This is a genomic window from Bacteroidota bacterium (assembly GCA_016718825.1).
Lineage (GTDB): Bacteria > Bacteroidota > Bacteroidia > J057 > JADKCL01 > JADKCL01.
In genome coordinates this window covers 1-56,455 of the sequence record JADKCL010000041.1, presented here as the reverse complement: position 1 = coordinate 56,455, position 56,455 = coordinate 1, and the positions used below count along the sequence as shown (strand labels likewise).

At 50.5% G+C, this 56,455-nt stretch carries 59 protein-coding genes and 1 pseudogene; 45 read left to right on the top strand and 15 right to left on the bottom strand.

Annotation, left to right across the window (positions count from 1 at the left end):
- A partial coding sequence (locus tag IPN95_26875) for a penicillin acylase family protein (protein MBK9452980.1) occupies positions 1–1,394 on the top strand: 1,394 nt, incomplete at its 5' end.
- Positions 1,395–1,509: 115 nt separating this feature from the next.
- On the opposite strand, the gene IPN95_26870 is transcribed toward IPN95_26875, so the two are convergent.
- Together IPN95_26870 and IPN95_26865 are read right to left on the bottom strand one after the other, a co-directional pair.
- The gene (locus IPN95_26870; GenBank protein ID MBK9452979.1) at positions 1,510–2,526 is read right to left on the bottom strand and encodes a N(4)-(beta-N-acetylglucosaminyl)-L-asparaginase; all 1,017 of its coding nucleotides are present in this window, start codon (positions 2,524–2,526) and stop codon (positions 1,510–1,512) included.
- Between the two features lie 58 nt (positions 2,527–2,584).
- Complete coding sequence (locus IPN95_26865; protein ID MBK9452978.1) at positions 2,585–5,044, bottom strand: TonB-dependent receptor; 2,460 nt, start codon at positions 5,042–5,044, stop codon at positions 2,585–2,587.
- A 236-nt stretch (positions 5,045–5,280) separates the two neighbouring features.
- On the opposite strand from IPN95_26865, the gene IPN95_26860 reads away from it, so the two are divergent.
- Both IPN95_26860 and IPN95_26855 read left to right on the top strand, forming a co-directional pair.
- Positions 5,281–5,739: a hypothetical protein gene (locus IPN95_26860; protein MBK9452977.1), complete on the top strand. Its 459-nt coding sequence runs from the start codon at positions 5,281–5,283 to the stop codon at positions 5,737–5,739.
- A 212-nt stretch (positions 5,740–5,951) separates the two neighbouring features.
- A complete protein-coding gene (locus IPN95_26855; GenBank protein MBK9452976.1) occupies positions 5,952–8,213 on the top strand; it encodes a cation:proton antiporter in 2,262 nt (753 codons plus the stop codon).
- A gap of 9 nt (positions 8,214–8,222) precedes the next feature.
- On the opposite strand, the gene IPN95_26850 is transcribed toward IPN95_26855, so the two are convergent.
- On the bottom strand, positions 8,223–9,572 hold the full coding sequence (locus tag IPN95_26850) for a deoxyribodipyrimidine photo-lyase (GenBank protein MBK9452975.1): 1,350 nt from the start codon (positions 9,570–9,572) through the stop codon (positions 8,223–8,225).
- Between the two features lie 162 nt (positions 9,573–9,734).
- On the opposite strand from IPN95_26850, the gene IPN95_26845 reads away from it, so the two are divergent.
- The 3 genes from IPN95_26845 to IPN95_26835 all read left to right on the top strand — a co-directional run bounded on the left by IPN95_26845 (position 9,735) and on the right by IPN95_26835 (position 14,434).
- Positions 9,735–10,577 (top strand): hypothetical protein, encoded by an 843-nt coding sequence (locus tag IPN95_26845; protein ID MBK9452974.1) that lies wholly within the window; start codon positions 9,735–9,737, stop codon positions 10,575–10,577.
- A 10-nt stretch (positions 10,578–10,587) separates the two neighbouring features.
- Positions 10,588–11,127 carry a hypothetical protein gene (locus IPN95_26840; protein ID MBK9452973.1) on the top strand — a complete coding sequence of 180 codons (540 nt, stop codon included), beginning with the start codon at positions 10,588–10,590 and terminating at the stop codon, positions 11,125–11,127.
- A 292-nt stretch (positions 11,128–11,419) separates the two neighbouring features.
- Complete coding sequence (locus IPN95_26835; protein MBK9452972.1) at positions 11,420–14,434, top strand: ATP-binding cassette domain-containing protein; 3,015 nt, start codon at positions 11,420–11,422, stop codon at positions 14,432–14,434.
- Between the two features lie 67 nt (positions 14,435–14,501).
- On the opposite strand, the gene IPN95_26830 is transcribed toward IPN95_26835, so the two are convergent.
- Positions 14,502–14,852 carry a J domain-containing protein gene (locus IPN95_26830; protein ID MBK9452971.1) on the bottom strand — a complete coding sequence of 117 codons (351 nt, stop codon included), beginning with the start codon at positions 14,850–14,852 and terminating at the stop codon, positions 14,502–14,504.
- A gap of 161 nt (positions 14,853–15,013) precedes the next feature.
- Here IPN95_26830 and IPN95_26825 point away from each other — a divergent pair, with 161 nt between their 5' ends.
- The 8 genes from IPN95_26825 (at position 15,014) to der (ending at position 21,315) form a co-directional block, all read left to right on the top strand.
- The gene (locus tag IPN95_26825; protein MBK9452970.1) at positions 15,014–15,574 is read left to right on the top strand and encodes a hypothetical protein; all 561 of its coding nucleotides are present in this window, start codon (positions 15,014–15,016) and stop codon (positions 15,572–15,574) included.
- A 113-nt stretch (positions 15,575–15,687) separates the two neighbouring features.
- Positions 15,688–15,993 carry a hypothetical protein gene (locus tag IPN95_26820; GenBank protein ID MBK9452969.1) on the top strand — a complete coding sequence of 102 codons (306 nt, stop codon included), beginning with the start codon at positions 15,688–15,690 and terminating at the stop codon, positions 15,991–15,993.
- 138 nt (positions 15,994–16,131) lie between these two features.
- Entirely contained in the window at positions 16,132–17,433 is a 1,302-nt protein-coding gene (locus IPN95_26815) for a carboxypeptidase-like regulatory domain-containing protein (GenBank protein MBK9452968.1), read from the top strand.
- 88 nt (positions 17,434–17,521) lie between these two features.
- Positions 17,522–17,827 carry a hypothetical protein gene (locus IPN95_26810; protein ID MBK9452967.1) on the top strand — a complete coding sequence of 102 codons (306 nt, stop codon included), beginning with the start codon at positions 17,522–17,524 and terminating at the stop codon, positions 17,825–17,827.
- A 9-nt stretch (positions 17,828–17,836) separates the two neighbouring features.
- A complete protein-coding gene (locus IPN95_26805) occupies positions 17,837–18,559 on the top strand; it encodes a DUF882 domain-containing protein (GenBank protein ID MBK9452966.1) in 723 nt (240 codons plus the stop codon).
- 26 nt (positions 18,560–18,585) lie between these two features.
- Positions 18,586–18,969: a hypothetical protein gene (locus IPN95_26800; protein MBK9452965.1), complete on the top strand. Its 384-nt coding sequence runs from the start codon at positions 18,586–18,588 to the stop codon at positions 18,967–18,969.
- A gap of 129 nt (positions 18,970–19,098) precedes the next feature.
- Complete coding sequence (gene era, locus IPN95_26795) at positions 19,099–19,986, top strand: GTPase Era (protein MBK9452964.1); 888 nt, start codon at positions 19,099–19,101, stop codon at positions 19,984–19,986.
- Positions 19,987–20,007: 21 nt separating this feature from the next.
- Positions 20,008–21,315: a ribosome biogenesis GTPase Der gene (der, locus tag IPN95_26790; protein ID MBK9452963.1), complete on the top strand. Its 1,308-nt coding sequence runs from the start codon at positions 20,008–20,010 to the stop codon at positions 21,313–21,315.
- A 16-nt stretch (positions 21,316–21,331) separates the two neighbouring features.
- Here the strand turns inward: der and IPN95_26785 are convergent, their stop codons facing one another.
- On the bottom strand, positions 21,332–22,186 hold the full coding sequence (locus IPN95_26785; GenBank protein MBK9452962.1) for a 1-acyl-sn-glycerol-3-phosphate acyltransferase: 855 nt from the start codon (positions 22,184–22,186) through the stop codon (positions 21,332–21,334).
- 3 nt (positions 22,187–22,189) lie between these two features.
- Between IPN95_26785 and IPN95_26780 the strand changes: the two genes are divergently transcribed.
- Complete coding sequence (locus IPN95_26780) at positions 22,190–23,659, top strand: SDR family NAD(P)-dependent oxidoreductase (GenBank protein ID MBK9452961.1); 1,470 nt, start codon at positions 22,190–22,192, stop codon at positions 23,657–23,659.
- 278 nt (positions 23,660–23,937) lie between these two features.
- On the opposite strand, the gene tnpA is transcribed toward IPN95_26780, so the two are convergent.
- A complete protein-coding gene (tnpA, locus tag IPN95_26775) occupies positions 23,938–24,405 on the bottom strand; it encodes an IS200/IS605 family transposase (protein ID MBK9452960.1) in 468 nt (155 codons plus the stop codon).
- Between the two features lie 439 nt (positions 24,406–24,844).
- Here tnpA and IPN95_26770 point away from each other — a divergent pair, with 439 nt between their 5' ends.
- Positions 24,845–25,429 (top strand): hypothetical protein, encoded by a 585-nt coding sequence (locus tag IPN95_26770; GenBank protein MBK9452959.1) that lies wholly within the window; start codon positions 24,845–24,847, stop codon positions 25,427–25,429.
- 189 nt (positions 25,430–25,618) lie between these two features.
- Here IPN95_26770 and IPN95_26765 read toward each other — a convergent pair whose 3' ends face one another.
- The gene (locus IPN95_26765; GenBank protein MBK9452958.1) at positions 25,619–26,524 is read right to left on the bottom strand and encodes an SDR family NAD(P)-dependent oxidoreductase; all 906 of its coding nucleotides are present in this window, start codon (positions 26,522–26,524) and stop codon (positions 25,619–25,621) included.
- A gap of 136 nt (positions 26,525–26,660) precedes the next feature.
- A complete protein-coding gene (locus tag IPN95_26760; GenBank protein ID MBK9452957.1) occupies positions 26,661–27,638 on the bottom strand; it encodes a threonylcarbamoyl-AMP synthase in 978 nt (325 codons plus the stop codon).
- A 649-nt stretch (positions 27,639–28,287) separates the two neighbouring features.
- Here IPN95_26760 and IPN95_26755 point away from each other — a divergent pair.
- The 9 genes and pseudogenes from IPN95_26755 (at position 28,288) to IPN95_26715 (ending at position 35,868) form a co-directional block, all read left to right on the top strand.
- Positions 28,288–29,349: a hypothetical protein gene (locus IPN95_26755; GenBank protein MBK9452956.1), complete on the top strand. Its 1,062-nt coding sequence runs from the start codon at positions 28,288–28,290 to the stop codon at positions 29,347–29,349.
- 33 nt (positions 29,350–29,382) lie between these two features.
- Positions 29,383–29,673, top strand: coding sequence for a hypothetical protein (locus IPN95_26750; protein MBK9452955.1), 291 nt, complete (start codon positions 29,383–29,385; stop codon positions 29,671–29,673).
- Between the two features lie 407 nt (positions 29,674–30,080).
- Positions 30,081–30,521: pseudogene (locus tag IPN95_26745) on the top strand (transposase).
- Positions 30,522–31,319: 798 nt separating this feature from the next.
- Positions 31,320–31,832, top strand: a complete 513-nt coding sequence (locus tag IPN95_26740) for a hypothetical protein (GenBank protein MBK9452954.1) — start codon at positions 31,320–31,322, stop codon at positions 31,830–31,832.
- A gap of 12 nt (positions 31,833–31,844) precedes the next feature.
- On the top strand, positions 31,845–32,417 hold the full coding sequence (locus tag IPN95_26735; protein ID MBK9452953.1) for a hypothetical protein: 573 nt from the start codon (positions 31,845–31,847) through the stop codon (positions 32,415–32,417).
- The gene (locus IPN95_26730; GenBank protein ID MBK9452952.1) at positions 32,414–32,635 is read left to right on the top strand and encodes a hypothetical protein; all 222 of its coding nucleotides are present in this window, start codon (positions 32,414–32,416) and stop codon (positions 32,633–32,635) included. The genes IPN95_26735 and IPN95_26730 overlap by 4 nt, the downstream gene beginning before the upstream one ends.
- Positions 32,571–33,335 (top strand): hypothetical protein, encoded by a 765-nt coding sequence (locus tag IPN95_26725; protein MBK9452951.1) that lies wholly within the window; start codon positions 32,571–32,573, stop codon positions 33,333–33,335. Before IPN95_26730 ends, IPN95_26725 begins: the two co-directional genes overlap by 65 nt.
- Before the next feature lie 396 nt (positions 33,336–33,731).
- Positions 33,732–34,646 (top strand): hypothetical protein, encoded by a 915-nt coding sequence (locus IPN95_26720; protein ID MBK9452950.1) that lies wholly within the window; start codon positions 33,732–33,734, stop codon positions 34,644–34,646.
- Positions 34,647–35,106: 460 nt separating this feature from the next.
- Positions 35,107–35,868: a hypothetical protein gene (locus IPN95_26715; GenBank protein ID MBK9452949.1), complete on the top strand. Its 762-nt coding sequence runs from the start codon at positions 35,107–35,109 to the stop codon at positions 35,866–35,868.
- A 307-nt stretch (positions 35,869–36,175) separates the two neighbouring features.
- Here the strand turns inward: IPN95_26715 and IPN95_26710 are convergent, their stop codons facing one another.
- The gene (locus IPN95_26710; protein MBK9452948.1) at positions 36,176–36,655 is read right to left on the bottom strand and encodes a hypothetical protein; all 480 of its coding nucleotides are present in this window, start codon (positions 36,653–36,655) and stop codon (positions 36,176–36,178) included.
- Positions 36,656–36,874: 219 nt separating this feature from the next.
- On the opposite strand from IPN95_26710, the gene IPN95_26705 reads away from it, so the two are divergent.
- The 20 genes from IPN95_26705 to IPN95_26610 all read left to right on the top strand — a co-directional run bounded on the left by IPN95_26705 (position 36,875) and on the right by IPN95_26610 (position 51,078).
- Positions 36,875–37,045 (top strand): hypothetical protein, encoded by a 171-nt coding sequence (locus IPN95_26705; protein ID MBK9452947.1) that lies wholly within the window; start codon positions 36,875–36,877, stop codon positions 37,043–37,045.
- Positions 37,042–37,530, top strand: coding sequence for a hypothetical protein (locus tag IPN95_26700; protein ID MBK9452946.1), 489 nt, complete (start codon positions 37,042–37,044; stop codon positions 37,528–37,530). The genes IPN95_26705 and IPN95_26700 overlap by 4 nt, the downstream gene beginning before the upstream one ends.
- Positions 37,531–37,642: 112 nt before the next feature.
- Complete coding sequence (locus IPN95_26695; protein MBK9452945.1) at positions 37,643–38,995, top strand: hypothetical protein; 1,353 nt, start codon at positions 37,643–37,645, stop codon at positions 38,993–38,995.
- A 79-nt stretch (positions 38,996–39,074) separates the two neighbouring features.
- Positions 39,075–40,235, top strand: coding sequence for a hypothetical protein (locus IPN95_26690; GenBank protein ID MBK9452944.1), 1,161 nt, complete (start codon positions 39,075–39,077; stop codon positions 40,233–40,235).
- Positions 40,236–40,455: 220 nt separating this feature from the next.
- The gene (locus IPN95_26685; GenBank protein ID MBK9452943.1) at positions 40,456–41,247 is read left to right on the top strand and encodes an aminotransferase class I and II; all 792 of its coding nucleotides are present in this window, start codon (positions 40,456–40,458) and stop codon (positions 41,245–41,247) included.
- Entirely contained in the window at positions 41,225–41,608 is a 384-nt protein-coding gene (locus IPN95_26680; GenBank protein MBK9452942.1) for a DUF3037 domain-containing protein, read from the top strand. Before IPN95_26685 ends, IPN95_26680 begins: the two co-directional genes overlap by 23 nt.
- A 111-nt stretch (positions 41,609–41,719) precedes the next feature.
- Positions 41,720–42,304 carry an SMI1/KNR4 family protein gene (locus IPN95_26675; GenBank protein MBK9452941.1) on the top strand — a complete coding sequence of 195 codons (585 nt, stop codon included), beginning with the start codon at positions 41,720–41,722 and terminating at the stop codon, positions 42,302–42,304.
- Between the two features lie 269 nt (positions 42,305–42,573).
- A complete protein-coding gene (locus IPN95_26670; protein MBK9452940.1) occupies positions 42,574–43,533 on the top strand; it encodes a hypothetical protein in 960 nt (319 codons plus the stop codon).
- Positions 43,530–43,892 carry a glyoxalase gene (locus tag IPN95_26665; protein MBK9452939.1) on the top strand — a complete coding sequence of 121 codons (363 nt, stop codon included), beginning with the start codon at positions 43,530–43,532 and terminating at the stop codon, positions 43,890–43,892. The genes IPN95_26670 and IPN95_26665 overlap by 4 nt, the downstream gene beginning before the upstream one ends.
- Before the next feature lie 419 nt (positions 43,893–44,311).
- Positions 44,312–44,845: a hypothetical protein gene (locus IPN95_26660; protein MBK9452938.1), complete on the top strand. Its 534-nt coding sequence runs from the start codon at positions 44,312–44,314 to the stop codon at positions 44,843–44,845.
- Between the two features lie 47 nt (positions 44,846–44,892).
- Positions 44,893–45,501, top strand: a complete 609-nt coding sequence (locus IPN95_26655; protein ID MBK9452937.1) for a hypothetical protein — start codon at positions 44,893–44,895, stop codon at positions 45,499–45,501.
- A 95-nt stretch (positions 45,502–45,596) separates the two neighbouring features.
- The gene (locus tag IPN95_26650; protein MBK9452936.1) at positions 45,597–45,923 is read left to right on the top strand and encodes a hypothetical protein; all 327 of its coding nucleotides are present in this window, start codon (positions 45,597–45,599) and stop codon (positions 45,921–45,923) included.
- Between the two features lie 102 nt (positions 45,924–46,025).
- On the top strand, positions 46,026–46,451 hold the full coding sequence (locus IPN95_26645; GenBank protein MBK9452935.1) for a hypothetical protein: 426 nt from the start codon (positions 46,026–46,028) through the stop codon (positions 46,449–46,451).
- Positions 46,452–46,664: 213 nt separating this feature from the next.
- On the top strand, positions 46,665–47,315 hold the full coding sequence (locus IPN95_26640; GenBank protein MBK9452934.1) for a hypothetical protein: 651 nt from the start codon (positions 46,665–46,667) through the stop codon (positions 47,313–47,315).
- Between the two features lie 59 nt (positions 47,316–47,374).
- On the top strand, positions 47,375–47,710 hold the full coding sequence (locus IPN95_26635; GenBank protein ID MBK9452933.1) for a hypothetical protein: 336 nt from the start codon (positions 47,375–47,377) through the stop codon (positions 47,708–47,710).
- Between the two features lie 146 nt (positions 47,711–47,856).
- Entirely contained in the window at positions 47,857–48,417 is a 561-nt protein-coding gene (locus IPN95_26630; GenBank protein ID MBK9452932.1) for a hypothetical protein, read from the top strand.
- Between the two features lie 242 nt (positions 48,418–48,659).
- Complete coding sequence (locus IPN95_26625) at positions 48,660–49,124, top strand: GNAT family N-acetyltransferase (protein MBK9452931.1); 465 nt, start codon at positions 48,660–48,662, stop codon at positions 49,122–49,124.
- Positions 49,125–49,225: 101 nt separating this feature from the next.
- Entirely contained in the window at positions 49,226–49,930 is a 705-nt protein-coding gene (locus IPN95_26620) for a hypothetical protein (GenBank protein ID MBK9452930.1), read from the top strand.
- 98 nt (positions 49,931–50,028) lie between these two features.
- A complete protein-coding gene (locus IPN95_26615) occupies positions 50,029–50,280 on the top strand; it encodes a DUF2695 domain-containing protein (protein ID MBK9452929.1) in 252 nt (83 codons plus the stop codon).
- Between the two features lie 294 nt (positions 50,281–50,574).
- Positions 50,575–51,078 (top strand): hypothetical protein, encoded by a 504-nt coding sequence (locus tag IPN95_26610; GenBank protein ID MBK9452928.1) that lies wholly within the window; start codon positions 50,575–50,577, stop codon positions 51,076–51,078.
- Positions 51,079–51,132: 54 nt separating this feature from the next.
- Here IPN95_26610 and IPN95_26605 read toward each other — a convergent pair whose 3' ends face one another.
- From IPN95_26605 to IPN95_26580, 6 genes are all read right to left on the bottom strand, one after another.
- Positions 51,133–53,400 carry a CotH kinase family protein gene (locus tag IPN95_26605; GenBank protein ID MBK9452927.1) on the bottom strand — a complete coding sequence of 756 codons (2,268 nt, stop codon included), beginning with the start codon at positions 53,398–53,400 and terminating at the stop codon, positions 51,133–51,135.
- Between the two features lie 177 nt (positions 53,401–53,577).
- Positions 53,578–54,258 (bottom strand): class I SAM-dependent methyltransferase, encoded by a 681-nt coding sequence (locus tag IPN95_26600; GenBank protein MBK9452926.1) that lies wholly within the window; start codon positions 54,256–54,258, stop codon positions 53,578–53,580.
- Positions 54,259–54,355: 97 nt separating this feature from the next.
- Positions 54,356–54,610, bottom strand: coding sequence for an NAD(P)H-binding protein (locus IPN95_26595; GenBank protein ID MBK9452925.1), 255 nt, complete (start codon positions 54,608–54,610; stop codon positions 54,356–54,358).
- A 53-nt stretch (positions 54,611–54,663) separates the two neighbouring features.
- The gene (locus IPN95_26590) at positions 54,664–55,023 is read right to left on the bottom strand and encodes an NAD(P)H-binding protein (protein MBK9452924.1); all 360 of its coding nucleotides are present in this window, start codon (positions 55,021–55,023) and stop codon (positions 54,664–54,666) included.
- Between the two features lie 14 nt (positions 55,024–55,037).
- Positions 55,038–55,814: a hypothetical protein gene (locus IPN95_26585; protein MBK9452923.1), complete on the bottom strand. Its 777-nt coding sequence runs from the start codon at positions 55,812–55,814 to the stop codon at positions 55,038–55,040.
- A 298-nt stretch (positions 55,815–56,112) separates the two neighbouring features.
- Positions 56,113–56,370, bottom strand: coding sequence for a hypothetical protein (locus IPN95_26580; protein ID MBK9452922.1), 258 nt, complete (start codon positions 56,368–56,370; stop codon positions 56,113–56,115).
- Positions 56,371–56,455: the final 85 nt, after the last annotated feature.

Below are 56,455 nucleotides of genomic sequence, written 5' to 3'. Positions count from 1 at the left end.
CATCACGCAAATACCTGCACAAAGGCGAATGGAAAACGGCCGAGGTATTTCCCGAGACGATCCATATCAAAGGCAAGGCGGAGCCGCATATCGAGGATGTTGTCGTCACCCACAATGGCCCGGTGGTGAGCAACGTCGTGAAAACCGGCGGACAAGTTTTGGCTTTGAATTCGCCGGCGTTGCGGCCCTCGGCTTTGACCATGGGTTGGTACCAAATGGATCAGGCCCGCAATTGGAATGAATTTGTGGCGGCCATGCGTTTCATCGAGGCACCCGGCTTGAACATCGTCTATGCGGATGTCACGGGCAATATCGGCTACTGGATGACGGGCAAAACGCCGATTCGCGGCAAAGGAAATGGCGAAATGCCCTCCATCGGCTGGACTGGCGAATATGATTTCAAGGGTTTTGTGCCCTTTGAGGAGATGCCGCATACGCTCAATCCCGAGCGTGGTTACGTCGTCTCGGCCAACAACAAGGTCGTGAATGCCGATTTTCCGCACTTCATGGGCAATGTCTGGATGAATGGTTACCGGGCACGCCGCATCGAGGAATTGCTGCTTCAGAAGGACAAATGGCGGCGCGACGATTTCCCTGCGATTCACATGGATGTTTTTTGCAGACCGGGATTGGAATTTGTCGCGCATTTGAAGGACGTGGTGAATGTCGAAGGCAAGGCAAAACTCGCCCGCGACCGCATGGTGAACTGGGACGGCCAATTGACGACCAATTCGGTCGGCGGCTGCCTCTATCAAGTCGTAAGGCGGGAATTGTTGAGCCTGCTTTTCCGGTTGGGAACCGAGCATCACCACCACGAACCTTGGCTGATCGGCCGCGGAATGGATCCTGTTTTGTTCAAAGTCAGCGAATTCCAAGGCAAGGACACGACCGCCTTGTTGGATTTGTTGCAGAATCCCGAGAGCAAATTGCTGGCGCTGGCCGGTGGAAAGGCGGCTGCTTTGAAAAAGGCTTTGGAGAATGCGATTCTCTTCCTCGAATCCACTTTGGGCGGAGATTTGGAAAGTTGGCAATGGGGAAGGATCCATACCTTGGAATTTCCGCATGCCATGGCGATTCAAAAGCCGATGGACATTGTGTTTAATGCCGGACCTTATCCGATTCCGGGCGATACGGATACGGTTTTCCAGACTTCGATTCGCCCTGAATTGCCGTATTCTGCGAATTTGGCCATTCCTTCGTACCGGCAAATTGTGGACTTGGCCAATTTTGACCGTTCATTGTGGATCAAGCCGCCCGGACAATCGGGGCAGTTGGGTTCCCCGAATTATGACGATCAGGTCGCGCCGTTGTTGGAGGGGCGTTATTTTCCGATGCTGTGGAATCCGGAGGCCGTTGCGGGTTATGCAACCAAGGTTTTGGAGTTGATTCCTTAATTACCTCGGAGTTGTTGGGAAATTGGGCTTTTTTAAACGCAAAGGCCGCAAAGGGGACAGGCGCCGGGTTCGCAAAGGGCCGCAAAGAACCGGTTTTTGGGGAGAATTTCAATTCTCACCACTTCCGGTCGAAGGCTGTCTTGACCATTTCGTTGCGGGATTTGGTGCGGAGGGCGAAGTTGAAGCCTTCATACACCGAATAGCCGCCAAATTCGCCGGCTTTGTTGAGGGCGAGGAAACCGACTTGGAGGTTTTTCAAATCCTTGTGCTTCTTGATGATGCGTTCGACGGCTTGTTTGCAGGCTTCTTGCGGGGTGTAGCCTTGGCGCATCAATTCGACGACGGTATGGCTGCCTGCGATGCGGATGACGGCTTCGCCGACGCCTGTGGCGGTAGCTGCGCCGACTTCATTGTCCACAAACAGGCCTGCGCCGATGATCGGGGAGTCGCCCACGCGCCCGTGGAGCTTGTAGGCCATGCCGCTAGTCGTGCAGGCACCGCTCAGATTTCCCTGGGCATCCATCGCGATCAAGCCGATGGTGTCATGGTTCTCGCGGTTGATGATCGGCTGGTATTGCGAAGTTTCCAGCCATTTGGCATAAGCCGCAGCCACCTCGGCCTTGCTTTTTTCGTCGAGGAATTCCTTGTGGGTGAACCCTTTTGAAATCGCGAATTCGTAGGCGCCCTCACCCACGAGCATCACGTGCGGCGTTTCCTCCATGACCATCCGCGCCACCGCAATCGGATGCTCGATATTCTGCAAAAAGGCCACGCTACCGCATCGGCTTTCGTGGTCCATGATGCAAGCATCCAGGGTCGTAAACCCATCCCGGTCGGGCAAGCCCGCCAAACCGACACTGCGGTTCGTGGGATCCGATTCGGTCACCATCACGCCTTTTTCGACGGCGTCCAAGGCTGCGCCGCCGGATTCCAAAATGGGCCAAGCACCCGCATTTGCAGCCATCCCATGGTCCCAGGTCGACAGCACAATCGGCGCCTTGTCGCGATCGAATACCGGAAGTTTGGATTCTTTGGACTCAGATTCCTCGTTGGCCTGCGCCGGCGAACATCCAGCGGCAACCACGCCCAAACCGAGCATGGACATTTTGATGAAATTCTTCCTTGAATACATATTCGAATCCAATTTCAAAGCGACAAGTTAAGCATTATTGCAGCAGCCTTGCGCAAGATCAAAAATCAAATTCGCCGCCTTGACGCTCTTCTTGACGTTTTCGTTTGGGTGTTGCATCTCCAGTGCCAAAGCGGTAGCTGAATGTGAAATATGCAATCCGCGATTCGCGTTTGCGCCGGTTTTCGCCCGTGATCAATTCGGTATCGGTAAGAATCAGGAACCTGCGCGTGTTGAAAATGTCACTCACCCGGAAGTTGACCGAACCCTTGCCTTTCAGAATATTCTGTTTGACGGCAACATCGCTGGAAAAAAGCGCAGCAAAAACGCCTTGCGGGCCGACACGCGGCGTGCTGTAATTCGCGGTCACTTGAAGATTGGTGTTTTTGCTAAAGTAGACGGTGGCGTTCAGGTTGCTCGTCAAGCCGACATTGCTCACGGTCAAGTCCGCTTCGAGGTTGGAGGCATCGGTGACCGTGCGGAAAAAGTTGGCGCTTGCCATCAAATCCATCCATTTGGCAGGTTTCAACTGCGCGATCAACTCGAGGCCATAGCTTTGGCCGTCGAGCAGGTTCACAAACGTGATGATCACCGAGTCGCTCGTCGGGCTAGTGGGGGTGAAGTAGCGGGTGTGGCCGTTGGTGATGTAGCGGAAGTAGCCCGTGCCGCCCAAACTGCCCTTGTCAAATTTTTTGCTGTAGCTCAATTCGAAGGCGTCGATCGTCTCGGGCAGCAATTCGGGATTGCCGACACGCTGTCGCTTTGGGTTGCTGAAGTCGGTGAACGGGTTGAGTTGGTCGGTCGTCGGGCGGTTGATGCGGCGACTGTAGCTCAGCCTGAATTCGGAGCCGGTTTTGGGTTTGTAGCTCAAATAGGCATTCGGAAAGAGCTTGAAATAATTGTTGGTGAAGGTGTCCTGTGTCGTCACGAGTTCCGAACGCGTGAGCGCTTGCTCGGCGCGCAGGCCCACCTGCGAGGCAAATTTTAGGCTGAAAGAATGCCCCCAGATGCCGTAGGCGGCGAAAATCCGCTCCTTGTAAAGGAAGTTATTGTTGAGAAAGGTGTCTGGGAAAATTTGTTCCAGGCTGTGGTTCAGGGATTCGGAGTAGAATTCATTGCCAATGTCGCGGCTCGTTGCCTTGGCGCCGGCGTCAACCTGATTTTTGTCGTTGATGGGATGTACGTAGTCGATTTGGGCCGTTCCCAGCCTGATGCCGTCCGTTTGGATGTTGCGCTGCACGTCATCTTCGAGTGTTGGGCTTCCAGATGGATTCAGGATATAATGGGTGCGAAAGAGGTTGTCTTCAATGTTCAATCCCTGCGAATAAGCCAAGCGTGCGTCGAGGCTACGCCGCTGCTGTTTGAATTTTTGTTGCAAATTGATTTCGCCGTCGAAGTTGGACATGGATTCAACGCCAGTATTTGGCCGCAAATACACGCTCACCGGCGTTTCAGTGCTGGTTTGCTCCTGAAAAAATGAAATATCGAATGCGTCTTCATCTTGTCCAGCCCATCCGCCTGCCAAGCCCAGCGTTGTGCGATCGCTGAGGTAAAAGTCGATCCCTAATCGCGCCATATTGTCCAAGGCTTGCCGATTGCCGATGTTGTCGATCAGCATGATGGGGGATGCTGTATCGGCGGGCGTGTCGCTGTTGCTGTAGCCGCGGCCCCAACGGTCCTCGAGCCGGAAGCTGTAAGTGCCGTAGGCATTGAATTTTTTGGTGCGGTACCCGAGGCTCAAACTCGAATTGTATTTCTGGTTGTTGCCAATTCCAAGTGTCAGGCTCCCATTCAGCCCGGCGGATTTGTTCTTTTTGGTGATGATGTTGATGATGCCCGACATGCCGTCGGGATCATACCGCGCGGAGGGATTGGTAATCACCTCCACGGATTTGATCGAATTCGCTGGGATTTGCGCCAAAATAGCGGACCTGCCGGCACCCGTCAAGGCAGAAGGCTTGCCGTCGATCAACACCGTGACATTGCCACTGCCACGCAGGCTCAGGTTGCCATCGATGTCGACCTCTACCGAAGGGAGCGTGCGCAGGATGTCCGTCGCTGCCCCGCCTTCCGAAACAAGACTCTTCTCGACATTGTAGGTCTTGCGGTCGATGTTGTTGAGCATCAGGTCTTGGCGGTCGGTGATTTGCACATCAGCGAGTTGGTAGTCGGTGGGTGCAAGGCTGATGCGGCCGAGGTTTTTTTGGGGTGCCTGCAGGGTCAGCGCGATCGGGCCGATCCGTTTTTTACGAAAGCCGATGAAGCTGATTTCGACGAAGTAGCTTCCCGGACGAAGATTGGGGATTTCAAAACTGCCTTTTTCGTTGGTCAGCCCACCACCGACCAAACTGTCGCCTGCTGATTGCAAGATGCTCAAAGAGGCATAAGGCATGGGTGTGGCGTTGCTACTGTCGAGCACTTGACCCGAAATCGCACAAGTGACTGGCTTTTGCGCAAAGGCAGTGAGCGGTATCCAACATGCCAGAATCAACCCCCAAATGATCTTCGCTTTCCAATTCATCGGGCCAAAGTTAGGGAATCAGCGGGAATGCGGTTGCTGAGATGGATCATCTCAAGCTGGTAAATGTGGTGCTTTTCCTGCTTTTTTGCATCCTATATGCGCCTTTTTGCTTCCCGGAATTGAAAATGCCATTGACTTGCTTTGCAAATGCCCCTCATTCGCCTATTTTTGCAGCCCAGAGATGCCTGTTGGCATCCAGCTTTTTTATACTCCAGTTGAAAAAGAAAAATCCAATCATGAAGAAGTTTCTAGCGTCTATCGCCCTCGTCCTTGTCACGGGATTTGCCGTTGCACAAACCACTCCGTTGACCGTCACTTTCAAGTTTGTACATATCGTCGAAGGATATGACCATGAATGCAAATCGGTGGTTTACGTTGACGGTGAGCAAGTTGGTGAATCTAAAGAAGCCAAGGAATCCGTTGGTACAAGTTTTACAGTGCAGGTTCCGAATGGCTCCCATGACATCAAGGTCATGAACTTTGCCTATTACGAAGGCGAATGGGAAGAGCATACCGTTGAAAACGAATACAGCATTGACTGCTTTTTTGAGGAAAGCGGTCGCGAATTCTCTGGCAAGGCGCAAAAGCTCTATTTGGTCCATGATATTGATGCCAAAACCTATTATTCCTGGGGTAAGGCACTCAAAACCAACAAAAAGACTGGCGGTATCAAGGTGCCTAAAGGTCAGGAGTAATCCCCCTGTCATCGTGCAGCAAGGCTAGTTTGCCTCGTTGCCTCTCGATTGCCCCGATTTTGTAGGACGCTCGCCTATCCGTCTAAAAAGCGGCTCATTTGGCGGATCTGTCCACAGAATCGGGGCAACTTGTTTTTCAATCTCCGTTTTGTTCGTTTATTTTTGCCCGATGTGCCGTAATCTGGATTCCCCCGATTTGTCACCACGCTTGCATGAGGTACAAAAATACCCTTTTCTACTTTCTCGTAACCGGGGCTTCCGCAGCAGCCCTGTATTGGATATTGCAGAGAGGGGAGAAGTTGGAGCACCTTGCAGCGAAGCCAGGTAAAGACCCCGACATTGTTTCGTCTTGGTCAATTTTTCTCGACAGCCTCTGGGCTAACGTCACCCATCCGCTAGCGATTTTGCTCGCGCAGATTGTGACGATCATTCTCTTTGCCCGGTTGTTGGGCTGGGTTTGCAAGCGTATCGGCCAACCTACCGTGATCGGCGAAATCGCCGCAGGTATCATGCTCGGGCCTTCCTTGGTAGGGCGGTATCTGCCAAATGTTTCCGCCGAATTGTTCCCGCCGGAATCGCTGGGCAATCTTCAGTTTTTGTCCCAGATTGGCCTGATCCTGTTCATGTTTGTTGTAGGGATGGAGCTGGACCTTAAGGTTTTGCGCAACCGTGCCAAAGACGCCGTTTTGGTAAGCCACGCCAGTATTGTCATTCCCTTTGTCTTGGGTGTCGGATTGGCTTATTACCTCTATGAGGATCATGCCCCTTCTGGAGTTCTCTTTTCATCCTTTGCCTTGTTTCTCGGAATTGCGATGAGCGTAACGGCTTTCCCTGTGCTTGCGCGCATCGTGCAGGAACGCGGACTGAACAAGACAAAACTCGGTGCACTTGTCATTACCTGCGCTGCCGCCGACGATATCACGGCTTGGTGCATGCTCGCTGCTGTAATCGCCATCGTGAAAGCAGGTTCATTCGTCAGCGCTTTGTACATCATCGCAATGGCGGTTGCATATCTCGCATTGATGGTGTGGGTGCTAAGGCCATTCTTGAAACGCGTCGGCGAATTGCATACCAGCAACGAAAACCTGAGCAAGCCCATCGTGGCCATTTTCTTTTTGGCATTGTTGCTCTCGGCATTTGCGACAGAAGTGATCGGAATCCATGCTTTGTTTGGCGCCTTCCTCGCCGGCACGATCATGCCCGACAACCTCAAGTTCCGCACCATTTTCATTGAAAAGGTGGAGGATGTCGCGCTTGTATTGCTCCTGCCGCTGTTTTTTGTCTTCACTGGACTGCGCACGCAAATCGGATTGATCGATGATCCAGAAATGTGGGCCATGTGTGGAGTTATTGTCGCAGTTGCCGTCGTTGGCAAATTTGCGGGCAGCGCCTTGGCTGCCAAATTTGTCGGGCAATCCTGGAAGGAAAGCCTTTCCATCGGTGCTTTGATGAACACCCGCGGCCTCATGGAACTTGTGGTCCTCAACATCGGCTACGATCTGGGCGTGCTCAAACCTGAAATCTTTGCGATGATGGTGATCATGGCCTTGGCCACCACCTTCATGACCGGTCCGGCATTGAATCTGATCAATTGGGCCTTTAAATCCGTTCCCGAAGACGGCGAAGTCAAGTCGCAACAATTCCGAATCTTGCTCTCTTTTGCCAATCCGGAGCGTGGTCGCACGCTGCTGCGCCTAGCAAATGCATTGATCAAGAAGCAAAAAGAACATGCCGAGGTGACAGCATTGCACCTGACCCTGAGCAATGAGCTCCATCATTACAACATCGACGAATATGAGCAACAAGCCTTTGCGCCGATATCGGAAGAGGGGGTTTTGCTTGATCAGGCATTCGCACAGAAGTTCAAGCCGTCTTACGACATCGATGCGGACATCGCTTTAGCGGCCAATGAAGGCAAATATGACCTTTTGCTCGTTGGAGTCGGCCAATCGATATTCGAAGGCAGTTTGCTGGGAAAATTGCTTGGATTTACCACGCGCATCATCAATCCTGACCTGATCTTGAACAAAGTGACGGGCAAGGAGAAATTGTTTGAAAATTCGCCATTTGATGAGCGGATGCGTTTCATTTTGGCCCGCACCGAGGTGCCTGTCGGTATTGTCATCGACAAAGGCCAAGTGGGAACAGACCATGTTTTGGTGCCTTTGTTGCATCAAAAAGACAGGCATTTGCTGCACTATGCTGAGAAATTGGTGCGCAACGGCTGCACCTCTGTCACGGTATTTGATCCCGAAGGGCTCTCCAAAAGCAAAAAGGAAATTCGGGAGGCATTGAAACACATCGACAAGGAATGCCCGGGGAAAATGACCGTGATCCAAGGAAATGCGCCTTCCGAAGAAGTGCTCAAGGCCCAAAACTTGATGCTGATCGGCTTGGAAAGCTGGAAGCGCTTGCTGGAACAACAAAGCCCTTGGCTCAACATTGCACCTTCTACCTTGATTTTGAGAGCCTGAGCCCAGGTTCTATTCGCTAGCCGAGGGCCCCAATCCAGCTTTATATACCTCCAAGCAGCGTTCACGGCTCGTTTTGTGGTCCACGATGGGTTTCGCATACTTGGGCGTTCCATATTCCGGCACCCAATGTTTGATGTATTGAAACTTGGAATCAAACTTTTGTTGCTGCGATTCGGGGTTGAAAATACGGAAATACGGCGCTGCATCTGTGCCACAACCCGTTGCCCATTGCCAGCCGCCATTGTTGCTGGCAAGGTCAAAATCGAGCAATTTTTCTGCAAAATAGGCTTCGCCCCAGCGCCAATCGATCAGGAGGTGTTTGGCCAGAAAGCTCGCAGTGATCATGCGCACGCGGTTGTGCATGAAGCCCGTCGCATTCAATTCTCGCATTCCGGCATCCACAATCGGGTAACCGGTTTCGCCTTTGCACCAAGCCTCAAATTCGCGTTCATCGTTGCGCCATTGAATCGCATCATACTGCGGACGGAATGGTCCGTCGACGACATGCGGGAAATGCTGCAAGATCATCGAATAGAAGTCCCTCCAAATCAACTCATTGAGATAAGTCGTGTTGAGTTGCTCGGCCTTGCGTGCCTTCTCCCTGATGCTGATCGTCCCAAACCGGAAGTGAATGCCGAGCCGGGAAGTTCCCAGAATCGCAGGAAAATCGCGGGTTTCATGGTAGTTTTTGATGATGCCCGCAGCAACCTCCTGCCTTGGGATTTGGATGCGCGACCGCTGAAAGCCAATGTCTTTCAAGCTGGGCATTGGAAATGCTGTTGTCTGCAGGAGCTTGTCGAGGTTGTCTTCTGAGGGATAGGCCTTAAAATAAAACGATTCGCCGTTTTCCTTTTTGCCCGACTCCAGTTTCGCTTTCCATTTGCGGCTGTAGGGCGTAAAAACGGTGTAGGGCTTGCCATCGTCCTTCACCACTTCGTTGCCCTCAAAAATCACGTGGTCCTTGTGCGTATGAAACCCGATTCCGTTGGCAGCGAGCAATTCTCCGATGGCATTGTCGCGCGCAATGGCAGCAGGTTCGTAGTCACGGTTGGTATGGACTTCGGCAATGTCAAATTCGGAGAGGAGGGATTTCCAAACGTCCAATGGCTTGCCATGGCGGACGAGAAGGCTACCTTTTTGAGCTGCCAATGCGGTTTGGAGGTTGGTCAAGCAGTCATGGATAAATGTCACACGCGCATCTGTCGGATCTTGAAGCTTGGAGAGGATATCGCTATCCAACACAAACATCGGCAACACGGGATAGCCACTTTTCAGGGCATGGTAGAGGCTGGCATTGTCATGCAGGCGGAGGTCACGACGGAACCAGAAAAGGGCAATTTTCTTCTTGGAAGATGACATAAGACCTGAAACCCGTCTGGGTGGTGATTGTTGGGAAGCGGCGCGAATTGCGCGGAATTTGCATAGTATCACCCATTTAGCTAAGTTGCATTCACCAACACATTTTTTCGCATGCGCTATTCAAAATCCCCTCTGGTGCCTGTGCTAATGGTTGTTTTGCTGATGACCTCCCTTTGGGCTGGCTGCGGGCAAAGCACGAGCACGGAATCCACGCTTTCCCTCGACAGTTTGACTGTTCCGCCGCCGCAAGCTGGCAATGGCGAAGAGGCCAACCTTCCTTCTCCGGTGCAAATGGCATTGAGCATTTTCAATTCCAAGGCACCTTACAACGGCGAATTGCTCAATCCGGCGACAAAGGCCGATGGTTATAGCAATACCTTTTCCCAAGCCATCAATCTCGGCATTTACCAAGCTGATTTGGGTTATTTGATCGCCAACCATCAGACCCAAGGTGCGCTCGACTACTTTGGCGCGGTCAAAAAGCTGGGCGATAAAATGGGGATATTCGGGGCATTTGAAGACACCATGATGGAACGTGCCGAGAAGAACCTCGACAGCCGCGACAGCCTTTTTGCGATCGTCTCCGATGCATTTCAGAATGCTGACATTTACCTGAACGAAAATGCAATGATGGCCTCTGCCGATCTCATCCTCGCTGGCGGATGGTTGGAGAGCACATATTTGGCAACCCAGATTCTGAAAACCCACGACAGCGGGCCGCTCCGCAAGCGCATCGGCGACGACAAACAAGTGTTGCCCGAACTGCTGATTGCCCTCGAGGCACACAAAGACAGCAAAGACCACCTCGCCTTGGCGGGGCATTTCCGCGAACTCAATACGATTTACGACGAAATCAAAATCAAACGGGAAGACAAGGCAGCTGTCTCCGATCCTGAAAAGAAAGTGACCAAAATCGGCTCCAAGACCAAGGTGCGTTACACCAAGGAAACCTTGGCCAAAATCACCGACAAAGTAGCCGCCATTCGCAAGATTTACGTCAATTGATTCTTTTGCCATGAAATCTCACCCGACTCAATATCCGAAATTCAAGGCTTTTGCCACAATCTTATTGGCAGCAGCGTTGATGTTGCTGCCCGTCACCTCGAGCCTGCGCGCGCAATGCGACAAATTGGCGCAGCGTTGCGAAGGCGAACTGCTCGATTACCTATCCGACGGCCAATATTACCGTGCCGTGGTCAAAGATGGCGGGGAGGCAACCATCAAAGTCACGCTTTACGAAGGTTACCGCTATCGCTTTGTCGTCTGTAACGACCGCCCCGGTGCCAAAGTCCGCTACCGCGTGCTGGATGGACGCAAAACCGAAGTCTTCGAAAGCATGGGTGCCAAAGACGGCGACTATTGGGACTTCGAACTCTCCGGCACCGACAATTTTGTGATCAAGGCCTCCATCCCCAACAATGTCGGCACAGGTTGCATCGTGTTCAGCGTCGGCTACGACGATGAATTGATGGTTGAGGACGAATTCGAGGAGGAAGACGATCCCTTCTTTGAGGACGAACTCGACTACGACCTCGACGAGGAAGAAGAAGATTGATTCAGTTAGCAATTGGCAGTTAGCGGTTAGCAGTTTGGGGGTGCTGTGTGCGTTTGGCGAATGGTAGTCCAAGGTGCGAGGTGGTTTGCATGGTTTTCAGAGGCAGTTTGATCCTTTTGCGGATTGTTGCTGTTGCCAGAGTGTGGTTGAGGGGACCTAACAGAAGGTTTTGATGAGCAGTTCAGGTTGCGGTTCATTGAAAGGTCGCCGCCAAAGGCCAAAGGCCACCATTGAAAACTGCTAACTGCTACTTTCTAACTGCTAACTGAGAGGTATTTAATTCAAGATTCCCATGAGCGAAAAAGTGCTGCGCATCTTGATGCGTCTGTTTGCCAAACTCGCCCTTTTGGACGAGGTGACCGAGGAAGAGGTCGACGTCGTACGTGAATTTCTCGAATCCCATCTCAGTGCTGCCGATGTGCCTGCTCAGATGGAGCTGTTTCATCAGTATGTCAATGACGGTGAGGAGATTGATGTGCGGGCTTACTGCGCAGAGATTGCCCGTGAGTTGAGCCTGCGGCAGCAATACATCATCGCATTGCACTTGTTGGAGCTGATTCATGCCGATCAGGTGGTCAGCGAGGACGAGATGGTCTTCTGGAAACATGTGGAATCGGCTTTCAAATTGGATTCCAAAGAAGTGGCGCCGCTGATTGCATTTGTAGGGGCGCATTCGGTGGATGATTTGCCAAAGGAGGCATTGCTTTGCAGCGAAACTGCGGTGGGCGTTTCAACAGGTAACCGCTATTTGCAAGCTCCCGTGCATGGCACGATTGCCGTCCTCAATTTGGGCGGCGGTGCGTTTTTTATCCTCAAATATTTCGGGCAGGAATACCTGCAACTCAACCATCAGTACATTTCGCCGGATCGCAATCATGTGCTGGGTCATGGAAGCGTGATCAGCTTGCCGCATGGTAAGTCGCTCTATTTCAGTGATATTTCGAAGCAATATTTGGCATTGGAAGCCGAGGAGCGTGTTGTTTTCCGTTCCTCGAAGCTTGAATATGCCTTCGCCAATGGCCGCAAGGGTTTGCATGGCATCGACTTGGTCGAGGAATCCGGTCACTTGGTCGCCATCATGGGGGCGAGTGGTTCGGGCAAAAGTACCCTGCTCAACGTCCTCAACGGCAACCTCAAACCGAGCAAAGGCTCGGTCACCATCAACGGGGTGGACCTGCATGGCAAGCTCGACGCCTTCAAAGGATTGATCGGCTACGTGCCGCAAGACGACCTGCTCATCGACGAACTCACTGTCTACCAAAATCTGTATTTCAATGCCAAACTCTGCTACAAAGACAAGTCAGCCGAGGAGTTGGATGCTTTGGTATTGAAGGTGTTGGCAGATTTGGGTCTCTCCGAAACGCGCGACCTGCGGGTGGGGAATCCGCTGGACAAGACCATTTCCGGCGGGCAACGCAAGCGTTTGAACATCGGGCTTGAGCTGTTGCGGGCGCCTGCGATCATCTTTTTTGACGAACCCACTTCAGGGCTCAGCAGCAGGGATTCGGAGAATATCATGGACCTGCTCAAGGAGCTCACCCACCGCGGAAAGCTCATTTTTGTGGTCATTCATCAGCCTTCCTCCGAGATTTTCAAAATGTTTGACAGCCTGCTTGTGCTTGACACTGGCGGCTATCCGATTTACTATGGCAATCCGGTGGAGGCGGTGATTTACTTCAAGCGGGCGAGTGAGCAGATCAACCACGGGCAACCGACCTGCCCGGAATGCGGCAACATCAACCCGGAGCAAATTTTCACCATCATCGAGACACGCGTGCTCGACGAATTCGGGAATCCCACAACGAAGCGGAAGATTTCACCACAGCAATGGCATGCGGTGTTTTTGGGTAGGAAGATTGCTGATGTCGCTGCCGAATCGGATTTTGAAGCAGCGGCAAGCCCCTCGGGGCTGAAAACCCCTGGTTGGATGCGCCAATTCGGAGTGTTTTGGAAGCGGGATCTGCTTGCAAAGCTGGGAAACAAGCAGTATTTGGGCATCAACATCCTGCAAGCGCCACTCTTGGCAACGATTTTGGCGGTGTTTGTGCGCTATTCGGAGGGTGATGGCGGGTATTTATTCGGAAAGAATGACAATGTTCCTGCTTTTTTCTTCATGAGCATTGTTGTAGCCCTGTTTACAGGCATGACGATGAGCGCAGAAGAGATTTTTCGGGATCGGAAGATCTTGAAGCGGGAAAATTTCTTGAATCTGAGCCGGAGCGGCTACTTGACGTCGAAAGTGAGCATCCTGTTTGGCTTTTCGGCCCTGCAAATGGCAAGTTTTGTACTGATCAGTGCCCTGGTGCTGTCGATTCCTGGGCTTTACCTCGAATATTGGCTGCTGATTTTTTCCTTGTCCTGCTTTGCGATCATGCTCGGGTTGAATGTTTCGGCGACCTTCAATTCGGCGGTCACGATTTATATCCTGATTCCGCTGCTGCTGATTCCGCAACTGATCTTGAGTGGAACCGTGGTGAAATTTGATCAGTTGAATCCGAACTTCACCTCACCCAAGGTCGTCCCGGTTGCGGCGGACTTGATGGCCTCCCGCTGGGCTTATGAAGGGATGATGGTCAAATTTTTTGAGGACAATGACTATCAGAATGCCTTTTTTGACGTCGAACAGCAGGCAAGTGAGGCGACCTATCTCAAGGATTATTGGCTTCCGAAAATGGAAGATGTAACCGCCTATTGTCTGCGCCATCAAAATGAGTCGGGAGATTCGGCAAAAGCAGCCTATACCTCCAATTTTGCCCTGCTCCGCAACGAAGTTGAAACCCAATGCCGCCGTGCACCTTCGATTTTGCCTACTTGCCGTGATGCACTCAAAAAGGACCAATTTTCGCCGCTCATCGCCGAATGCCTTCAAGGCTGGTACGGAAAGCTGAAGGAGACTTATGCGTCTGTCGCCAATCAACTCCGCGTTAAACATGACGCGATTGATGCCCAATTGGCTGCAAAATCGGGTAGCCCGGAGGGCTATATCCGCTTCAGGCAGCAACACCACAACGACGCGATCGAAAAGCTCGTGCGCAATGCGGATTCAGGCACACGCCTGCAGACCCAAGACGAGGAAATCGTGCGCCGCTTTGAACCGATCTACAATCCTGAAATTGCGGGCGGTTTGCTCGGTTACCGCACACACTTCTACGCCGCCAAAAAGCAGCTTTTCGGGATCAAAATCGATACATTTACCTTCAATATCCTGGTGATTTGGCTCATGACTTTGGCGCTGTATGTTTGCCTGCACTTCGAAGTTTTTCGGAAAATGCTGCAATTCCTGGAACGGAGAAGGAAATCCGCCTAGTTTTTGTGGAACGCCAAAAGCTCCCGCAAACCCAGTACTCATGCACGCTGAAGGCGTCCGTCCTGCCTTAGCGCATTCCAAAAAAGCCGCTTGGACGGCTGAAATAGCGGCTTCTGCCCCCGCGGGCTTTGCGGTACTTTTCGCCGGGACCTTCCCAGCGCACCTTGCGGATTTCAACCTTGACGGGCTGTGGCGCCGTTTGGAAATGGGACCAACGGCGGTCAAAACGTTCGCGGTCCTCGGGCGCATACAGCTGTGAATAGGCTTCATTGATGTCCTGAAACCTACGCGTATAGCCTTCGATGTCTTCGGGGTGCAAGTCAGGATGGTTTTCACGCGCAAGACGCAGATATGCGGATCGAATGTCGGCCTGTGTTGCCTGTTGCGTGAGTCCGAGGATGTCGTAATAATTTTGCACAGCAGATGATTGAAGAGGAAAGATAACAAGGTTTTGCCTCGCAGCACAACAATTTGACCTGAAATGAGCGGGATTTTGGGTCAAATGAGCGAAATGCACATTTCCGTTTTCCCAAATGCCTTGGATTTTCCTAACTTGGTCACTGAAATAATGATCGGAAAATGAGAAAGCTCTCCGTTTTGACGTTTGGATTCGTTTTGTTGATGCTCGCATTCTCTGCCAGCGACCTTCATGCCCAGAAAAGAAGGTTCAGGGTGAGCAACAAAGACGCCGGATTCTCCATGATTCCCGAGTTTGCCGTGTTGGTTCCCAGCAACAAATACACGGGTGCTTTGAACTTCAACCTGATCGCAGGGGCCCAGCTCAATGCGAATTGGTTTGTCGGTGGCGGTGTGGCCTTGGATGCCTACAGCACTGATTTTTACGTTCCGATTTTTGCGGATGTGCGCTACTTCTTTCTGGACAAGCCCTTCACGCCGTATGCCTACCTCGATGCAGGTTATGGCCTTCCGGTTGATGCAGCGAGCTACCTCAAAGGCGGCCCGATGATCAACCCAGGTTTTGGGGTCAAGTACTTCATGACACGTACCACTGCCGTCTGCGCCGGCTTGGGATACCGTTATCAGTCCATGCCGATTGACAACAATGATCCCGAGGCAAGCACTGCGCTCCAGACGAATTTCATCCAGTCCCTTTCCATCCGAATCGGACTTCAATTCTGATACTAAGTTGATTCTAAGGCAATAAAAAGTCAGCTCTCGAAGTTTTTGCTTTGCACCTGATACACAATTGCATACTTTTGTCGCGATTTTTACATTAAGCAAAATTCCCTGATATGAAAAAAGGATTGTTCGCATTTGCATTGTTGGCTACCCTGGTGCTGAGCGCATGTGGCGGTAGCAAGCCCGACCTTGACGACCCAAAGGCCATCGCAAAATTCAACTGTGACAAGATGAAGGAAATGATGTCCCTCATCAATGACCCAGTTGCAAACGCTGGCAAAATCGAAGCCATCGGCAAAGAAATGGAAGAATTTGAGAAGAAATTCGAAGAGCATCACGGTGCCAAGTCTGAAGAAATGCAAGGCAAAGTCGAAGAAGCCCTCAAAACTGAGTGCGCCGACCTGCAAAACGCATTCTGAGACCTTGCTCGGAAAGAAATTAAAAAGTCGGCTTCGGTCGGCTTTTTTGTTTTCTACCCTCCATTTCATTCTCAAACTGTGTAACCCAAACCCGATTTTCGTCGTGTGAATCTGAAATAGATTGCCGAGCTTTTGCTTATGATTCGTCCAGTACATCTCCACCGTCACCGATTCGGCCTCGCGCTTGCAATCTTCTTGCTCTCTTGCGCGGCCATGTATGCACAGTCCATGCGCGTGCAAGGGACAGTGCGTGAAGGTGCTACCGGCGAACCCATTGTCTCTGCCCAAGTGCGCGCCCAGGGTCGGCTTCAAGGCGCCCTCACGGATGCCCAGGGCAAATTCACCCTGGAACTCGAAACTCCTGCCCAAGTGCTGGAAATCAGCCACATCGGATACAGGAAGGTTTTTGTTCCCACGGCGGGAAAATCTGGGCGTACGCTCGAAATCACCATGGAGGCGGCATCTTCTCTTGCGCCCGTCATCATCGCTGCCGGCCCGCAAGAAGTCCTCGAAGACCGCACCATTCACCTTTATGACTATGAATTGCTCGATGACCACATCATGATGATCGTCTACGACCGCAAACTCAAACGGAGCAAACTCGCCTTCGTGGATGCCAACGACAGCATCGTCGACACCGAATTGCTCCCCGAGGAGCCCGGGAAATTGGTCAAGGATTGTTTGGGCAACATCCATGCAATCACCCAAAACTTTGCCTGTCAGGTGTTTTGGGATGGGGAGGAAATCGGATTTTACCAAGATTCCTTGAGATTGTTTCAGGAGGCAGTCGAGCCCTGTCTCGGCAATATCGAGGGGCATTATTACTTCGCGAATTGGACCTTCAACAGTCAGATTCTGGACTATTACGCCTATGACATGGCGCAAAAGGAATGGAAAAACGTCCTTCACGTAGCCGACAAAGTGCGCATGCACCAACTGATGGACCCCTTGGGGCCTTACGTCTCGATCGCGCCAAGCGAAGCCGCGATGTACGCGCTTTCGCCCGGCGATTGGGAAACGATCGGGAAAATCGACCATGCCTTTCAGTTTGATCAATTGGCTTTTTTCAGGCCCATCGACGCGCCGCTGCATGTGATTGACGGCAAGGTTTTTGTCTTTGACCACCTCAATGGGCAGATACTCTCCTTTGAAAAGGATGGGAAAAAGATCGAAGAAGTGGCGATGGACTACCAAAAATTGCCGGGTCGTGAGCGCTTGATCGTTGTGGACGAAATTCGCGGGGATGCCTACACCGTCTTTGAAAAGCACGGCTACCAAAACCTCCGGAAAATCGACCTGAAGACCGGCAGTCTCGGTCCGGCAATCGACATTCCCCGTCAATTCCCGCACAAGATCCAGATCCGGAACGGCATCGCGTATTTTCTGTACAAGCAAGGTAGCTACGACGATACAAAGCGGTTGTATCGGTTGAGTCTTTGAATCAAGGTGTTGGAAATTTTTTTCTGCACAACCTGCAACCTTCCTCTCATGAGGCCGTAAATACACGTCCGGACAATTTTTGGATAGCATGGATGTAATTTTATCAGGTACCCTGCTTGCTGCAGTGCTTTTGTTTGGTCATATCATCGCCGTTGCCGCCTTGGCATTGGTGGCCTACGCAACAATGAATGTGATTCGACTGCAACCTGATATCCGCTACTTGTTCTGGTCCCCGTTTATCGGCGGTTCGCTCGCTTGGGGCTACACCACGCGCAAACTCCTCACAAGCCAAGTTCCATTTTCCTGGTGGGCAGAATCCGCATTCACTTGGTATGCAATTCTCGCAGTCGGCGGACTTTTCGTCGGAATCATGTTGCAACGCCGGAGGTTGTAATAGCCGACAATGAAAGCAGGATACATTTGGATACCTTTCTGCTTGCTTTTTCTGATTTTTGGCTGCGAATCCCCAATTACACCTGAACAAGCATTCGATCAATCCACCCGGCAATCGCCCGTGCTACGCCATGCGCAGATTGATTCCGTGATGGGTGAACTTACGATTGTGCCATTTTCCAAGCTCGCACCCGCCTACTTAAAATCTGCCGGCATCGAGGGTGAATGGAAACAGAAGCTTTCCAAAAAGACCTGGTACAAAGTCGGCACCGAAGAATCCTTGCAGTTCGTGGTCGGATCGTTCCGTATTCGGGATTTTCTCACGCCGGATTCCACCTACTTTGCGCAAAAGGAGGATCCGCAACCCGGTCAATTTCAGTACCTCTGCTTGGATCGCCGGATTTTGCACAAACTACTCGACCTGCTTGATGCCATGCAAGCAAAAGGCTTGGATGTGAGCCAAATCGCTATCAAACATGGATTCCGGCATCCTGCCTACAACCACCAAATCAGCGGCGCTACGAAGAGCAGGCATCAATTCGGGGAGGCGATCGACCTTTTGGTCGGTGATGTAAACCGTGATGGTCGCGCCGACGAAGACGACAAGGCACCGCTCCTGAAAATGCTCGACGAAAAAATCATCGGCAATGCCGGTGGCGTCGGCAAGTACCCGGGTTCGCATGTGATCCACATGGACGTCAGGGGCTTCCGTGCTCGCTGGGATGAGCAGTGAATCGAAATTTTCTGTAATTTCCGTTCATGGAACAAGACCGCACCGAACTCGAAAAGCAGCAACGGATGATGCTCCGTACCATCGGGGACATTCAGAAAATGGGCTACAAAGCCTTGAACAGCAGTATGAATGCGGATTTTGAAATCCTGGAGCGGGCCAATCAGGATTTTAAGCAATACGTGAAGGACCATGTGCAAGCACCTGAAATCCGCGACTACATCTGCCGCATTCCAACGATTTTATATGGCCCGTCAGAACCGAGCATTTTGCGGGTGATGACCATGCCGTTTATCTCCCTCTTCAGCGGCCGCGAGGGCCGTGCCGATTCATTGACGATCCGCCAAGGCGGTGAAGTCAAGGCCCACTACATGAACCTGGAAATCCTGGTGAAATTGATGCTGGAAGATTGAGAAGTTGTGGCCATTGGGCGTTGCCCAAGTGCACAAATCAGTGACCATTCGACACTTGCTCACCCGAATGCTGCTCAAATGCACCTCGAATGCTTCGGATTTGCCAATTCCGCCGTACCTTTGCCGACTGTGAGTGAAAAAGTGTTCAAGTCTGGTTTCGTAAGCATCATCGGCAAACCCAATGCGGGCAAAAGCACGTTGATGAATGCCTTGGTGGGTCGCAAACTCGCGATCACGACGCCCAAGGCGCAAACGACCCGGCACCGGATCCTGGGTATTGCATCCGGAGACAATTATCAAATCGTCTTTTCTGATACGCCCGGCGTGATTTTGCCGCAGTACAAGCTTCACCGCATGATGATGGGCGCTGTGCATGCCTCCCTCGAAGATGCAGACTTGTTTTTGCTGCTCGTGGATGTCAACGAACGGTTTCCCGAGGAGTTGGTCATCAAAATGGCCCAAAAAAGCCAGGTTCCTGTGTTGCTTGTCCTCAATAAAGTGGACAAAAGTACCGAAGAAAAGGTGCGTCAGCGGCATGAGGAGATCACTTCGAAGGTCAAAGTGGCAGGTGCCATCGGCATCAGCGCGACAAAGGACATCAATTTGTATCCTTTGAAGCAAATGATCCTCGAATTGTTGCATGAAGGTCCGCCTTACTTCGATCCAGACGAGATCAGCGACCGTCCCGAGCGGTTTTTTGTCTCCGAATTGATTCGCGAAGCCATCTTTTTGCGTTTGAAGGATGAAATTCCCTACAGTTGTGAGGTTTCCATCCTGCAATTCGAAGAAAAAGACAACGTCAGTGTGATCCATGCGGAAATACATGTGGAGCGCAAGTCACAAAAAGGCATCATCGTCGGCAAAGGCGGGAAAATGATCAAGGACATCGGAACGGATGCACGGCATTCGATCGAGGCATTTTTGGAGAAAAAAGTTTATTTGGAGCTGCACGCACGCGTGGCAGAAGGCTGGAAAGACAGCAATTACAGGCTCCGGGATTTTGGATATCGGGAATAATCCCGCAAGAATTGAGTAAGCATGAGTGGTATAGTCGCAATTATCGGTAGGCCCAACGTCGGCAAATCAACCCTTTTCAATCGTATGATCGCCGCCCGTGAAGCCATTGTGGACGATCAGAGTGGCGTTACCCGCGACCGCCATTACGGCATCTCCGAATGGAACGGCGTCAAATTCACCGTCATTGATACCGGCGGCTATGTCCCCTTGAGCGATGATTTGTTTGAAAAGGCCATCCGCGAGCAGGTACACATCGCCATGGAAGAGGCAGACATCCTCCTGTTTGTCGTCGATGCCTTGGTCGGCGTCGTTACCCTCGACATGGAATTTGGCAATATCGTACGCCGCAGTAAAAAGCCCGTTTTCCTTGTAGCCAACAAAGCCGACAACTTCGAACGTTCCGATTTGGTCTATGAATTCTACGAATTGGCCCTCGGCGAAGTGTTTTCGGTTTCGGCCTTGAACGGTGCAGGTACCGGGGACTTGATGGACAGCATTGTGAATGCATTGCCACAAGACAAGCCTGAGCCCACCGTCGCCGACGTTCCAAAATTCGCATTCGTAGGTCGCCCAAACGTGGGAAAATCGTCCTTGGTGAATGCACTTTTGGGCAAGGAGCAGAATATCGTGACGCCGATCAGCGGGACCACCCGCGACTCGATTTACACACGGTACACGGCCTTTGGCCTGGACTTGTACATGATCGATACCGCCGGTCTGCGGCGCAAGGCGCGTGTCCATGAAAACATCGAATTTTATTCGACCCTTCGCAGCATCAAGGCCATCGAGGAATGTGACGTCGCCATTTTGCTCATCGATGCCACCCTCGGCATAGAAGCGCAAGACCTGCACATCCTCGGTGACATCACCGAAAACAGCAAGGGCGTCGTGATTTTCGTGAACAAATGGGACCTCGTCGAAAAGGAAACCAATACGGCACGTGACTTCGAAGCCTTGATTCAGGAGCGTATTGCGCCGCTGTCCAACGTGCCGGTCGTCTTTGGTTCGGCGCTGGAAAAGCAACGCATCCTTCGAGCATTGGAGATCGCCGTCGAGGTGTACCACGAGAAGCAAAAGAAGGTGGGCACTGCCGAATTGAACGAGGTCATGCAATTGGCTTGGAACAATCACAAGCCTGCAGCCGTGCGCGGCAAAATCATCCGCATCAAATACGTCACGCAGATTCCGGCACCGATTCCGACGTTTTTGTTCTTCTGCAACCACCCCAAATTGATTCAGGAAAACTACAAGCGTTACCTGGAAAATCAGATTCGGGACAACTTTGGATTCAAGGGTGTGCCGTTGAATGTGTTCTTCCGGCAGAAGTAGGCCGCTTCGAAGGCTCCTATTTTCCTCCTAAATCCTGCAAATGCGAGAGCATGATTCCGCGTGTTTTTTCACGGAGTTGCTCCACCGATTGGCTGCCGGTATCCTCGATCACATCCCAGTAAACATGTACCAACCCCGGCGAAAGGTCCAATTCGCGGACGGGATCATTGTATTTCCGTGGATCGTTCAGGGTCATGACTGCCATCGGAAATCCGGTTTCAGCGGCAAGGCGAAAGGCACCGTCGTAAAAATCGGTTAGCGGTTGGTCGCCACGGTTGCGCGTCCCTTCAGGATAAATCAAAATCGAAAATCCAGCCTGCAGTGCTTGGCGCATGCGTTCGACGCTCTCGGCACGGGACTCCGGTGATTTGCGGTCCACCAAAATACAGAGTCGTTTGACGGTCAATCCCCAAACGGGAATCTTGGTCATTTCCTTCTTGCTCAGGAATTTATAGATGTCGGGGAATGCGGATGCGTTGATGAGAATGTCCAGAAAGCTGCGGTGGTTGGAGACGATGACGAAGGGCCCCTTGCCTTTGAGCACTTCGCGGCCATGTTGCTTGCGGAAGACGCCCGAAAAAAGCAATGTCACGGGCGCAATGATATGGTGCCCCATCCAAATAATCACCCTTTCGGCGCGGCGGCCGAAGGTCAAAAAGGCAATCGTTGTGATCGGGGTCCAAATCAGGATCTGAATGAAGAAGACCACCGCGCCGTAGACTGCCCAAATTTTGCGCAACACTTTGATCATGGCGGGAATATAGGAAAAAGTTGGACGTCGCGAAGCGTGGCTTTGGATGGCAGCAAGCCGCGCACCATGGCCGGATTGTTTTTCCTGCGCCGCCGAACCCGAAAATTTCCGTAATTCCACCCCATGAAATTTACTTCCGACCATGTTTCGGCCTTCTGCGCGGCGAGCTACGACCGCAATCCACTGCATATCGACCCCGAATATGCGCGAAGAAGCCAATTTGGCAAGCCCGTTGTCTTTGGCATGGCCGCCGTTCTGTTTGCCTTGGGTGCCTGGGCCAATGGGCGAACCTTTCGATTGCAGCAAATCAGGGCCGTTTTCCGGAAGCCGCTGTTTGAAGGCGAGGAATATCACCTTTCAATCCAGGAAAATGGCGCCGATGTGGTGGTCAAATTCCAGAAGGGTCCTGTTGACTATGCCGTGATTTCGTTTTCTGCGAATGTGGAACATCAACCTTTGGACGGAGCTACCGCTCCATTTCCGCGCTTCGCACCGCTGTGGGAACCCCATGATCTTCCCGATGCAAGCTGGCAAACGCAGCGATTTGTACTGAATACCGCTGCGTTGGGACAGGTTGAAGCTGCATTCGGGATCGCCGAAGGTTCGATGCCGGTGCATCAATTGGCTAGTTTGTGCTGGGCAAGCTACCATGTCGGGATGATTTTGCCCGGCAAGCAGGCGCTTTTTTCCGAATTGCAGATGACCTTCACTGCTGCGGATTTGCATTCGGCGGAAATCACCTTGGAATTGGAGGCTGCCAATTTTGACGAACGCTTCAACCGCTACGTGTTGGAGGGCAAGGGGACGGGGCTAGCGCATCTGCGCATTGCAGCATTCAAGCGGCCGCAGCCGGTCGATTTTCCTTTGGCGGCCATGCCTGCCTTTGCCGAAGGTTACCTGCCGCTGCAAGGCAAGGTGGTCTTTATTTCCGGCGCCACGCGCGGGTTTGGCGCAGCCATGGCGCGCATGGCCGCGCTTGCGGGCGCAAGGCTTGCGCTCAATTACCGAGGCGATGCCTCCGCCGCCGAGAGCTTGCGCAGCGAATTGCAAGCCGTCGGAGCAGAGGTACAAACGTATGCGGCCGACATGGCCGATCCGCGTGCCGTTGCCGACATGGCGACCGCAATATCCGCTCAATTTGGAAAGCTCGATTTAATCGTCAACAATGCCGCACCACCCATTCGGGACTTGCAATTTTTGGAGCAAGACAACCTGCATATTGCGCAGTTTGTGCAGCAAAATCTGGCGATTACGCTGGAAACAGCACGGCAACTTTTGCCGCTGCTCTCCAAAGGCGGCCAATTCCTGCATATTTCCACCAAATACCTTGCCGAACCCGTACGTGGATTTGCGCATTACCTCACCGCAAAAGCCGCACAAGAAGCCCTCGTGCAAGCCCTCTCCCTGGAATCCCGCGACCACGAATTTATTGTGGCCCGATTGCCCCGCATTTTGACCGACCAAACCAATCTGGCCTTTGACTTTGATCCGCCGCTGCACCCCGGCGAGGTTGCCCGCGAGGCAATTACGGCCTTGGCGGATGCGCAAGATGGGGAGAATTATCGGGTGGTGAATTTGTTTGGGGTGGGGTGAGGGTCCGTGTAATTTGCTTGAGAATTTGATAGCTGTTTGAAATTTGTGTTTAATATGGATTATCCTTGTCGGCTATTTACCAGTGCAATATATTCGCACTTCCTCCATCTGAGGCAATTGAATGTGAGGGCCATAAATTCCATAAACGTTTGATCCGCATCCTGCGGGTCAGACCCCAGCGGGGTCCAACGTTTATAGATGGAGATCGCCCCCCCTCGTAACGACCCGCCGCAGGCGGGTCGCTCAAAGCACGAAATTGATCTGGCCCTATGGTGCAATTAGGCATCTGCAATCCAACTAAATGCATACTCCTCTTTGAATTCAATTTCAAATTTTTTGAGGAATCCTAAATATTCTTGCTTGAATGTCTTCTTCTTGTGGTGTTCCTTTTGATTCATAATATACTGGGCAATATTGTCTAGATGCGAATGACTATATGAGAAAACGCCATAACCCACTTGCCATTCGAAGTGAAACTTTGAGAATCGCTCCTGCTTGATGAACGAACTACTAGATTTCTTTACGTCTCTAACCAAATCTGATGGACGACAGTCTGGCTTCATACCAATTAGAAAATGTAGATGATCTGGCATCCCATTGATTGCAATCATCTTCTGGCCTTGGCTTTGAACAATACCAGTAATGTACTGGTAAAGCCGTTCCTCCCAAGTTGGAAGTATCAAAGCATCACGGTTTTGGACTGCAAAGACGAAATGGATATAAATCTGGGAATAGGTATTTGCCATTGTGCTACGTTACTTTTTTGGGGGTTGAGGTTCAAAGATAATCAATGTTTGCATACGTTTCTTGAAAAGGACCTGGCAGGCAAAGGATCCAATGTCAAGGTTGGAGGTGAAGTTCGACCCCGCTGGGGTCGATATCGAGAGAGGGACATCGATTCTATAAACGTTTGACCCTTCTAGGGTCAGAATCCTGCAAGTTCCGGCGTTTATAGTTGGAGATTCCCACGGCCGTAACGACCCGCTGGAGGCAGGTCGAACTACACGCAAAATTGATTTGAACAAAGAGTTTCCTGTCAAAAGTCCAGATAACCATAATCCGTTATTGACTTGATTTTAGCGTTCCAAACCCCATTCCGCAGAAATTCCCAACCTTTTCCCTGCTCGAGATTACAAAATTGCCTTTCTTTGGTAACGTTGGTTTGAAACAACAACGAAAACAAAAATGCGGATTCTCAAGATTGGATCGCTTGCTTGCTGCCTTCTCTCCCTTCTCTTGAGCAGCTGCCAACTCGATATTCAGGACGTGATCATTCCGAATCATGAAATTCCCGACACATCCGCAGCACCCAATTTGATCTGCAATCCCAGCTTTGAACGGGACGGGCATGGCAGCCTCGAATGCTGGCGCATCGTCAAGGATTTTACCACCTATCCCGATACCTTCGTACAAATGGCCCCTCCCGGTGGTGGGCAGTTTTCCCTGCGCCTCGAAGGTTATCGCGACGTGGCTTGGGATCCATTCGTCGAAACTTTTGTCACCAACCTCTCGGGCACGCGGGAGCTTACGCTGTCGGCAGAAGTGATGGCCATCGCCGGCGGGCAAGCCATCGAATTATGGCTCAAACACATCCGCAACGGGCAGGTGATCGACAGCACCGTCGACGTGCATTGGGCCTTCAACGGATGGTTGGAATTCCGCGTGACCGATACCCTCACGATGCAGCCACAGGATTCGCTCCAAGTCAAAATTCTGCAAAATACGGGGCAAAACAGCCTTTGTTATGTGGATCAGGTGGTGTTGCAATAACCGGTTCGCGAATCTTTCAGCAATGAGCGAATCCTCCTTTTCCGAGTGAAGCGATTTTGCTGGAGGTCATCCTGACCACGTCGAGATCGAAAGCCATCCAAATTCCATCACTTGCGCTGCACAATCAGTCCATGCGAAAAACTCCTGCCGCACAGGCCTTCTCGCTGAACGAATTCGAAGAGAATCAGCTCAAACGTTGAATTTGAATCCCGTCAATTTTTCCGAGACTTCCCATAATTTTTTGGCCACGGCCTTGTCATGTGATTGGGGCTTGGATTCGACTTTCCCGGGTTTTCCTTTCATGCCGTTCAAGCCGGTCGGACCAAAATATTCTCCGCCTTTGACGTCGGGGTCGAGCGCTGCCATCAATTGTGGAAGGGCGGCTTTGCTGGGCTTGTGCATGAAAATCGGGAAGAGGGGCAAAAAGAGGTAATACAGGACCTTCGGGAAATATTTCCCCAGTTCCGTATTTGAAACGCCCGGGTGCGCCGCCACCGACAGCGTCTTGTGACCTGCAGCCTCCAAGCGCCGCTGCAATTCGTAGGCAAACATCAAGCAGGCCAATTTCGTCTGACTGTAAGCCCCGAATTTGGAGTAGGCTTTTTCGGATTGGAGGTCGTCAAAGTTGATTTGGCCGTTTTCGTGGGCCTTGCTGCTCAGCGCCACAATTCGCGCGCCGGGTGTCTTGTTGATGGTTTCCAACAACAATCCGGTCAACAGAAAGTGCCCGAAATAGTTGGCGCCCATTTGGCTTTCAAACCCATCCTCGGTCTTGGAATAGGGCGGAATCATGATGCCCGCATTGTTAATGAGCAGGTCGAGCTTGTCGTATTTGGCAAGATAGGCCGCTGCGAAGGCACGCACGGACTTCAAGCTGCTCAGGTCCAGCGTCATGATCTCAAGGTCCGCGCCCGGAGCTTTTGCGAGAATCGTCTGTTTGGCGGCTTCGGCCTTGGTGGCATTTCTGCAGGCCATGATGACCTTGGCCCCCAATTTGCCCAGCGCCAATGACGTTTCATAGCCTAATCCGGCATTTGCACCCGTGACGATGGCGATGCGGCCTTTTTGAGACGGAACTTTCGTGATGTCAAACATGCTTTACTTTTGGGGATACAACTGATCGTGGAACATTTGGTTTCGGGCTGCCGATACGGTGCTTTCAAAACTTTGCAAGTCAATCAGGCCAAACATTCGCTGCTGATTTTTGCCGTTATTCAGCCCCTTTGAAGCATCATTCCTCCGCCGCCCTTTGCAGCCGGTCATTGATCGTTTTCCCGAGGCCAATGTCTGGAAAGCGCTCGGCCACAATCACGTCCAGTTCGCGTTCGTCGAGTCGGTGCATGGCCGCATACAGGTTTTTGGCGGCTTCCTCCAGGTTTCCCGAAGGCGAAAGCAATTCCTGACTTTCAATATTGGCGGCTTCGTAGACGGTTTGAAAGCTCAACAAGCCGACCTTTTTGTCCTTGTACAAGCGCAGGAAGGCGGGCACGTCGTCGGTAAGGATTGTTTTGGTCGCCGGCGAATAATGGCGCGAAAGCATGCCCGGCGCCGTCGGATCAATGTCGTTTTTGGAATGCATCCGAATTTTCCCGACGACCTTTTCGATGTCTTCCATGGAGATGGCGCCGAGCCGGTACAAAACCACCTGATCGTCTTCAAAGCCCACGATCGTGGATTCCAAGCCTTTTTGACATTCGCCACCATCCAACACCACGCCCAATTCGCCATCAAAATAGTTGGCAACATGCACAGCGGTCGTCGGACTGATCGAACCGAATGGATTCGCACTCGGGGCCGCCAAGGGGAAGGGCAGCTCCGCCAACAGCGCCAAGGTCAAGGGATGATTGGGTACGCGCACCGCCACAGTCGCCTTTCCGGCTGTCACCAAGTCAGGAATATGCGGTTGCTTCTTGAGGATCAAGGTCAAGGGACCCGGCCAGAATTCATTGGCGAGCTTCGTGGCCAAGGCCGGAATTTCGCTGGCAACCTCCGGCAAGGCAGCTACCGAGGCGATATGCACGATCAGCGGATTGTAAAACGGGCGCTTTTTCAGGCTGAAAATCTTCTCGATGACCGCGCTGTCGTAGGCATTCCCCGCCAAGCCATAGACCGTCTCGGTCGGAATGGCGATGATCTCATTGGCGCGCAATGCCTGCAGGGCGATGTCCAAACTTGTCGTGATCACCGTCGGCGAATTCCCAATTTTCATGCTGCCATGTTCGCGAATCGAGGACAGTTTTCCAAATCTGCAACGCGATAGCGCGCCGGGCGGGGCAAGCAATCCGGTGGAGGTCCTTGCATTCCGACCCTGCAGCAAGCCGGCATTTGCCCACCGCTTGCGTAGGGGATTGCGAAAGTTGGCTTGCGGAATCAGTATTGACACGATTTTCCCCTCCCCATCCAAAAAGTCCATCCCCGTCACCTTTCTTCATAAATTGCCTCCCATGGGAAATTCCATCTCCAATGAACAGGTGCGCCCCGGCGACTACCTCAACATGAGCAATGGCCTCACCGCCGTCGTCTCGCCTCGCCGGCCCCGAGGAAAAGGCCCGCCGTGGGACCTGTTTTTCCGCCCTGGTTCCCCCCCGGGCCCCCCCCCAAATCCCGGGGGCACAATATTTTTGAACGCAAGTTTTCTCATTCGCGTACCGAACACCAAAACCATGGCATCCCGCCTCTACCACCCCCCCCCCCGCTGTCCTGAGCATGGCGTCTATCTGACCATCAGCGGATGCGTGGTTTGCAACAATCGCTGACACGATTTGCTAAGCTATCGCCTTTTGCCCTTCTCCCGAATTCCAGCAATCTTTGTCTCCACGCTCGATTTGGAGAATGGAATGTAGGTTCAGAAGAGAAACATGAAAAAGACAAAAATCACCCTGTTGTTTTGGGCAGCCCTCTTGTTGGTCGCCATTGGATTTGCCGGATGCGCCACAAGTACCGTTGGTATTTCGGTATTGGTCCCGGCCGACATCAACGTCGATCAGAATATCAAAACCATTGCCTTGGTCAACCGCTACCGCCCCGACAAGGGTCAAGGCTTTCTCAACGTCGTCGAAGGTGCCCTCAGTGGTGAAAACATCGGACAAGACCGCCGCAGTGCTGAGGAAGCTTTGATGGGCCTGACCAATGCCCTTGCCGCTTCGCCACGCTTTTCCATCACGCGGCCTGCCATCGAATTGAAAGGCACGGGTGGCGTAGATTTTCCGCCGATGCTGTCGGAAGTCGAGGTTCAGGAAATCTGCCAAAAGGCCGGTGCGCAAGCACTTGTGACCATCGAGGCCTTTGACAGCGATCAGCAGGTCGCTTGCACCACGCAGGTACGCGAGCGCAAAAACAAGGCTGGCGAAACCGAAAAATACACGGTGTGGATGGCCCGCAAAACGATCCAAGTCATGGTCGGATGGCGCATGTACGACGGACAATATGGGCACATGCTGGACGAAATGCGCATGCAGGAAGCTGTCTATTTTAATGCAGAGGGTAATTCCGAAGGAAATGCCATTGCCAATCTGCCGCAAGGCGAATCCGTGACCCGAGAAATCGGACGCGTCACCGGCGCGAGTTATTCGCGGCATATTTCGCCGACATGGTTGCCGGTGAGCCGTGCTTATTATACCAAGGGCAGCGACTATTTCAAGGCGGGCAAAAAGCGTGTCAAAATCAACGATTGGGCCGGCGCCAAACAGATGTGGGAGCGTGCCACCAATGACGCCAAGACCAAAGTCAAAGGTCGCGCCCTCTACAATCTCGCCCTCGCCGCCGAAATGGAAGGCGACCTCGTCGGCGCCTCCGAAATGGCCAAGGACGCCTACCGCAAATACGACAACCGCAAGGCGATGACCTACCGCAATATCCTCGAGCAACGCATCCGCGATCAGGAACGCCTCAAAGAGCAAATGGAAGGCGCGGAGAAGTAGGGGGATAACTGCACCGTCGATCCTCCGAACGCAATGAATACCAAATCCATCACGCTCTTGCTCGCTACCACCATTGTTCTGGCGGTATTCCTGATCGGATTGCCGTCACGCAAGCCTGAAATACCCGTTGTTGCGCCGGTGACCAAGATTTCCGTGACCGTAGATGCAGAGACGCAGCGGCTCGAACGCCGCCAGGAAATCGCGGCCCAAGATTCCCTCGACAGCATCCGCTTGGCAGATGTCCTGATCGAGGCACGCAAAATTGCCGGCGAACATGCGGCGGAGGGGGATTTTGAATATGCCTATCGGGAACTTTACCAGTGAATTTTGCAAGCAAAATCAAGGAGTCACCTCTATAAGCTGTTCGAGGTACCAACCCCGAAGGGGTTGATCTGTGGATAGCCCCCAGTGAAACTGGGGGTAGCAAGCATCCCCCAAAGTTTCAACCCCGAAGGGGTTGACTATGAGACATATTAGATAGAAATATGCTCATTATTCAATCGTGTTAAGACTGATTGGATGGCATTTGGGATTGTCCATCACAACCACTTCTTAAAAAATTGATTTTTTCACAAGGGAATTTGCATTTTTGCCATCCATCCGAGACATTTGCCAAATAAGCAGGCAATTAGCCACTAAATGGGGCTTTATTCCTATAAATAAACGCATTCAATGATGATGCGTCGCGTTTGGCGCTTAAGAATTGTAAGCAAGATTATGAGGAGGTTGAAATGAGTTATAGACAGATTTATTATCAAATCGTTTTCAGCACATATCAGCGCAAGCCAACAATTGCGGAGGCGCACTGCGAGGAATTGTACCGTGATGTTTGGAAAATTGTGAAGGATCATAATTGCAAGCTCCATCGCGTCAACGCACCGGAAGACCATATCCACATTTTGTGATTGCATCCGAGCATCGCCTTGGCAGATTTTGTCAAGGATCTCAAGGTCAAAAGCAGCCTTTGGATGAAACGTTGTGGAAAATTTCCATTCTTCAACGGATGGCAAGAAGGTTATGGTGGATTTACATATAATTTCCGTGACCGTGATATGATCATCGAGTACGTGAAAAACCAGAAGGAACACCATAAGAAGGAGAGCTCTTACGACGAATTCAAACGGTTGTTGAGTGAAAATGGGATTGCGTTTGATGAGAAGTATTTGTTGTGAAGATGAAGGGCATAAATCTATTTTGTTAATTGTCAACCCCTTCGGGGTTGGGATCTAGGAGGATCGCCTTCCACCCGGCTTTGCCGGGCATCTCACGGCCTGTTCAAGCCCTTCGGGCTTGGAAGGTAGAATCCTGCCCAATTCTGGTTTTACTGGTCAAGGTCCCGGTAAGCATTATTTCGAAGTATCCTATACGGTGGGCCACGAGGAGGAAGGTGAAATCATCGTGGAAATCAATTCGGCTCATTTTTTCTCCTCGCAATTCCGGCATTTGATCATTCGCAGGTCGGGGCTTGGGGAGATGAACATCGCTCCATCGAAGGTTATGATTGGTTTATGGAGAATTTTTGGGGTGAGTGATTTGGGTTGGAAGGAAGATGTCCCCCAATCAATTCGCCGTGCAGCCACCGATTCACGCATCCGTTCAACCACTGCATGAACCCCTGGAATGGGTCGTATTCAATCCCGACAATCTCACCTTCCCCCATGACAACAATCATAGCTATTGCCATTCCCATCGGCAACCTTGGCCGCATTCGCGCTGCCGGCCGGTACTTCGTCGACCGGCAGGGAAATGTCAGTGAATGAGGGCTTAAGGCCATCAAAAGCAGGAAAATGAAGACACCATCCACCCATCTTGCCGACCCCCGCAACATGATCTGTGAAAGATGTAATCATGGATCATTGCACTGTAATGCTTTGCCTGCGCTACGGTTCACCTTTGCTCCACAATTCACGTTCAAAATGATGGCTTAAAATTTCCGCCATTAACCGAATCAAAAACTAATTCGAATGCTCATGGATACCGCATACATTCACCTTCTTATCAACCACCTGCCTGTGTTTGGGTCGATTTTGGGCGCCATGGTGTTGGTGCACGGCCTCTACGCCAAAAGCGATGCGACCAAGATTGCGGCTTACAATATCTTTACCCTGTCGAGCATCGGCGCGGTGATTGCCTATTTTACGGGCGAAGGGGCCGAAGACGCCGTCGAAGGCATTCCCGGTGTGCTCGAAAGTCGCATCGAAGCGCACGAAGACTTCGCCATGTTTGCCTTGGTTACGCTCATTCTGCTGGGCGTCGCTTCCTTGGTGGGGAACTACCTGACCTTGCGCAAGCCTAAACTTACCAAGTCGACGGCAATCGTGGTCCTTCTGATCGCCTTGGTAAGCTTTGGTATGGTGGCCCGCACAGGTTATCTTGGCGGACAGATTCGTCATACCGAACTGAATGCGGGTGGTGCTGTTCCGACCGGCGGTGTCAACAGCATGCCGAATCAGGGTGGGGATACCGATGGTGACGACGATTAAACGCAAATTCCCATGAGACCTTCCGTGTTGCTCAAAGACATCCTGCCCTTTGCCCTCTGGTATGGCCTGATGATCTTGTTTGCGCTTGGCATTGACTTGGTACTGCACAGCTTCGGATTGGTTTGGGTGGGCCGCTACTTGGGATATGTCGGGACATTCGTGGTGATTTTTTCCTTTTTGTATTCGCTCCGCAAGCGCAAGGTGATCAAGACGGGTTCGCTCAAAACGTATATGTCCCTCCACGAATACATGGCTTGGTCTGGGTCGATTTTGATTTTAGTGCATGCCGGAATTCACTTCAACGCCATTCTTCCGTGGTTGGCGACGTTGTTGCTGTTGGTGAATGTCGCGAGCGGACTCGTGGCCAAGTTCCTTTTGGTGCGTGCCAATGAAACGCTGAAATCTGACCGGGAGCAACTGTTGGCAAGCGGCATTTCGGCAGAGGAGGTGGCACATCGACTCCATTTTGAAACGATCGCCGTGTCCGCAATGAAAAAGTGGCGGGTGATCCATTTGCCCATCGCGCTGATGATGGCGATTTTCTCCTTGATCCATATCGTTACCGTTTTCATGTTCAGCAAATGAAGAAGTTCATCATCCCCGCGGTTATCGTTTTGGTTATGGCATTGGTGGTGCAGTTTCCGCGGTGGATGATCAGTCCCGGGGAATTGACGCTGGCGCATGCGAATCTGAATGGAGAATGCCTTGCCTGCCACCAACCTTTTGCGGGCGTCACGAATGAAAATTGTATTGCCTGCCATCGTCCGGATGGGATCGGGAAGGGACAGCTTGGAAGCGAATAGCGGGTCGAATGGGAATCCCATTTTGTTTCACGAAGGCTTGGGCGATCAGGCTTGCACCTCCTGTCACGTCGATCACCGGGGGGCCGATGCAGCCGCAGCGACGCGGCAATTTCAGCACAAGATGCTCACCGAAGCGGCCCGCAACAACTGCGTCAATTGCCACAGCAAGCCGCAGAATGCCTTGCACTTACAGGTGTCAAGCAATTGCCAAAGCTGTCATACCACCGAGGGTTGGGCTGCCTCGGCCACCTTTGACCACGACATGATTGTGGGAACCGGCAAAGCCAATTGCGGGTCTTGTCATGAAAAACCCATGGATGCCTTTCATGCGAATGTGGGAGACAATTGTGCGAAATGCCACAGCACAGCGCAATGGTTACCTTCGACATTTGACCACAGCAAATATTTTGTCCTGGAAGGACCGCACAAAGCCAAATGTACCACATGCCATAAGACGCCCGATTTTGCGATCTACACCTGCTTTGGTTGCCACGAACATACAGAAGCCAATATCCGCGCCGAGCACCTGGAGGAGGGAATCAAGAATACAACCAACTGCGTGCGCTGCCACCGCAGTGCCAACGAAGACGAGATCCGGGGTCTAGAGGGCGACAAAGGCGAATTGAACCCCGAAGAAGCCAATCGCGTGCGGGATTACATCAAAGGCAACGGCGAAGACGGGAGTGACGACGAGGATTGAGGGTGCAGCAAGGCGTTGCGGAATGCAAATGTCCAAACGAGTTTGAATTAAAATTGGTGCTGGATTGGGCCTTGTGATAAAGGAAATATCGTTCGGATTCTGCCAAATGCCTGCCCAATAGTATCTTGAGGGGCGGTTTTCTGTTTTGTTGGGGGAGCGTTTTGAGCAATATGTCATCGTGGATTTTGTTTTGAATGGGCCTCTCAAGGATTGAAGGATTTTTCATGAAGATTGATTTGATTTAGGTGTTCGTGTGATAATAGTCATTTTTGAATGGCTATTAGTGGGGATTATATTTGTATAATTGTCTTTCTGTTGGTATGTCGCGCTTGTAACGTTAGGGTTTTGCAGGTGCGTAGAGTTTTGTCTTAAATTTCCAATTAAAATAGGAATCAAATGAAAACACAATTCTCGGAATTAAGCACAGTCGAGGCTATTTCAGTACTGAAGGAAATGGGTGATGGGGCTAATGCGGGTGCATTAGCCTCGTTGGTTGAAGGTCATCCGAATCTAGGAAGCGTACGTTTGTCAGATCTCCCAGAAAGTGAGGTGCTTGCAAGGGCGAGTTGGCGAGGAACTGAACATACTTATGGATATGTGAAGTTTGGTAGCGATTCTGGAGATTTTCTGGATATCCAATTTGCCTCAACCATCGAGCCTGATAACACCTTGAAGGGAAAGATGGTGAATATCAAGCTTGGTAGTCTTTATACTATGTCGTACCCAGGTTGGGGGCGGCATAATGTGTTGATGCACTTCAAATGCAAACATGCAAAGGAGGATTCGAATGAGACTGCATTGGTTGAGTTTGAGCAGAAATTCAAGTCACTTGAAGGTGAAGGAGCAGGAAACTTGGGGGACTTTGTATTTGTTGGCCTCCGCGTACCTTCAAATGGTTTGCAGTTTGAGGTGCAAACTGTCAATGTCAGCAATGATAGCGACGATGAGGCATTAAAGATCCTTGAAAGCGAAACCATTAAAAACGGATTGGATCTTGTAAATGCTTCTTTTGCCACGCTTGCTCCATTTACTCAAATGGCTCAAGGTGTACTGGGTTTACTTCTCACACGTAATCAAAACAAGATTGTGCAGAAGTTTACAATTGGATTCGATTTTGACCCTAATGCGGTTGATATTGCGAAACTAAGATTGGGAACCTATGTGGTGGCACAGGTGAAAAGAAATGAAATGCCTTGGAGTGAGTGGGTATATCAGCGATCAACGGGGTTGGTCGTGAATAAGGAAGATCCTTCGATTCGACTTCCGTACAATCATATCACTTTCAATGTTTTAGGACACAATGTCGTTTGATGTGGCAATTTGAATTATTGTCTGTCCGCTTATTTTCTTGGGTTGCCTTTCCCCACTGGATGGTGCCTAGGCTGCATTGAGGCATTTCAGAATTGATTTTGTCTGGCATTTAGAGTATCGAAAATTTCACTTTTGTTACAGTGGGCCTTGTGTCACCGAGGCCCACTGTAATAATAGTATACTCAATATTTTATTGGCACTTACTGTCTGTGACGCGTGGTTAATTTATTCCGATATGAGCCAACTAGGCGAATATTGCCGAATTCAGCGACCTTTCGGATCATCGGCGCCAATCCTTCAAAATGGTCCCCCCGCAGCATCCGTCCCATCCATTCCTGAACAATTTTGTCCATTCCTGAATCGCCATCCTGTATTCAGCTGCCTTGCGCCTATTTTGACGCCGTCTTCGCTTTGCCCCTTGAGGCCAGGCTCGGAATCATCATTGTCAAAAAAGAAGCACATGAATTGGATATTTGTTTTGTTGACGACTTGGGCTGTTGGGCAGCTTCCTTCGAATACGCAAATTGCTGCTGAAAGTCCCGCCACGAATACAGTCACCGTCACCGAGTCCGGCGGCACCACCCTGCCCGGAATGCTCGGTCTGAAGCTGATGACCGAAACCTATACGGTCGAGCAGGTCCTTGCCGAAATTCCGAGCAAGGTCACAGGGACCTCGGCCATCAAATTGGTGGCCACCGATGGGCAGCAACTTGTGCTCGAACGCATTGGCAAAAACCCTACGACGTATGTGGCTTATGTCCTCGAAGTCGAGGAATTCAACCCGTTCATGACGACGATCAAAACGGAGTGGATCGATGCCAATTACGATACCGACGACGATGACCTCGTGATCTGGTACACCACAGGAAATTCCAACAACGGCATCACCGGTGGGTATGAAACCGAACGCAGTGGCGTGATGATTATCAACATCACGGACATGACAGACTACGTCCATTTTGTCTACAACAACCAAAACCGCTCCTATTCAGAAGGCCCCAATGCCAACACCGAAGACGAGAACTACCATGCCAAAATGGATGAAAACTCCATCTGGGAAACCTGCTCCTATTCCTACGACGTGCAAATGAAAGAGGGAGATATCCTGGTGAGCAAGTTTGAAAAGGAAATCGAAGGCAGCTCCTCATGCAAACCCCTGCAATTGGAGGCTGGCAAATATGAGTATGACATCCTCAGCGGAAGGTATGAGTTGAATCGCTAAGAGTACTGTCGCCCCCCCCCCCCCCCCCCGCGCCCCCAGCGCCCCCCCCCCATATTCCTGTGCCTTCCCCTTGCCCCCCCTTTGTTCCCGTCCTTGCCCGCGGGGAGAAAACCCCCCCCTTCTTTTTGTTTTTTCTCCCCCTGCTCCCCCCGGGGCCCCCCCCTTTTTTTTTTCCTCCCCCCCCCCAAATTCCCCCCCCCTTGGGGCGCGCCCCGCCTCCCCCTTTTCCCCCTCCCCCCTTTTTCTTTCCCCACCGAAACCCGCTGTTTGCGAAGCAGATGCGGGTTCCGGTCGGCATATTCATTTATTACCCCGCAGCCAACATGCCAATCATTTTCAGACCTTCCTTTTGTTCTTCCATGTAAAAGAAAAGGCCCGAACCGACTTCATTGCCTTCTTCGTCCACGCCAGACACTTGGTAATCCCATTCCTTGACCGCTTTGCCGTTGTAATCCGAGACTTTGAGCTGTTGGTAGGACGTGTTTTCCATGTCGGCGATCGCCTCGGCATCCATCATGTCCAGGATGTTTTGCGGGTCGATGTCGCTTTGCATGTACATTTTCATGCCGTCGATGTTCTTGTTGATCACGGCCGACTTGAAGGCCATCCAATCATCGGAATAGTCCACGTAGGTGCCTTCGTGGCCGACGTCGGTGGTGGTGGCGGCAGCACTTGCCACGGAGTCCTTGTTCGTAGTTTCAGTGGTCGTGGTCGTTGCCGAATTGCAGCCGGCCAATCCCCAGACAAGCAGCGGGGCAACAAAAAGGGTATTCAGGGAAAATTTCATCGAAAAGTCTTTTGGTGAATCAATACTAAAATCCGGCGAATTCACAGCGCCGCCGTATGCGCATTCCATCCGAAACTTAGGAATTTTGTTGGAATGCCGGGGAATGAATCAAGGAATGGCCATTTCTGTTCAGGAATGGATGTAAATTGCAACTACCCGGGGCAAGAAGGGCAGGATGTTGAATCGCCTCCGGTAAGGTCAAAATATCCTTCCAATGCTATGCAAGCACTGTTGAAAGCAATTCGCGATCGGGAGGTCGAAAAGGTCAAGGCCTTGATCGCCAAGGATCCGCAGTTGGTGCATGCCGCGGCAAAGGAGCCGCCCAAGAAGGACCACGGCCAACCACCACGACCAAGTATCCCTGAAAGCGGCCAATTTCGAATACGATGAACGAAAAAGCGGCGGAAGCCATCATCACCCTCTTCAAAAGTGGTTACACCTGTGACCCCGATCCACCTTATCCCGGAGGGTTGCAGGGTTTTGAGCAAGACCTCAAACAGTTGTTTTCGCAATATTTCGATCCTGCGCATGTGGAAGCCGAATTCGCATTGCCGACTGACTTTCAGGAATTTTTGCTGGCCATCGACGGTTCGTTTTACAAAAGGAACTGGGCGAGCGTATTTGCCATGGAATCCATTTTGTCCAATACGAAGTACCAATTGAAGCTGTGGGAGCCGGAAGGTGAACCCCACCTGATGTGGATTGAAGTCGGCAATTGGTCCGACAAACATCAACTGATCATGTGTGTCAACCGGTCCAATGCATACTTTGGGAAGGTTCTCGATTTGCACGATGACCATCCCTACTGCAGCGAGGACTTTGATCCCGACGAAGAATGGCCCGGGATTTACAGCTACTTGGAATGTCCCAATTGAGATGCCTTTTTGGACGATCCACGCAAATGACTAGGAAATTTGGTTCCGGATCACGAAGTTGGATCTGTTTGTACATCCTGTTTTCCAAAGACCAATGACCAAAATGCTTGAAATGAAACAAAATCACTGGACAATCGCCGTTGTTTTTCTGCTTTCGATGGCCTTCGCTGCATGCGGAGCGGAAAAAACGAGCTTCGGAGAGTTGGAAAAAATCGTTGTTCCGACGAAAGTCTTTGCGATCACAGCGAACGTCGATACTACGGTTTTTGGCCCGCAAGGAACGCGGATCTTCATTGAGAAAGAGACCTTTCAATTTGCAGATGGCACGCCCGTGACGGATTCCATCCAAATTTCGTTGCAGGAATTTTACAAGAAGTCCGACATCCTGCTTGCCGACCTTTCAACGGAATCCAACGGCAAATTGCTCGAGACTGCTGGAATGATCAACATCACGGCCACTTCCGAAGGGCAAGCCATTGAAATCAAGGAGGACAAGCGGATTGTCGTGCATTTTCCGAAACCAGAAGGCAGCTATGAGAAGATGAATTTGTTTTATCCAGCTGCAAATGGCGGGACCGATTCGAGCGTGACGAATTGGGAAATTGATACCGTCTCGTTGGTCAAGGCAACGCTGGACCTTTCAGGTTGGGGCTATCAGTGGCCTGGTCATGATGACTCTACGGAATTTGAATTTACGCCGAAAAGTTTCATCGACACAGGCTATTACTGGAATCCCGTTGAGCTGTATATCAACGCCTTTGAATTTTCGAAATCCGCCATCGAAGAGGTCAGTAACCATACAGACGACTTTTATGGTGTTAAAATGAGGTTCGACATTACGAAGAATGGGAAAGTCGTGAATCCAAGGTTGGAGACAAAAGTGACTGACAAGACGCGGAAGGAATTGCTGGCCTTTCTCAAATCGCTTCCAGAATTTAATCCCGGCCGAAACAACAAAGGCGAAATCATCGAAAGGGTTGGGATTCTTGGGGTTTCCGGTGGGGAGATGATTCCTTTGTACAAATCCAGGGAAGCTTACCTGCGCTCCTTTGACCGCAAATACAAAAGTTTTGAGAACAAGCCGATCAAGAATGTAGATGATGCAGAACTGGAATATTATGTTTTCAGCGTTGCAAATTTGGGATGGATCAATTGCGATCGTTTTATCGAACCCAATGATCCCGTGGATTTTATCGTAAAAGCACCAACCGACAACAACACAAAAGTGAAGCTGGTATTCAGCGACCTCAACGGCGTCTTGCGGGCAAACATCGTGGATGGAAACTATGTTTTTCCCAATATTCCAAAAGGAACTTCCGCCACAGTGTTTGCCCTGCGCAATGACGAAGGCAATTTGTTGGCCTCGTTTCAGAAGGTGACGATTGACGACACGCCCTTTCAAGGTTTGGCTTTGGAGGCAATGACCTTGACTGAGCTCAAACAGCAATTGAAAAATCTAAATTGATGCATTTTGAGCCGTATTCCCCACGTTTTGGAAGTGGCGTTTTCCAGCCTTTTGAGGTTTTCCTAAAAGTTCGTTATACATGCAACAACGTCTTCTGAGCGCCTTGCGCTTTCCTGCATTTCTGGTAGTGCTGATCCTGCTTGCATCCGCCTGCCACCGACCGCAAACGCATTCGACGGAGACAAGGACAACGGCAACGCCGGCCATTGCCACGGCGCCAACTGCCAATGCCCCGCAAGCCACCTATTTCAGGTCCGGCAGCCCTGTGACCAGCATTCTGCAAGACCGCGCAGGCAGTTATTGGATCGGGACGGACCGCGATGGGCTCTTCCGATTTGACGGGAAGTTTCTGGTGCAATGGCAGGAGAAGGATGGCCTTTGCAACAATCAGATTCGCAAAATTCAAGAGGATCAGGCAGGCAATATTTGGGTCGGAACTGCGAATGGTGTTTCTCGCTTTGATGGGCAAGCCTTCACCACATTTCCGATTGCCAACGACGCGACCATGGCCGGAAACCTGGACAAGGAATGGAAATTGGCCGCAGGGGATCTTTGGTTTCCCGTCGGCGCAGGGCTTTACCGATACCATCCCACCATGCCCATGATGGCTGAACCGGCCTCGTTTTCCTATTTACCCTTGCCCAGCACGGCTCAGCGCATCAATGATTCCGAATCGGCTTCGAGCCCCATGAGCCCGTTTACGGTGTACAGTTCGTTGACCGACAAGTCCGGGAATTTATGGATCGGAACGCAGAGCCTCGGCGTCTGCCGCTACGACGGGAAATCGTTTACATGGTTGTCGGAATTGGGCTTGGCCGGTCCGGCAGTGCTTGCGCTCTTCGAAGACAATGCAGGGAATATGTGGTTTGGGAACAATGGCGCAGGCATCTTCCGATTCGACGGCAAAACCCTGACCAATTTGACCGCAGAAAAGGGCTTGGGCAATCCCGAATTTATGAAGGGAACGGGCGTCTCGATTATGTCCAACCCGGGGACCATGGCGCGCATCTATTCGATCGCCGAAGACAAAGACGGGAACATTTGGTTTGGCACCATCGATGCCGGCGTTTGGCGTTGGGACGGCACAACCCTGACCAATTTCACCCAACAACACGGCCTCGACAGCGACGCCATCGAAGTCATTTACCTGGACCAAAAAGGCAATCTGCTGTTTGGGACGGATGGCGGCGGGGTTTTTGTATTCGACGGGAATGGGTTTCTGCCGTTTGAATTGAGGTGAAGGATGCGCATTTTGTACACGCGACGCCGTCATCAACAACGCGCTCGTCAGATGGATCGCCGTCCCCCCAATTTTGCCACGAAGACACGAAGACACAAAGCCAAGCACATTCTTCTTCGTGCCTTCGTGCCTTGGTGGCCAGATTTTCAACACTGAATTTGAAGGATGGATGAATTGCCTTCCACAGCACCCATTCCCCAAATTCCCGTAACTTCGCCGCATGCCGATTCCTGAAATCCGGACTGTTGATGTCACCCGCTACGTGCGCCCGTTGCGCGAGGGCGGTTCCTTGCCTGCCATCGTGGAAGCCGACGACGGTTTCCTCTATGTGATCAAATTCCGTGGGGCAGGGCAGGGCAAACGCGCCTTGATTGCCGAATTGATCGGGGGCGAATTGGCCCGCGCCATTGGCCTCAAGGTGCCCGAATTGGTGTTCATGAACCTCGACGACTCCTTCAGCAAGACCGAAGCCGACGAGGAAATCCAGGATTTGTTGGGCTTCAGCGTGGGCTTGAACCTTGGCCTGCATTACCTTTCGGGTGCGATTACGTATGATCCGCAGGTGTCCGTGGCCGATGCGCTCACCGCCTCCAAGGTGGTCTTGCTCGACAGCCTGATCACCAACATCGACCGCACGCGCCGCAATACCAACCTCCTGAATTGGAACAAGGAATTGTGGTTGATCGACCATGGCGCCGCCCTGTATTTCCACCACAATTGGGAAAGCTGGGAAGCGCAAATCCCCAAGACCTTTCCGGCCATCAAGGACAATGTACTCCTCGAACGTGCCACGAAATTGACCGAGGCTGCCCCCGAAATCCAGTCGCGCCTCACCACCGAATTGCTGCAAGCAATTGTAGCCACCGTCCCCGACGATTGGTTGACAAATCCCGGCCTCGAAGTCGCACCTGCACAACAGCGCGAAGTTTATGTCGCACTGCTCGATGCCAAAGTCCGCAATCTCCCTGCCCACGTAAAAGAAGCCGAAGATGCCAGAAAAGCACGTCTTTGAATACGCGGTCATCCGCATCGTGCCCAGAGTCGAGCGCGGCGAATTCCTGAATGCAGGCGTGATCGTCTTTTGCAAACGCAAAAAGTACCTCGCCATGCGGTATGTGGTCGATGAAAAGCGGCTCCAAGCATTTTCGCCCAATATTGACGCAGCGGAAATCAGCAGCTATCTGCATGCCTGGGACACCATCTGCAAAGGCGACCGCACCGCCGGCGAAATCGCCCAAAAAGACCCCGCAGAGCGCTTCCGTTGGCTCACCGCCGCCAAAAGCACCATCCTCCAATGCTCCAAAGTCCACCCCGGCCTCAGCGCAGAACCAGAAGGATTGCTGGATGATTTGTTTGGGAAGTATGTGGAATGAGGCGTGGGCCTCAGGGGAATGAGGCGGCGGCCTCCGGCCGCAACGCCGACCCTGCAGCAAGCCTCCGGCTTGAGTACGTGAGAAAGTCTGATCAATCAGGGAAATTGCAAAATGAAAAACCGAATTCAAGAAATCGTCGATGAAACCCTTGCAAGGATGCAAGCGGACAACGCCCTCATTGGGCCATCAAGCCTGATCCCTGCGGAAATGTTGGACAATGAAAGTCCCGACTCAGGCAAATGGAACCCCATACCGAGTATCGTGACGGATGAAGATCTGGATCGATTGGAGGGCAAAATTGGGCTGAAGTTGCCTCCCTCGTTTCGCACTTTTCTGCAATACAAACATTTTGATACCTTGTATTTGCGGGATCATACCATTTGGCTTCCTCCACATTATCCAGATCATGATTTGCAGCAATTTCAAGATCGCATGGTACATGGTTGGGACGAATCTATACTAGCAGGAGGCTACATCAGTTTTGCAGACTTTGTGGACAGTGGATTCCTCTGTTTCGATACAAACTTCCCTCAAGAATACAATGAATGGAAGGTGGTGTACATTGACCACGAAAACCTGGAAGTTGCACATGACTATGCTGAAAATTTCCTAGCCTTGCTGGAAGGCGACGAGGAGACATCCTTTCGCTGCATAGACAAGCTCAATGCTTACAATGGATATCCAACGGTTGAATGAATCCAATGTCAAAAATGAATTCGGAAAGCAACCCATTGAACGTAATGTCTTCCTCCAACCGTTGTTACCTCATTCATGAAACCCGATAGAATTCCGCACATCTAAAGACAACCCAAGATGCCACACGCCATTTTCAAGCCTTTATCGCTTGGAAGGACTACGAAACAGGGGTACAATTATTTGGATTCCATCTGGCAATCGTAGGCATCTCCCATAAAAGTCGGGAAGAATTCGAAGTTCAAATATGTCCAGGATTTTGATGTTGCAATTTGATTGTCGATTTGGTTGATTTGGCATCGATGAAGAAGAATATATCCGTAATGGTTATTTTCCTGGTCTGGTTTAGCCTATCCTACGGTTTGGGGCAATCCCCATTTAATTATGGTCAGAATGAAAAGGTGTATTTCGTTTCCGCAGCCCTTCGCGATACGATGGGTATTGAGACCATTTACACGGTTGAGCAAACGCCTGATGGTCAAACAGGTGGAATGGGGGAAAATTGGGACGTCACCATCATGGATTTTGGTAGGGGCTCAATTTCGGTAGATTGGTACCCAATTTCACGCGACAGTTCATTTCAATATGATTTTGATTCCCTGACGACCAATATGCGGTTTTTGAACGGAATAGAATATGAATTTTCTGATCAACGCATGTTGATTGTGGGCGGGGGAGGATACGGGTCATTTGATCACACGGAGTTCACACAGTACAATGATACGATCTCGATTGGTACCACTTCTTGCGTTGGTCATTGCGGCGACCAACCCGTGAGATATTCCAAAAATGTTTTTAACGACAAGGGCCAACTACTGCGCAGCATCACTTATCCGCCTGCGGCCACAACCCGGGAAAATGACCCGGGATTACCGAATATCGATGCGCTTGAGACGTACCTTAACGCGAATGTGACGACACTAAATATGCCGGATACCGTTTCTTATCATTACAATAAACGGGGGCTACTGCTCAATTCCGCCACACATGTCCGTATTCGCAATTCAAAGGAAGCGAAGTCTTTGTTCATTGAATCCCCGGATTTTTGGGAATCCCAATTTCATCAATATTATGTTGGAAATATTGAAATGGAAGTGTTGATTGAAAAGGAAATAGGCTTTCTGCCCGCGTTGATATTGATTGAGATCTATCGGCATGGCGTTTTTTCGTTTGTGCTCAACCCGGCCGACCGCAAGTATTACCGTGGAAAAGACATGATATTAGAACAATGAAACTCAATCCAAAATCCATCCGCCCCTTCATCGGCGCTAAAAACTTCGAAGTCTCCCGTGCCTTTTACCGCGAGGTAGGCTTTGAGGAGGTCGTCTTGCACCCCAAGCTATCCCTGTTCCAAACGAATGGAACTGCATTTTACCTCCAAGACGCCTACGTCAAGGATTGGGTGGACAATACCATGGTCTTTTTGGAGGTGGTCAACGTCGAGCGCCATTACCAGGAATTGGCAGCGTTGGACCTCCCCGGCAAATTCCCCGGCGTGCGGCTCGAACCCATCCGCATTCAGCCATGGGGCAGGGAATGCTTTTTGCACGATCCCTCCGGGATTTTATGGCATTTCGGGGAGTTTGGGTGAGGCTTTAACTGATAAGTCCGAAGGACTTGAACAACGATAGCCGCGGACGAAGTCCGTGGTTATCGAGCATGCCGAGTTTCAAGGCCGAAGGTCTTGAATTTTGGGCAATGATTGAATGGGGTTGATAAATTCAAGGCCTTCAGCCTTGTGAATCAAAACGGATTTCTGACCATGGACTTCGTCCACGGCTATTATTGTTTAGGCCCTTCGGGCTAATCACCCAATGAATTTCAAATCTTGTATCAAACTGAACTAAACGACATAGGTAGGCGATTCTCGAATCGGCTTGATTCGAATCCACCCGTCGGAATTCCGAAACCGTTGATTTTTTAGTAGTTTGGCAACAGGAATAGATCAACAATTCCAGCTTATAATCCTTCAACCGGCAACAAAACGCCGCTTCAAAATCTCGTAAAACAATGAAACTCGGATTTGTTATTGCATTGATTGGCTTGGTTTGGTTCGCCACGACGACCTCCAAAATCGAACTCGAAAAGCGGCTGCTGCTCGATGAAAAGGTGGAAATTCTCCTTCCAACCGACTTCGAATTGATGTCAGAGGAGCTGCTGAAAGTGAAATATCCCTTTGAGCGACGCCCCACTTTGGTCTACACCAATGAGACGGGAGGCATCAATGTTGCCTTCAATCATACAGCCTCCAAATTGACCCAGCCCGAAATTGAATTGTTCCAGAAGCAATTTGTCGGGATGTTAAGCAAGGCCCACCCATCCGCCAAGTGGAAAGATTCGGGCGTCAAGGAGATCAATGGCCGAAAGGTCGGATTCCTCGAACTGATCACCCCTGCCATCGACACCGACATCTATAACCTCATGTTTTTCACCGATTTGGAAGGCCGTATGTTGCTCTGTACCTTTAACTGCGTCGTCAAAAAGCACAAGGCTTGGCTCGAACCCGCACAGCAAATCATGCATTCGTTGGTGATTCGGGAGTGAATGATCAGCGAGAATCGGCCATTCGAAGGGATACAAAATAGACAATCATGAAACTAAAAGACATTTTTTCCGACCATAAGTCGAAGGTTTTTGTGGTCACCGACCAAGACGACGAAAACGAACTGAATTGGATTTTGGAACCCACGGCATTTGCCTTGATTCCAGAAGACGAAGGTTTTTACTTTGTTGCAGCAAAAGAGGTGTCGACGACGGAGATCGTGGACTGCTTCATTGGAATCTCCACGCCCGAACGATTCGTAGATTATGTTGTGAAGCAATCGCGCAATGGAGTCATCAGGATTGAAGGCGATTATGACCAAATCCATTTGGCAATTCCCTCCATCGCAGCTGAATGTTATGGGGACTACGAATTGTTTTATGCGAAGGAGAATCCTCAAGTAGGCATTGACATCTTGAAGGAGGGCTTGTTGCTGGCCGTCAACAAAAGTACGGTCGCATCGGATTTGGGCTATATTTTGCGGGATGAAAGACGTTTTGCCGAAGCGATCGAGGCATTTCTGATTGCTGAGGAGGCTGAACCTTCCTCTTTCTATACATTTTGGGAGTTGTCCGAGCTGTATGGCGCAATTGGGCAACCCGATAAGCAGCATGCCTACAAGGAGAAATTTTTAGCTGCTGGCGGAAATGAATGGTAGGAATGGTGTGCTTGCCTGATAATCTCCGTATCGTCAATGCGAATCTGTTTTGCAGAAGGCGAGCGGATGTTCATTCGACTATTTAGCGAGTCGATATGAATTGGTTTAAACGGAAATTGGAACGTGCAAATGAAAATGCAAGGCATCCACTGAATGCACCGGGTGACTTCTATTCCGTTTATGGGCAATGTACCTTGTGCGGTGCGCCTGAGGTGGAAGCGAGGGGCCTCATGGACCATGACAATGAGGGTTGCTATTTCATCCGTCAGCCGCAGACCACCGAGGAATTGGCGTGTGCGATCAATGCATTGGCTGTTTCCTGTGTCGCCGGACTGCGCTACGCGGGAACAGATCAGGCGGTAATTCAGAAATTGCATGACCTTGGTTGCGGGACTGAATGCGATTTTCCGTTGGAAGACTGATTTCCTGTGAGGACAAGTATTTGAGAAAAATGATAGATTTGATTGTCAATCGCAATTGAGGCTGAGAACGGTAGCCTTTTCACGTTAAAAGCAATTTTCCTTATGTCAATGACCCAAATGGCTTTTCTGAATCGATCCGAAATGCCAACCAACGACAAAATTCAGGAGCATCTTCAGGGACTCGGGTATGATTTTGAGTTCGTGAACAAGGAAGCGCTGATGGGTGGAATGCCTGGCGGACGTGAATTCCGAATGAACGGGAAGAGAACTATGGTCCAGGTTTTTACCAACACAACCGAGGAGTTTCTCGATGAGTTTGATGAAATTGCGTTCCGGCCTGAAGGAAAAGATACTGCGATTTCCTTCATTTGGGGCGCTGATTTTGTAGCCGGAACTTGCGTTTTGCTTTTGTCGTTGGCGCTGATCGACCTCTGCGATGCATTGAGCTATTATTTGGATGATGAAATGGAATATACCAGGGAAATGCATCTTGATGACCTCCCTGTTTTGTTGAAGGAAATCAGGTAAAAAATGGCAGTTAAGTTTAGCCTTTCTGTCCGCCGCGGCGGAGATGAAGTATGGTAGAACAATCACGTTTTCCCCGGAATTTTCCGTCCTTCGGCACGGCCCGAAGGCGAGCCGAAGGACGATGGAAATGGTTACATTTCGTTGTTCTACCATGCTTTACCTGCGCAATGCACAATGCTGAACGGAGCGACATAGATTGAAAATTGAGGAAAGATGACCGAAAAAGAACTCGAAGCAATCAAACGCCATATTGCTGGCGCAACGGTCTGGCACCATTCCCCCTTTGAATCGCTGGAATCCTACAGCAATGGATTCGAATTGTCTCGGGAATTTATAGAAAAATGGTCCATTCCGTTCTACGCGCGCATTGGACGAACAGACGCAGATTGGCTCAATCAGTTGATTTCGATCAAGCCGGAGATTACCACGGAGGTGATTGAACAGAGCTTGGGTGACTTCAATTGGCGGACAAGGCAGACAGGTGCATTTTTTGCGGCAATTACGGATCAACCGCAATACATCGACATCATCGGCACCCACTTGCTGAAAAGCGAAGTCTGCTACGCGGGCGGGGTATACGCGATGGTGTTTGCATTCTTCAACACGGAAAAGTGCGTGGAATACCTCAATCTCTATTTGGATTATTACCTGACCAAACCTGATTTGTGGTTTGATCAAACGGATGTGATGCAGGCGGTCATGTACCTTGATCGGAAAAATTCAACCCATCATTTGGAAAGGCATCTGCCTCAATGGTATGAATTTATCAAAAACAAACCCGATTGGAACCCTCAAATTTCGACGGCTCATTTGGAAAGGAACTTGGCGTTGATGATGGCCGTAAAAGAATCGTCGGTCGGCTGATCTTGCAAGACAATGTTGCCCATCGCGATACCACAGAACGATTTTTTGCTGCGTCCCCCATGCTAGAACTCCTCCTCTTCCTCCTCGCCCAATTCCTGATCAACGGCCTCATCCGGTGGATCGGCCATGCGCGGTTGACCTACGTTTTTGGGTCGCTTTCGGTGCTGCTGTTTGGGATTTTGATCCTGATTTATCCGACCATGAGCTGGCAAATCCAAGACCTCCTTTTCCCGCCCGCGCCCGGAGCAGCATGCGCCAACCTCCAAGTCGGCGGTGCCATTTTCCAATGGGCCCTCGGAATTCCCTTGGTCATCTTTCTTCAAAAACTGCTCAATGACCGAATGTTTCATTTGGATAAACTGTTGGAGAGGTTTGAGAAGTCGGGGAAGGGGTAGTGGGCTAATCAGCTATTTTTGAATCGATTAACAAGGGTTACTTGCATTTCTGGGATGGGCTATCGAAATTGGTTGGATGGAAATGAATATGGGTGGTTTCGTTTATTTGGGTGTTACCTGCAACTGTAAACAACAACCGTTAAACAATGAAAATCATTAAAAGGATATTTTTTGCAACCTTAATTCTGTCGACAGTTGGACTTTTGTTTCGTGGTTGGTTTTACAGAAACTTGGTGACGTATAAGTCTGTTGGGCTGCGGGCTACTTATTTGGCAACGGACGAAAATCTTATAGAGTATATTGACGCAAGCATTGACAAGCAAGACGACCCTGACATTGGGCAAATAATCAAACTTGGGCTTTCAATAACCTCAAAAAAGCTTAACTTTACTTCTGATAGAAACGACACTGACCCAAACAAGCTCATCACTTCAAAGACAGCACATTGTGTTGGTTATGCCGCATTCTTTGCCGCGACCTGTAACTACCTTTTGGATAAGTATAACCTTAAGGACGCTTGGATTGCAAAACCGCAAATCGGAGAGCTTTATTTCCTTGGGACGAATGTTCACCAATATTTCAGTTCATCGTTTTTTAAGGACCACGACTTTGTAACAATTGAGAATAAAACAACGGGGGAAATATACGCAGTTGACCCGACGGTAAACGACTATTTATGGATCGACTTTATTACTTATACCAAATAATAGGCAAAGCGGACGAGAGAACAGCATGTTATCTACAAGAAAGTGGCGGTTCAGTTTGATTTAAGCTTTGTCTTCGATCAAAAGTTCTGCTTGGTTGCCATCGAATTGCTTCGAAATCGCCAACTTCTTGTAGCTGCAAACCATTACCCCCAACCCTATAACCACAAAGAAAACGTGAATCTTCAATACAAATAATTCAAAAAATACACACAATTTGCACCGTCAATCAATAGACACAAAAAATGCACGATAAAATACGAGCGGTTACACAAGACGACGTGGAGGGACTGAAAAAGGTCGTCGATTCAAGTGAGTTGTTTCCATCTGAGTATTTGGATGAGATGATTTCCGATTACCTCAACAATGCCGACACCCAAGACATTTGGTTTGCCCACTTTGACGACACAACACCGAATGCAATCGGGTATTGTGTTCCGGAGAAACTGACCGACGGCACGTATAACCTCTTGGCAATTGGGGTGTCCCAGAGCGCTCAGCGAAACGGATTGGCAACGGCCATGATGCAGTACATCGAAGAACTGCTCAAACGCATGGGCGGTAGAATCCTCATCGTAGAAACATCCAGTGACGATGCGCAAATAGGCGCCAGAAAATTCTATCAAAAGATTGGCTATACCCAAATGGCTGTGATTACCGACTTTTGGAAAGACGGCGAAGACAAAATTGTTTTCTGGAAAAGGCTGTAGTTGGATTTGAGAGCGGAATTGCCGAAACTAGATCGGTGGATTTTGAGAGGCAGGTTTCGTATGTCTGGGTGTTGGCTGCAAATTAAGGAGGCGTCCGAGTTATGAAGAGAACAAAAGAACATGGAATTGTATGGTCTGGTGAGATGAAGGGGAGAGAATTCTCAGGGATTTTGTTTGATGAGTTGGTTGTTAGGAAGGCTGATATCGAATATGTTGTGTTTCAGAATGTCCACTTTAAGAACTGCTACCTAGGATTTGATTCAGTATATTCTAAATGTCGTTTTGTTGATTGTAGATTTTACGGAAAGTACAGTTCCCTTGGTAGTCCAGCGAAATATGCCGATTGCAGGTTTGAGAATTGTGAATTCATCGGAATGGATTTGTTTACGGGGCAACATTTTTACGACTGCTTTTTGTCGGGATTATTGAAGAATCCAATATTAAGGGACAAGCATCCAGAAATCAGAAACAATGAGACTGTGTTCAAGCGTTGCGATTTGTCGGATTTGAAATTTGATAATGTGAGTATTTATGGGAAAGATGTTTTTGATCATTGTATTCTGCCGAAATCCGGAATTAGAAGGTTTGATAATGCAGATGACAGATTGATACAGCGAGCTGAAGAGATTTGTGGTAAAATTAGTTCGAATGATAAGATCGAATCCGTGGTAATTTTTATGAGAGACCTCAGGAAAGGGCAGAATCCGATTATTCTTGATAATTTGTTCTTAGATTCCTTTTTTAAGACTGAAAATTCAAGGGAAATATTCAATAGGATTGTAAAAGGATTCGAATTAGTTGAATAACAATCATCAGCGTGCATGTCGTTTGTTGAATGCAGGCTCCAGATGTTTGAAAAGGTTTGTGTGGCGAAATCAATCTTTAAAGTAATCGAATGCCGGAAATGGAAAATATTTTGACAGAAGATCAAGTTATCGATATGTGTGATTTTATCGACGACCACATTCATATTGAATTTGATGAAGCAACCAACCAGCTGAATAGCCTCTGTGACCACTCTTTGAAATGGACCAAGGAATGGATAGCGAGTGTTGGACTCAATGAAAATGAGGTTCTTGATTTTTGCCAAAGTTGGGGAGGAAGTCATTGTGATTGTGAAGTAATACTAAATGTGCCAAATAGTTATGATCTATAGAAATGAATGCGCTTATGCAGTCCATTGGCAGTGACGCCTTGTTCAAATCAAATTCGCCTAGTGTTCGACTCACAGGAGAAGGGTTAGACCCCACCGCTTCGCGGCACGTGGCAGCGGAGTCAACCGTTTATAGAATTGGCGGCTCGCCAACGCCGTCGACCCCAGCGGGGTCCAACGTTTATAGACCAAAGTTTTCCACCATTCGTAACGACCCCAGCGGGGTCGAATATTCTGAACCAACACAATAGCAACCAAACAGATTCCAATAAAAATAAACATCAGCACCCACCGAAAATGCCCTCAGAATCAAAATCCACCCTCCAAGAAATCCTCACCGCACCTCCCTCAAGGGCCGCGCTCTTGCGTTTCATCAGCTACCTCGATCAGGAATGCATCGCATCCGAGGACGTCGCTTCCTTGCCCAACCAAATCCTCGCGCGCGCGGTCGTCGCGCTGGGGTACGCACTTATCGACGCGCAAGGCGCAATCGAAACGATCGTGGAGACCATCAAAGCCGCCGAAAATTATGCCTTGAATCCCACAGAACAGAATTGGGATCTGTTGTTTCATTGCGCTACGCGGTCCTATCCCTTCGGTCCTGGCGATGGCTGTTTGAGTATCCCGGAATTGGAAAATGGCGTTACCTGTCAGCCGGGAAGTGGCTGCATCAGCGGAGCGGGTTCGCTTGCTTCGTTAGGCCTCGATGATGGGGAGGCCTTTACAACGATTGCCGCGGAGCTGTTGCCATGGATCAACGGGACGGACGATCCGCTGATCTCGAGACCGCAGCATGTGTAGGGGAGGTGGAAAGGCATTCCGCGGCATTTGGGACATGGGTGCGGAGGATCAGGCCTACTGCACCACCACCCGCAGCAAGCTTTCTCCAACCCGCACGACATACATGCCGCTGGGCCAATTGGCGGTCTCCACCACAAGGTGATCTTGGATGGAGCCTTGATAGGTCGTGCGCCCGGACATGTCGATGATGTACACCTCCATGGGCTTCCGACTTGCGGTCGCGAGCGCGAGGTGCAAGCGATCGTGTACAGGATTGGGATAAGCTTGGAGGCCGATGGCATCAGCATCGGCGACTGCGAGCCCGCCAAAAAGGTGATTGACGGCATCAAAGGTAGGGGGCATCGTCTGGAAGGGGCCGGTACCATTGACATAGCGGCCATGGGAGGTGTCGGTGGCTTGGTTCATGAATGTGACTTGATCAACCACGACACCGGAGGCATTCACAAGGTAGAGGGTCTCCCCTGCGGCGGAGAGCTTGAAGTTGGCATGGTTGGCGCCTTGGGATGAATCTTCGTCTGCCCAGACCATGTAGAAGTCGGATGCATTGATGGTGCTATTGGCAGGGAATTCCCATTTGAGCAGATTGTTTGCATTGTCACTGAGGTAATAGCCGTCCAAGGAGATCGCGCTGCTCGAGTTGTTGTAGAGTTCGATCCAGTCGTCAAATTCACCGCTGGAGTCTGCTTGTGTGGTGGAGTTGGAAGCCATCAATTCATTGAGGACCAAATCACTGGCAGCTGGAGCAGTGGTTACGAGTTCATAGAACTCATGCTCTGCGCGCACGGGTGAAAACTTGCCTGCATTGCTGTTTTCCGCATAGATGTAGTATTGCATGAAGGTAGTGGTCATCGTGACCTGAAGGCCATAAACATCGTCATTGGCTGCACCGTCGTTGTGGGCACCGTCGTCGTACATGGTCAGGCGTTGGAAAGGGGCGCCGAGGGCCGTGCGGTAGCCAAGATAAACGGTGCTTTCATCCGTAACGGTGGCCGTGATGGTCACGGGATCGTTTTGCAGCGGGGTAGCATTGGAGGGCGCTACATTGCTGATGGTGGGTTGAATTTGTGTGAATTCGGAGAGCCCGAGCAGATAGCTGTTGCGCCCATTCATCAAGTTGGTGATGCCAGGCGTGGTACCGTTTGGCCCGCCGCCCGTGACATCTGTATTGAGGTTGGCGGTGAAATTGGCGTAGGTGAAAAACTTGTTGTTGTCGGCCTGCACGTGGGCGTCGATCAAGGTTTGCAAGCTCTGTCCGGTCGCGGCATAACTGCCATTGGCGAAATTCTCTTCCAAGATGGTCTTGAAATGCGCCAAATACATACGCTTGTACATGGGGACCGCAAGAAGCTCTTGGATCAGGGGAAACAGCACATCATTTTCATGCAGTAGCGGCGTCATTTGCTGTTTGGCCAAGGTGGTGGTGAGATTACCGGTCCCGGTGGAGGAAAACCGCCCAAAAGATTCGTTCAAGTCCCAAACGACAGGAATGAAGCGACGGTAATCATCGCGGTAGAGGTAGTAATTCTGTGCAAAACCTCCGATGTAGCTGTCCAGGTTGACCAAGGCGTTGTCGAAGGCAATCATCCATAGCGCCCGGTCCACGTCCAAAATCCTCTCGATGGATGCTGTGGTATTCTTGAGTGTGTCGCAGAGATCGATCAGTTCTCCCCATCCTCCGGCAGATTTTAGTTCGTAGGCTGTGTAGTAGAGGGAGCTGTCGGTGCCTTGGTAAACGAGGTTGGGCAAATTGGTGGAGCCGGGTCCGGCACCCGCAGGTGGATTGCATTTGAAAAAGGCGTTGTCATTGGAATAGAAGTGGTTGTCTGCAAATGTCTTGGTGATCGATTCTGAATTGCTGTACAATCCGATCAGGGTACCATTGACATAGACATTGGCATAGTTGGACCGGGGAGCGTCCATGTATTGCCCGAGGATCTGATAGGAAAGCACCTCCCTGAGAAAGGACGGATCCTTGGCGACATTGCTCAGTTTGATGTCTTTGAACCCTTGATAGTCTTGGGACTTGTAGGTATCCAATTCGATGTGGAAAGGGTTTTTGACTTGATTGGGGTTGTAGGTACTATTGCCTTTGTATTTCACACCGACGCTGTCAAACAGGGTGCCGTTGATCGTGATGGATTGGGCCATGATGTAGTTGCCGGCGCCTGCAGCCTCGGCATCGAGGAGTTGATCCCAATTGGATTGCGTGAAAACGATTTGGATGGTTTGGACCGTGTTCAGGTCGTAAAAACTTTGTGCATGCTGCTTCAAGCCTGCGAGCAAAAGCACGGACAGAATGAAAATATTCTTCATTTTTATCATTTCAATTCACAGATTCTAGGGTTTAGATGCTCATTTCCGGAAAACCTTGCTGCAATCCAGAAGAATTGTGAATAAATGCTTAACAGAATGCATAACCCCATGAAATACAAATTCATAGGCCAATTTCCAATGCTGTCATGGGGTTGATCGGCACCCGATCCGCAACCGAAAGGTCTGTCAATTGGCTTTGATCAAATACTGATAGGGCAACAAATCCACGTTGACTTCAAACCGGGAATAACCCGCCTTCCGCAGCTCTCCGATGACCTCATCGATCGAAACCTTATGCTCCACCGGCGGCCCCACGGGAACATCCGTCTTCAGAAAGTCGATGATCACCAATTCCCCTTTGGGCTTCGTTCCCTTTTTCACCTTTGCAAAGTAAGCGATCCGGTTTTCGATGTGGTGATAGGTGTTCACAATCAAGACCATGTCCACTTCGGCGTCCGCCAAATCCGGGCTGTCATAGGGTATTTTCCGCAATTGGATGCCTTTCAGGTCATTTTCGTGAATGCGCTTTTGAATATGATCGAGAAACTCCTGGTTCACATCCGCCGCAATCACCGTTGCGCCCTTGGCTGCCAATTTCACCGAAAAATAACCGGATCCGGCCCCGATGTCCATGACCTTTTTGCCCTTCAATTTCCCGAGCCATGCCATCACCTTTTCCGGTTGCTGATAGGCATCCCGCTCCGGGGACTCAAATCGCTGGATCAATTCTGCCGTCGAAGATTGATGCATGTGTTCATTGGCCGTTTCGGTGCTGTCGTGGGCTTCATGTTGATGATGATGCACCTGCGCAAACAGGGAGCCTGTCACCATGGCGATCAACAAACTTGCAAGGAGGAGAGCTTTCATATTATTAGATGTTTATCGGCATGAAAGTACGCCTTTTCCTTGTACCAACCCGGCGGTGGCGCAAACTGGAGCCCGTCCGCCCCCCGGGTATGGGGGTTCAACCGGCTTCGCCGGCTTGCTTGGCGCCAAATCCACAACATTTACAAAGAGAAGCCGACCGATCAGACAACAGGCTTTCCACCAAATATAAAGCGACATCTGCTCTTGCGATGCTGTTGTTGGGCAAGAATCCTGCGTTTTGAACAAGGACCTTGCCGGTTGCCACGCCATCGGTCAACCCCACGGGCCGGAGGATGTGAAATGGAAACCCGCTTTTTACGATAGCTTCCTCTTGGAGCCCATGGTCTTGCATCCATGGTTGAGGAGCACCTTGCAGAGCAGCTTCGCGAACCAACCGAGCTGACGTCAACTTTCGCCCACACCCAATGCACTGATCACATGGATTTTGCAGCGGGCAGAAAGCTTGGTCATGACATCCAGGATGTTTTGCGTCCCGGTTGACCGAATAAAAGACTTTTTCAAGTCCCTGCTCCCCAATGCGATGACGACATCTGTAATCAGCGGATGGGCCTTGAAAGCTTTCTCTACGTCCTCCTTGTTCAACACGCTGCCGAAGATCAATGCTGTGCTTTGTGTCTTGACTTTGTCTTCGGAGCCCTTCCTGACAAAAGCGAAATGTTGCACATCCTTTTCGGCCAATTTCTGGCAAATTTGTTGCCCCGTTTTGCCGGATGCTCCAAAAACGATGACGGACGCCTGTTCCATTTTTTTATTGCAAGTTAATCGGCAATGACCAATTTCTCCACCGAAATCACTTTGCCGTCCTGCAGGAGCCAAACCGAATACAACCCGCTTTCGAGATGGTCCCGGGAGAGAACCACGGTTTGCCCACGCAAATTTTCCATTCGTTTCACGGTCTGCCCGTAAATATTGCACACCAAAAGTGTTGCATTGTGCAAGGGATGGCTTGTCCGCAAAGTCGCTTGGGCTTGCATTGGGTTCGGATAAAATTTCGATGATTGTGGTTGTTCAGGAGCATCGATTCCCGTCAATGGTTCAAGGCTGATGAGGTCAAAATGGCCGTAACCCTGAAGCGGTCCGCCCACAAGTCCGCCATCTAAAACCACCAATGCCGTATCCCCCGTGGAAAGCGAAAAGCTGGATTGAACATGGAGCTGCGCCCAGGAAGTGGAATGTGTGGTGTCCCCTGCTTGAAGCGTAATGATGCCATTGTTGATCGTGCCGAAATACAGTCCGACGGAGGGTGATAATTCGGCAAAAGCCCATCCGGAAAGCACAAATGATTGTCCATCGGTAATGGTCGGCATGCTTTGGTAAGCGTAGCCTTGCATACATCCTTGCGTGTTGCCCCCATTCACTTGGATGCACCAATTCCCTCCACCGGCCGGTGCGTTATTCAACGAAGTTGCCCCGCAAATCCATTCCCAATTGGATAGGTTGGCGACGACGCCATCTTCAAAGCTGCCATTGATGATTTGCCCCTGAGCCGCGATCACGCTGAGCGCGAATGTCAGGATGAATAAAACTCGTTTCATTGTCTTTCGAATTAGTCTTGCCAATCTTGAGCAATCGTCCGCACGAAAACAGGATTGTGGAACGGTTTTCCTACCTTGGTGATACCACCAAGTTTGACGCAAGCCGTTGCCTCCAATACCCCAATCCAGCCGATCGACGAATGCCATTCATACCTTGACCAAGGTAGCGAATATCCTCTTCATTCCAAGAAGCTCGCTCATTCGCCCTATTTCACAACCACCCTAGTGCAACGATTTCGGTTCACGACGAGCAATAGCGCGAAATAAATTTAACTCAGAGATGATGAAGCCTACGATGTCAATGATGATAACGAGAGAAAACGCCATAAAAGAAGTAATTCAGCAGCAAAGCTGGAATCACTGCCAACAAAACAATTGCGATGATGCCGAAGAATTTTCTGACTGTTGGTTTTCTAAATATGTTTGCTGTCCAAAATAGAAAAGGGATTGAATACAAGCCAAACCCAAACAGAAATAAAAATTCCAAACCCTCATGTTTGACTTCCCTTCCTAGAGCCCATTGTTGCTTCAGCCAGACGTTTCCCAAGTGCTCCATGTAAAGACAAAATGGGAGAACAGAAAGTAAGATCAAGAAGCACAAGGCTGCCAAGAGTTTTAATATCTTAATTGATGTGTCCAAG

Excerpts from the sequence above, each read along its gene's own strand:
- IPN95_26640 (MBK9452934.1), top strand. The coding sequence starts at position 46,665 with ATGACCGAAAAAGAACTCGAAGCAATCAAACGCCATATTGCTGGCGCA.
- IPN95_26755 (MBK9452956.1), top strand. The coding sequence starts at position 28,288 with ATGAAAAAGACAAAAATCACCCTGTTGTTTTGGGCAGCCCTCTTGTTG.
- IPN95_26765 (MBK9452958.1), bottom strand. The coding sequence starts at position 26,524 with ATGTTTGACATCACGAAAGTTCCGTCTCAAAAAGGCCGCATCGCCATC.
- IPN95_26815 (MBK9452968.1), top strand. The coding sequence starts at position 16,132 with ATGATTCGTCCAGTACATCTCCACCGTCACCGATTCGGCCTCGCGCTT.
- IPN95_26730 (MBK9452952.1), top strand. The coding sequence starts at position 32,414 with ATGAAGAAGTTCATCATCCCCGCGGTTATCGTTTTGGTTATGGCATTG.
- IPN95_26660 (MBK9452938.1), top strand. The coding sequence starts at position 44,312 with ATGAAACTCGGATTTGTTATTGCATTGATTGGCTTGGTTTGGTTCGCC.
- IPN95_26810 (MBK9452967.1), top strand. The coding sequence starts at position 17,522 with ATGGATGTAATTTTATCAGGTACCCTGCTTGCTGCAGTGCTTTTGTTT.
- IPN95_26860 (MBK9452977.1), top strand. The coding sequence starts at position 5,281 with ATGAAGAAGTTTCTAGCGTCTATCGCCCTCGTCCTTGTCACGGGATTT.
- IPN95_26650 (MBK9452936.1), top strand. The coding sequence starts at position 45,597 with ATGAATTGGTTTAAACGGAAATTGGAACGTGCAAATGAAAATGCAAGG.
- IPN95_26720 (MBK9452950.1), top strand. The coding sequence starts at position 33,732 with ATGAAAACACAATTCTCGGAATTAAGCACAGTCGAGGCTATTTCAGTA.
- IPN95_26635 (MBK9452933.1), top strand. The coding sequence starts at position 47,375 with ATGCTAGAACTCCTCCTCTTCCTCCTCGCCCAATTCCTGATCAACGGC.
- IPN95_26675 (MBK9452941.1), top strand. The coding sequence starts at position 41,720 with ATGAAAAACCGAATTCAAGAAATCGTCGATGAAACCCTTGCAAGGATG.
- IPN95_26825 (MBK9452970.1), top strand. The coding sequence starts at position 15,014 with ATGAGAAAGCTCTCCGTTTTGACGTTTGGATTCGTTTTGTTGATGCTC.
- IPN95_26615 (MBK9452929.1), top strand. The coding sequence starts at position 50,029 with ATGGAAAATATTTTGACAGAAGATCAAGTTATCGATATGTGTGATTTT.
- IPN95_26780 (MBK9452961.1), top strand. The coding sequence starts at position 22,190 with ATGAAATTTACTTCCGACCATGTTTCGGCCTTCTGCGCGGCGAGCTAC.
- IPN95_26705 (MBK9452947.1), top strand. The coding sequence starts at position 36,875 with ATGCAAGCACTGTTGAAAGCAATTCGCGATCGGGAGGTCGAAAAGGTC.
- IPN95_26655 (MBK9452937.1), top strand. The coding sequence starts at position 44,893 with ATGAAACTAAAAGACATTTTTTCCGACCATAAGTCGAAGGTTTTTGTG.
- IPN95_26610 (MBK9452928.1), top strand. The coding sequence starts at position 50,575 with ATGCCCTCAGAATCAAAATCCACCCTCCAAGAAATCCTCACCGCACCT.
- IPN95_26585 (MBK9452923.1), bottom strand. The coding sequence starts at position 55,814 with ATGAAACGAGTTTTATTCATCCTGACATTCGCGCTCAGCGTGATCGCG.
- IPN95_26690 (MBK9452944.1), top strand. The coding sequence starts at position 39,075 with ATGCAACAACGTCTTCTGAGCGCCTTGCGCTTTCCTGCATTTCTGGTA.
- IPN95_26665 (MBK9452939.1), top strand. The coding sequence starts at position 43,530 with ATGAAACTCAATCCAAAATCCATCCGCCCCTTCATCGGCGCTAAAAAC.
- IPN95_26845 (MBK9452974.1), top strand. The coding sequence starts at position 9,735 with ATGACCTCCCTTTGGGCTGGCTGCGGGCAAAGCACGAGCACGGAATCC.
- IPN95_26865 (MBK9452978.1), bottom strand. The coding sequence starts at position 5,044 with ATGAATTGGAAAGCGAAGATCATTTGGGGGTTGATTCTGGCATGTTGG.
- IPN95_26820 (MBK9452969.1), top strand. The coding sequence starts at position 15,688 with ATGAAAAAAGGATTGTTCGCATTTGCATTGTTGGCTACCCTGGTGCTG.
- IPN95_26740 (MBK9452954.1), top strand. The coding sequence starts at position 31,320 with ATGGATACCGCATACATTCACCTTCTTATCAACCACCTGCCTGTGTTT.
- IPN95_26605 (MBK9452927.1), bottom strand. The coding sequence starts at position 53,400 with ATGATAAAAATGAAGAATATTTTCATTCTGTCCGTGCTTTTGCTCGCA.
- IPN95_26855 (MBK9452976.1), top strand. The coding sequence starts at position 5,952 with ATGAGGTACAAAAATACCCTTTTCTACTTTCTCGTAACCGGGGCTTCC.
- IPN95_26695 (MBK9452945.1), top strand. The coding sequence starts at position 37,643 with ATGAAACAAAATCACTGGACAATCGCCGTTGTTTTTCTGCTTTCGATG.
- IPN95_26850 (MBK9452975.1), bottom strand. The coding sequence starts at position 9,572 with ATGTCATCTTCCAAGAAGAAAATTGCCCTTTTCTGGTTCCGTCGTGAC.
- IPN95_26760 (MBK9452957.1), bottom strand. The coding sequence starts at position 27,638 with ATGAAAATTGGGAATTCGCCGACGGTGATCACGACAAGTTTGGACATC.
- IPN95_26700 (MBK9452946.1), top strand. The coding sequence starts at position 37,042 with ATGAACGAAAAAGCGGCGGAAGCCATCATCACCCTCTTCAAAAGTGGT.
- IPN95_26710 (MBK9452948.1), bottom strand. The coding sequence starts at position 36,655 with ATGAAATTTTCCCTGAATACCCTTTTTGTTGCCCCGCTGCTTGTCTGG.
- IPN95_26595 (MBK9452925.1), bottom strand. The coding sequence starts at position 54,610 with ATGCAAGACCATGGGCTCCAAGAGGAAGCTATCGTAAAAAGCGGGTTT.
- der (MBK9452963.1), top strand. The coding sequence starts at position 20,008 with ATGAGTGGTATAGTCGCAATTATCGGTAGGCCCAACGTCGGCAAATCA.
- IPN95_26685 (MBK9452943.1), top strand. The coding sequence starts at position 40,456 with ATGCCGATTCCTGAAATCCGGACTGTTGATGTCACCCGCTACGTGCGC.
- IPN95_26680 (MBK9452942.1), top strand. The coding sequence starts at position 41,225 with ATGCCAGAAAAGCACGTCTTTGAATACGCGGTCATCCGCATCGTGCCC.
- IPN95_26835 (MBK9452972.1), top strand. The coding sequence starts at position 11,420 with ATGAGCGAAAAAGTGCTGCGCATCTTGATGCGTCTGTTTGCCAAACTC.
- IPN95_26715 (MBK9452949.1), top strand. The coding sequence starts at position 35,107 with ATGAATTGGATATTTGTTTTGTTGACGACTTGGGCTGTTGGGCAGCTT.
- IPN95_26590 (MBK9452924.1), bottom strand. The coding sequence starts at position 55,023 with ATGGAACAGGCGTCCGTCATCGTTTTTGGAGCATCCGGCAAAACGGGG.
- IPN95_26800 (MBK9452965.1), top strand. The coding sequence starts at position 18,586 with ATGGAACAAGACCGCACCGAACTCGAAAAGCAGCAACGGATGATGCTC.
- IPN95_26600 (MBK9452926.1), bottom strand. The coding sequence starts at position 54,258 with ATGAAAGCTCTCCTCCTTGCAAGTTTGTTGATCGCCATGGTGACAGGC.
- IPN95_26770 (MBK9452959.1), top strand. The coding sequence starts at position 24,845 with ATGCGGATTCTCAAGATTGGATCGCTTGCTTGCTGCCTTCTCTCCCTT.
- IPN95_26630 (MBK9452932.1), top strand. The coding sequence starts at position 47,857 with ATGAAAATCATTAAAAGGATATTTTTTGCAACCTTAATTCTGTCGACA.
- IPN95_26750 (MBK9452955.1), top strand. The coding sequence starts at position 29,383 with ATGAATACCAAATCCATCACGCTCTTGCTCGCTACCACCATTGTTCTG.
- IPN95_26645 (MBK9452935.1), top strand. The coding sequence starts at position 46,026 with ATGTCAATGACCCAAATGGCTTTTCTGAATCGATCCGAAATGCCAACC.
- IPN95_26580 (MBK9452922.1), bottom strand. The coding sequence starts at position 56,370 with ATGGAGCACTTGGGAAACGTCTGGCTGAAGCAACAATGGGCTCTAGGA.
- IPN95_26805 (MBK9452966.1), top strand. The coding sequence starts at position 17,837 with ATGAAAGCAGGATACATTTGGATACCTTTCTGCTTGCTTTTTCTGATT.
- IPN95_26840 (MBK9452973.1), top strand. The coding sequence starts at position 10,588 with ATGAAATCTCACCCGACTCAATATCCGAAATTCAAGGCTTTTGCCACA.
- IPN95_26620 (MBK9452930.1), top strand. The coding sequence starts at position 49,226 with ATGAAGAGAACAAAAGAACATGGAATTGTATGGTCTGGTGAGATGAAG.
- IPN95_26870 (MBK9452979.1), bottom strand. The coding sequence starts at position 2,526 with ATGTATTCAAGGAAGAATTTCATCAAAATGTCCATGCTCGGTTTGGGC.
- IPN95_26725 (MBK9452951.1), top strand. The coding sequence starts at position 32,571 with ATGAAAATTGTATTGCCTGCCATCGTCCGGATGGGATCGGGAAGGGAC.
- IPN95_26625 (MBK9452931.1), top strand. The coding sequence starts at position 48,660 with ATGCACGATAAAATACGAGCGGTTACACAAGACGACGTGGAGGGACTG.
- tnpA (MBK9452960.1), bottom strand. The coding sequence starts at position 24,405 with ATGGCAAATACCTATTCCCAGATTTATATCCATTTCGTCTTTGCAGTC.
- IPN95_26735 (MBK9452953.1), top strand. The coding sequence starts at position 31,845 with ATGAGACCTTCCGTGTTGCTCAAAGACATCCTGCCCTTTGCCCTCTGG.